At 65.2% G+C, this 55,661-nt stretch carries 52 protein-coding genes (2 of these 52 running past the window's edge); 34 read left to right on the top strand and 18 right to left on the bottom strand.

Translation table 11 applies throughout. From position 1 onward, the window contains the following. A protein-coding gene (locus tag JQ633_RS27080) for a hypothetical protein (RefSeq protein WP_211988149.1) crosses the window boundary here: on the bottom strand, positions 1–346 show its 5' portion. 146 nt of this gene lie to the left of the window's left edge; 346 of the gene's 492 nt are visible here — the first part of the coding sequence; it begins with the start codon at positions 344–346; the stop codon falls past the left edge of the window. Between the two features lie 241 nt (positions 347–587). Between JQ633_RS27080 and JQ633_RS27075 the strand changes: the two genes are divergently transcribed. From JQ633_RS27075 to JQ633_RS27065, 3 genes are all read left to right on the top strand, one after another. Then, complete coding sequence (locus JQ633_RS27075; protein ID WP_211988148.1) at positions 588–1,649, top strand: amidohydrolase family protein; 1,062 nt, start codon at positions 588–590, stop codon at positions 1,647–1,649. Between the two features lie 70 nt (positions 1,650–1,719). Then, complete coding sequence (locus tag JQ633_RS27070; RefSeq protein ID WP_211988147.1) at positions 1,720–2,832, top strand: amidohydrolase family protein; 1,113 nt, start codon at positions 1,720–1,722, stop codon at positions 2,830–2,832. Positions 2,833–3,068: 236 nt separating this feature from the next. Further along, positions 3,069–3,482, top strand: a complete 414-nt coding sequence (locus JQ633_RS27065; protein WP_211988146.1) for a Rieske (2Fe-2S) protein — start codon at positions 3,069–3,071, stop codon at positions 3,480–3,482. A gap of 12 nt (positions 3,483–3,494) precedes the next feature. Here JQ633_RS27065 and JQ633_RS27060 read toward each other — a convergent pair whose 3' ends face one another. Further along, positions 3,495–4,565, bottom strand: coding sequence for an ornithine cyclodeaminase (locus tag JQ633_RS27060; protein ID WP_211988145.1), 1,071 nt, complete (start codon positions 4,563–4,565; stop codon positions 3,495–3,497). 216 nt (positions 4,566–4,781) lie between these two features. On the opposite strand from JQ633_RS27060, the gene JQ633_RS27055 reads away from it, so the two are divergent. Then, positions 4,782–5,396 carry a glutathione S-transferase family protein gene (locus JQ633_RS27055; protein ID WP_211988144.1) on the top strand — a complete coding sequence of 205 codons (615 nt, stop codon included), beginning with the start codon at positions 4,782–4,784 and terminating at the stop codon, positions 5,394–5,396. A 61-nt stretch (positions 5,397–5,457) separates the two neighbouring features. Beyond that, entirely contained in the window at positions 5,458–7,533 is a 2,076-nt protein-coding gene (locus tag JQ633_RS27050) for a pyridoxamine 5'-phosphate oxidase family protein (protein ID WP_211988143.1), read from the top strand. A gap of 182 nt (positions 7,534–7,715) precedes the next feature. Here JQ633_RS27050 and JQ633_RS27045 read toward each other — a convergent pair whose 3' ends face one another. Together JQ633_RS27045 and JQ633_RS27040 are read right to left on the bottom strand one after the other, a co-directional pair. Beyond that, positions 7,716–8,075: a hypothetical protein gene (locus JQ633_RS27045; RefSeq protein ID WP_211988142.1), complete on the bottom strand. Its 360-nt coding sequence runs from the start codon at positions 8,073–8,075 to the stop codon at positions 7,716–7,718. Positions 8,076–8,221: 146 nt separating this feature from the next. After that, positions 8,222–8,797 carry a TetR/AcrR family transcriptional regulator gene (locus JQ633_RS27040; protein ID WP_211988141.1) on the bottom strand — a complete coding sequence of 192 codons (576 nt, stop codon included), beginning with the start codon at positions 8,795–8,797 and terminating at the stop codon, positions 8,222–8,224. A gap of 123 nt (positions 8,798–8,920) precedes the next feature. Between JQ633_RS27040 and JQ633_RS27035 the strand changes: the two genes are divergently transcribed. Continuing rightward, positions 8,921–9,898 carry a zinc-dependent alcohol dehydrogenase family protein gene (locus tag JQ633_RS27035; RefSeq protein WP_211988140.1) on the top strand — a complete coding sequence of 326 codons (978 nt, stop codon included), beginning with the start codon at positions 8,921–8,923 and terminating at the stop codon, positions 9,896–9,898. 12 nt (positions 9,899–9,910) lie between these two features. On the opposite strand, the gene JQ633_RS35255 is transcribed toward JQ633_RS27035, so the two are convergent. Next, positions 9,911–11,110: a D-alanyl-D-alanine carboxypeptidase family protein gene (locus tag JQ633_RS35255; protein ID WP_249159672.1), complete on the bottom strand. Its 1,200-nt coding sequence runs from the start codon at positions 11,108–11,110 to the stop codon at positions 9,911–9,913. 326 nt (positions 11,111–11,436) lie between these two features. Between JQ633_RS35255 and JQ633_RS27025 the strand changes: the two genes are divergently transcribed. Then, complete coding sequence (locus JQ633_RS27025) at positions 11,437–12,249, top strand: uridine kinase (protein ID WP_211988139.1); 813 nt, start codon at positions 11,437–11,439, stop codon at positions 12,247–12,249. A 13-nt stretch (positions 12,250–12,262) separates the two neighbouring features. After that, the gene (locus JQ633_RS27020; protein ID WP_211988138.1) at positions 12,263–13,087 is read left to right on the top strand and encodes a molybdenum storage protein subunit alpha; all 825 of its coding nucleotides are present in this window, start codon (positions 12,263–12,265) and stop codon (positions 13,085–13,087) included. A gap of 96 nt (positions 13,088–13,183) precedes the next feature. On the opposite strand, the gene JQ633_RS27015 is transcribed toward JQ633_RS27020, so the two are convergent. Beyond that, complete coding sequence (locus JQ633_RS27015) at positions 13,184–13,507, bottom strand: hypothetical protein (protein WP_249159671.1); 324 nt, start codon at positions 13,505–13,507, stop codon at positions 13,184–13,186. A 152-nt stretch (positions 13,508–13,659) separates the two neighbouring features. Between JQ633_RS27015 and JQ633_RS27010 the strand changes: the two genes are divergently transcribed. The 3 genes from JQ633_RS27010 (at position 13,660) to JQ633_RS27000 (ending at position 18,213) form a co-directional block, all read left to right on the top strand. Further along, on the top strand, positions 13,660–16,554 hold the full coding sequence (locus tag JQ633_RS27010; protein ID WP_349631618.1) for an ATP-binding protein: 2,895 nt from the start codon (positions 13,660–13,662) through the stop codon (positions 16,552–16,554). A gap of 144 nt (positions 16,555–16,698) precedes the next feature. Beyond that, on the top strand, positions 16,699–17,694 hold the full coding sequence (locus JQ633_RS27005; RefSeq protein ID WP_249159670.1) for an alpha/beta hydrolase: 996 nt from the start codon (positions 16,699–16,701) through the stop codon (positions 17,692–17,694). 147 nt (positions 17,695–17,841) lie between these two features. After that, entirely contained in the window at positions 17,842–18,213 is a 372-nt protein-coding gene (locus tag JQ633_RS27000; protein WP_211988136.1) for a cupin domain-containing protein, read from the top strand. Positions 18,214–18,229: 16 nt separating this feature from the next. Here JQ633_RS27000 and JQ633_RS26995 read toward each other — a convergent pair whose 3' ends face one another. Beyond that, positions 18,230–18,838 carry a TetR/AcrR family transcriptional regulator gene (locus JQ633_RS26995; RefSeq protein WP_211988135.1) on the bottom strand — a complete coding sequence of 203 codons (609 nt, stop codon included), beginning with the start codon at positions 18,836–18,838 and terminating at the stop codon, positions 18,230–18,232. Between the two features lie 112 nt (positions 18,839–18,950). On the opposite strand from JQ633_RS26995, the gene JQ633_RS26990 reads away from it, so the two are divergent. From JQ633_RS26990 to JQ633_RS26955, 8 genes are all read left to right on the top strand, one after another. After that, complete coding sequence (locus tag JQ633_RS26990) at positions 18,951–19,646, top strand: PspA/IM30 family protein (RefSeq protein WP_211988134.1); 696 nt, start codon at positions 18,951–18,953, stop codon at positions 19,644–19,646. Between the two features lie 59 nt (positions 19,647–19,705). Beyond that, positions 19,706–19,981, top strand: a complete 276-nt coding sequence (locus tag JQ633_RS26985; protein WP_211988133.1) for a YiaA/YiaB family inner membrane protein — start codon at positions 19,706–19,708, stop codon at positions 19,979–19,981. Between the two features lie 364 nt (positions 19,982–20,345). Next, positions 20,346–21,401 (top strand): hypothetical protein, encoded by a 1,056-nt coding sequence (locus JQ633_RS26980; RefSeq protein ID WP_249159669.1) that lies wholly within the window; start codon positions 20,346–20,348, stop codon positions 21,399–21,401. After that, positions 21,398–22,273, top strand: a complete 876-nt coding sequence (locus JQ633_RS26975; RefSeq protein WP_211988132.1) for a HesA/MoeB/ThiF family protein — start codon at positions 21,398–21,400, stop codon at positions 22,271–22,273. The genes JQ633_RS26980 and JQ633_RS26975 overlap by 4 nt, the downstream gene beginning before the upstream one ends. Then, on the top strand, positions 22,270–23,469 hold the full coding sequence (locus JQ633_RS26970; protein ID WP_211988131.1) for a hypothetical protein: 1,200 nt from the start codon (positions 22,270–22,272) through the stop codon (positions 23,467–23,469). Before JQ633_RS26975 ends, JQ633_RS26970 begins: the two co-directional genes overlap by 4 nt. Then, the gene (locus tag JQ633_RS26965) at positions 23,466–24,587 is read left to right on the top strand and encodes a GNAT family N-acetyltransferase (protein ID WP_211988130.1); all 1,122 of its coding nucleotides are present in this window, start codon (positions 23,466–23,468) and stop codon (positions 24,585–24,587) included. Before JQ633_RS26970 ends, JQ633_RS26965 begins: the two co-directional genes overlap by 4 nt. Next, on the top strand, positions 24,584–25,576 hold the full coding sequence (locus JQ633_RS26960; RefSeq protein ID WP_211988129.1) for a hypothetical protein: 993 nt from the start codon (positions 24,584–24,586) through the stop codon (positions 25,574–25,576). The genes JQ633_RS26965 and JQ633_RS26960 overlap by 4 nt, the downstream gene beginning before the upstream one ends. Positions 25,577–25,749: 173 nt before the next feature. Continuing rightward, positions 25,750–25,956 carry a hypothetical protein gene (locus JQ633_RS26955; RefSeq protein WP_211988239.1) on the top strand — a complete coding sequence of 69 codons (207 nt, stop codon included), beginning with the start codon at positions 25,750–25,752 and terminating at the stop codon, positions 25,954–25,956. A gap of 98 nt (positions 25,957–26,054) precedes the next feature. Here JQ633_RS26955 and JQ633_RS26950 read toward each other — a convergent pair whose 3' ends face one another. Then, positions 26,055–26,615 carry a DUF2478 domain-containing protein gene (locus JQ633_RS26950; RefSeq protein WP_211988128.1) on the bottom strand — a complete coding sequence of 187 codons (561 nt, stop codon included), beginning with the start codon at positions 26,613–26,615 and terminating at the stop codon, positions 26,055–26,057. Between the two features lie 71 nt (positions 26,616–26,686). Continuing rightward, complete coding sequence (locus JQ633_RS26945) at positions 26,687–28,096, bottom strand: aldehyde dehydrogenase family protein (RefSeq protein WP_211988127.1); 1,410 nt, start codon at positions 28,094–28,096, stop codon at positions 26,687–26,689. A gap of 335 nt (positions 28,097–28,431) precedes the next feature. Here JQ633_RS26945 and JQ633_RS26940 point away from each other — a divergent pair, with 335 nt between their 5' ends. Then, the gene (locus tag JQ633_RS26940) at positions 28,432–28,812 is read left to right on the top strand and encodes a hypothetical protein (RefSeq protein ID WP_211988126.1); all 381 of its coding nucleotides are present in this window, start codon (positions 28,432–28,434) and stop codon (positions 28,810–28,812) included. A gap of 190 nt (positions 28,813–29,002) precedes the next feature. Here JQ633_RS26940 and JQ633_RS26935 read toward each other — a convergent pair whose 3' ends face one another. Then, entirely contained in the window at positions 29,003–29,854 is an 852-nt protein-coding gene (locus tag JQ633_RS26935) for an SDR family NAD(P)-dependent oxidoreductase (RefSeq protein ID WP_211988125.1), read from the bottom strand. A 200-nt stretch (positions 29,855–30,054) separates the two neighbouring features. Here JQ633_RS26935 and JQ633_RS26930 point away from each other — a divergent pair, with 200 nt between their 5' ends. Further along, positions 30,055–31,551, top strand: coding sequence for an aldehyde dehydrogenase family protein (locus JQ633_RS26930; RefSeq protein ID WP_211988124.1), 1,497 nt, complete (start codon positions 30,055–30,057; stop codon positions 31,549–31,551). A 234-nt stretch (positions 31,552–31,785) separates the two neighbouring features. Here JQ633_RS26930 and JQ633_RS26925 read toward each other — a convergent pair whose 3' ends face one another. The 3 genes from JQ633_RS26925 to JQ633_RS26915 form a co-directional block, all read right to left on the bottom strand. After that, the gene (locus tag JQ633_RS26925; RefSeq protein ID WP_211988123.1) at positions 31,786–33,603 is read right to left on the bottom strand and encodes an alkaline phosphatase family protein; all 1,818 of its coding nucleotides are present in this window, start codon (positions 33,601–33,603) and stop codon (positions 31,786–31,788) included. A gap of 470 nt (positions 33,604–34,073) precedes the next feature. Beyond that, on the bottom strand, positions 34,074–35,411 hold the full coding sequence (locus JQ633_RS26920; RefSeq protein ID WP_211988122.1) for a cytochrome c peroxidase: 1,338 nt from the start codon (positions 35,409–35,411) through the stop codon (positions 34,074–34,076). A gap of 528 nt (positions 35,412–35,939) precedes the next feature. Beyond that, a complete protein-coding gene (locus JQ633_RS26915; protein ID WP_211988121.1) occupies positions 35,940–36,323 on the bottom strand; it encodes a winged helix-turn-helix domain-containing protein in 384 nt (127 codons plus the stop codon). Between the two features lie 166 nt (positions 36,324–36,489). On the opposite strand from JQ633_RS26915, the gene JQ633_RS26910 reads away from it, so the two are divergent. The 3 genes from JQ633_RS26910 (at position 36,490) to JQ633_RS26900 (ending at position 40,273) form a co-directional block, all read left to right on the top strand. Then, a complete protein-coding gene (locus JQ633_RS26910) occupies positions 36,490–37,617 on the top strand; it encodes an alkene reductase (protein ID WP_211988120.1) in 1,128 nt (375 codons plus the stop codon). Between the two features lie 144 nt (positions 37,618–37,761). Then, complete coding sequence (locus JQ633_RS26905; RefSeq protein WP_249159668.1) at positions 37,762–38,280, top strand: GFA family protein; 519 nt, start codon at positions 37,762–37,764, stop codon at positions 38,278–38,280. Between the two features lie 328 nt (positions 38,281–38,608). Continuing rightward, positions 38,609–40,273, top strand: a complete 1,665-nt coding sequence (locus tag JQ633_RS26900) for a thiamine pyrophosphate-binding protein (RefSeq protein WP_211988119.1) — start codon at positions 38,609–38,611, stop codon at positions 40,271–40,273. A gap of 175 nt (positions 40,274–40,448) precedes the next feature. Here the strand turns inward: JQ633_RS26900 and JQ633_RS26895 are convergent, their stop codons facing one another. Next, entirely contained in the window at positions 40,449–41,834 is a 1,386-nt protein-coding gene (locus tag JQ633_RS26895) for an LLM class flavin-dependent oxidoreductase (protein WP_211988118.1), read from the bottom strand. Positions 41,835–42,010: 176 nt separating this feature from the next. Here JQ633_RS26895 and JQ633_RS26890 point away from each other — a divergent pair, with 176 nt between their 5' ends. From JQ633_RS26890 to JQ633_RS26880, 3 genes are all read left to right on the top strand, one after another. Continuing rightward, positions 42,011–43,393, top strand: coding sequence for a M20 family metallopeptidase (locus JQ633_RS26890; protein WP_211988117.1), 1,383 nt, complete (start codon positions 42,011–42,013; stop codon positions 43,391–43,393). A 220-nt stretch (positions 43,394–43,613) separates the two neighbouring features. Then, on the top strand, positions 43,614–44,897 hold the full coding sequence (locus JQ633_RS26885) for an MFS transporter (RefSeq protein ID WP_211988116.1): 1,284 nt from the start codon (positions 43,614–43,616) through the stop codon (positions 44,895–44,897). Between the two features lie 196 nt (positions 44,898–45,093). Further along, positions 45,094–45,939, top strand: coding sequence for an IclR family transcriptional regulator (locus tag JQ633_RS26880; RefSeq protein WP_211988115.1), 846 nt, complete (start codon positions 45,094–45,096; stop codon positions 45,937–45,939). A gap of 197 nt (positions 45,940–46,136) precedes the next feature. Here JQ633_RS26880 and JQ633_RS26875 read toward each other — a convergent pair whose 3' ends face one another. From JQ633_RS26875 to JQ633_RS26865, 3 genes are all read right to left on the bottom strand, one after another. Continuing rightward, positions 46,137–47,645: a tripartite tricarboxylate transporter permease gene (locus tag JQ633_RS26875; protein ID WP_211988114.1), complete on the bottom strand. Its 1,509-nt coding sequence runs from the start codon at positions 47,643–47,645 to the stop codon at positions 46,137–46,139. Between the two features lie 9 nt (positions 47,646–47,654). After that, a complete protein-coding gene (locus tag JQ633_RS26870; protein WP_211988113.1) occupies positions 47,655–48,140 on the bottom strand; it encodes a tripartite tricarboxylate transporter TctB family protein in 486 nt (161 codons plus the stop codon). A gap of 162 nt (positions 48,141–48,302) precedes the next feature. After that, positions 48,303–49,268 (bottom strand): tripartite tricarboxylate transporter substrate binding protein, encoded by a 966-nt coding sequence (locus tag JQ633_RS26865; RefSeq protein WP_211988112.1) that lies wholly within the window; start codon positions 49,266–49,268, stop codon positions 48,303–48,305. Positions 49,269–49,639: 371 nt separating this feature from the next. Between JQ633_RS26865 and JQ633_RS26860 the strand changes: the two genes are divergently transcribed. From JQ633_RS26860 to JQ633_RS26830, 7 genes are all read left to right on the top strand, one after another. After that, entirely contained in the window at positions 49,640–50,056 is a 417-nt protein-coding gene (locus tag JQ633_RS26860; protein ID WP_211988111.1) for a hypothetical protein, read from the top strand. Next, complete coding sequence (locus tag JQ633_RS26855; protein WP_211988110.1) at positions 50,053–50,946, top strand: alpha/beta fold hydrolase; 894 nt, start codon at positions 50,053–50,055, stop codon at positions 50,944–50,946. The genes JQ633_RS26860 and JQ633_RS26855 overlap by 4 nt, the downstream gene beginning before the upstream one ends. Beyond that, on the top strand, positions 50,943–51,854 hold the full coding sequence (locus JQ633_RS26850) for an amino acid ABC transporter substrate-binding protein (protein ID WP_211988109.1): 912 nt from the start codon (positions 50,943–50,945) through the stop codon (positions 51,852–51,854). Before JQ633_RS26855 ends, JQ633_RS26850 begins: the two co-directional genes overlap by 4 nt. Before the next feature lie 307 nt (positions 51,855–52,161). After that, positions 52,162–52,893 (top strand): amino acid ABC transporter permease, encoded by a 732-nt coding sequence (locus JQ633_RS26845; protein ID WP_211988108.1) that lies wholly within the window; start codon positions 52,162–52,164, stop codon positions 52,891–52,893. A 2-nt stretch (positions 52,894–52,895) separates the two neighbouring features. Next, positions 52,896–53,588 (top strand): amino acid ABC transporter permease, encoded by a 693-nt coding sequence (locus JQ633_RS26840; protein ID WP_211988107.1) that lies wholly within the window; start codon positions 52,896–52,898, stop codon positions 53,586–53,588. Positions 53,589–53,663: 75 nt separating this feature from the next. Then, positions 53,664–54,395 carry an amino acid ABC transporter ATP-binding protein gene (locus JQ633_RS26835; RefSeq protein WP_211988106.1) on the top strand — a complete coding sequence of 244 codons (732 nt, stop codon included), beginning with the start codon at positions 53,664–53,666 and terminating at the stop codon, positions 54,393–54,395. 210 nt (positions 54,396–54,605) lie between these two features. After that, positions 54,606–55,466 (top strand): D-amino-acid transaminase, encoded by an 861-nt coding sequence (locus tag JQ633_RS26830; RefSeq protein ID WP_211988105.1) that lies wholly within the window; start codon positions 54,606–54,608, stop codon positions 55,464–55,466. A gap of 143 nt (positions 55,467–55,609) precedes the next feature. Here the strand turns inward: JQ633_RS26830 and JQ633_RS26825 are convergent, their stop codons facing one another. Then, positions 55,610–55,661, bottom strand: the 3' end of a protein-coding gene (locus tag JQ633_RS26825) for a carboxymuconolactone decarboxylase family protein (protein WP_211988104.1). 407 nt of this gene lie beyond the right edge of the window; 52 of the gene's 459 nt are visible here — the last part of the coding sequence; its start codon lies off the right edge, out of view — the gene reads right to left on this strand; its stop codon occupies positions 55,610–55,612.

Below are 55,661 nucleotides of genomic sequence, written 5' to 3'. Positions count from 1 at the left end.
TGGCGAAGATCTCGTTGGCCTCGCGGCCTTTCACCGTGCGGATGTGGCTGCCGAAGGTGAGTTCGCAGGACCGCGAGGTGATATCGACGTTGCTGGCGCGGCAGACGATCTTGTCGGCGGTGAGCGTGATCTTGCCCGCATGGGCGACATTGCCGTCGCCGGCGAACAGCGCGGCGACGAGCTTCTTCTCGGCATCCGGCAACTGCGAATAGGGCGCGACCACGCCGGCGAGCGCCAGCGCCACCGAGCCGGAGGCGGTGGCGGCGGTCGGACCTGAAGCGGCCGCGGCCTGCGACAGGGTGCATACGACGATCGCCAATGCACCGGGACCGATACCAACTCTCATTGCGGTCTCCTCGATGTCTTCGCGCTTTCCGTGACACGGAACGGCTAACACGCCGCGCATCCTGACATGGTGACGTCATTCACATGCAATCCCGCAAGATTGCGTGAAGGCGGCGATGCGCTGCCAGGGCAGGGCGGCCCCGCGTTGAGCGGCTTGCATGATCGCGCCATCGGGGCCACAGTCCGCGTCGCGGCAGCAACGCCGCCAACAAGCAACAAAGACTTGAGCTCTGGGGAACGCCATGGCGGCCACGCGCATCGACTGCGATATCCATCCCGCGGTGGGGGGAACGCGCACTACGCTGCTGCCTTATCTCAGCGATCACTGGAAGGAGCAGGTGGTCAGCCGCGCCATCGACGGGCTCGACCTCAATTCCTATCCGCCGTCGATGCCGCTGTCGGGACGTGCCGATTGGCGGCCGGCCGACGGCCGCAAGCCCGGCAGTGATCTTGCCATGGTGCAGCGCGGTGCGTTCGACCAGCTCGGCGCCAGCCACGCCATCTGCAACGTGGTCTACGGCGCGCAGGCGGTGTTCGATTCCTACATGGCGGCCGACTTCTGCAGGGCGATCAACGACTGGATCGCGGCCGAGTGGCTGGCGAAGGACAAGCGGCTGCGCGCTTCGATCGTGGTGCCGATCCAGGCACCGGATCTGGCGGTCGAGGAGATCGAGCGCCGCGCCGGCGACAACCGCTTCGTCTCGGTGCTGGTGCCCTCGCAGGGCGAGACACTGCTCGGGCGGCGACACTATTGGCCGATTTACCAGGCCGCCGAGAAATACAAACTGCCGCTCGCGATCCACGCCGGCAGCGCCTACCGCAGCGCGCCGAGCTCGGTCGGCTGGCCGTCCTACCGCTACGAATATTATCTCGCCGAAGCGCAGGCGTTCCAGGCGCAGGCGCTGAGCCTGATCTATGAAGGCGTGTTCGGAAAGTTTCCGGGGCTGACGGTGGTGCTGATGGAATCGGGCGTGAGCTGGCTGCCGGCCTTCATGTGGCGCGCCAACAAGACCTGGCGCGGCGTGCGCGTCGAGGTGCCGTGGGTCGAGCGCGAGCCGGCCGCGATCATCCGCGACCATTTCCGCGTCACCATGCAGCCGTTCGACGCGCCGCTCGATGCAACCGGCGTCGCCGACATCATCGACCAGATTGGCTCCGAAAAGATGTTCCTGTTCGCGTCGGACTATCCGCACTGGCAGTTCGACGGCGACGATCCGATCCCGCCGCATCTGCCGAAGAGCCTCGTCGAGCGGATGTGCGCGGACAATCCGCTCGAAACCTTTCCGCGTCTCAAGCTGAATTAGCGCGCATGATCCGGAAGAGTGGACCCCGGTTTTCCGATCAGATCATGCGCCAGACAAAAAGGAGGATCGCATGAGTGACGTCATCGACCGCCCGATGCTCGAACAAGAGAAGACCGCCGCGACGCGGCTGAGGATCATCGACTGCGACATCCATCCGAGCATCCGTTCGCATGATGATCTCAACGAGTTCCTGCCGAAGCGCTGGCAGCAGCATCTGAGGGAATACGGCAGCCATCTGCGCACGCCCTATATCGGCACCACGCCGTATCCGCGATCCTCGCCGCTGATCGCGCGGCGCGATGCGTGGCCGCCGACCGGCGGCGTGCCCGGCTCCGATCTCGATTTCATGCGCAAGCAGCATCTCGATCCGTTCGACGTCGAGTTCGGCATCCTGCAGGTGCTCGACCTCTTCACCTTCTCGCAGCAGAACCTGGAATTCGGCGCCGCGATCCAGCGCGCCATCAACGACTGGCAACTGGCGTTCTGGGCGCATCGCGATCCGCGGCTGAAGGCCTCGATCCTGGTCGGGCAGGACGGCTCAGACCTCGGCCTCGCCGAGATCGAGCGCTGCGCGAAGACCGGCGAGTACATCCAGATCAACGTCTCGCCGCGCGCCAACGAGCCGCTCGGCCGCCGCCGCTACTGGCCGATCTATGAACGCGCGCAGGAGCTCGATCTGCCGCTCGGCATCCATGTCGGCGGCTATGGCGGCCACGCGCCGACCGGCGGCGGCTGGCCGTCCTATTACTGCGAGGAGCATCAGTCGAACGCGCACACGATGGCCTCGATGCTCACCAGCCTCGTGCTGGAAGGCGTGCCGGAACGCTTCCCGAAATTGAAGATCGTGTTCATCGAAGGCGGCTTCGGCTGGATCCCGTCGGCGATGTGGCGGATGGACCAGCACTTCGAGCGCTTCCGCAGCGAGGTGCCGCACCTCAAGCGCAGGCCGAGCGAATATGTGAAGGAGCATTTCTGGTTCACGACCCAGCCGATCGACGAGCCGGATGAGGCAAAGCATCTGCGCCAGCTGATCGAATGGGTCGGCATCGACCGGCTGCTGTTCTCGTCGGACTATCCGCACTGGGACTATGACGACGCACGCTACGCCTTCAAGACGCCGCTGACGGAGATCGAGCGGCGCAAGATCTTCAACAGCAACGCCCGCGCGGTTTACAAGTTCTAGGACCGAGATGGCGCTACTTCGAGTCGAGCTGTCTCTTCTTCGCCTCGCCCCGCTTGCGGGGAGAGGCCGGAATGCATCGTCAGATGCATTCCGGGTGAGGGGGAGTCTCCGCGAATCCAGGTGTCACCGCCTATGCAGAGGCGGCCCCTCACCCCAACCCTCTCCCCGAAAGGACGGGGCGAGGGAGCGCAGCGCCGCCGCCGTTCGACCTGATTTCACTACGCTCTAGGATCGCAATGACCCGTCACATCGTCGCGCGCACCAGTGACATCCCGGCCGGCGGCAACAAGGTGTTCGGCCTCGAGGGCCGCGACATCGTCGTGTTCCACGTCAATGGCGAGTTCTTCGCGCTGCTCAATCGCTGCCCGCATGAGGGGGCGCCGCTGGAGAAGGCGGCCTGCGTCGCGCGGCTGACCTCGCCGGAGCCGGGCATCTACCAGCGCGACCGGGTCGGCGAGATGCTGCGCTGTCCGTGGCACGGCTGGGAATTCGACATGCGCAACGGCCAGTCCTGGTTCGATCCCAACCGGTTCAGGATCCGCTCCTATCCGGTCGCGGTCGAAAGCGGCGCCGAGTTGCAGAAAGGGCCGTATGTGGCCGAGACCTTTCCGGTGCTTGTCGAGGACGATTACGTCATCGTCGAAATGTAGCCGCGAAGCGATCTAGTCCGCAGCGCCCGGAGACGGAGCGGCGCGCCGCAGCATGCCGTAGAGATCGCGCGGATCGTCGGGATCGGCGAGCAGGTCGAGCTTGCTCGGCTGCCCGATGCGGTTGAGCTGATCGCGGACGCAGCGCAACGCGGAGAAATCCTCGATCGCAAACCCCACGCTGTCGAAGATGGTGATCTGCGCGGCATCGCGCCGGCCGACGGCCTGACCCGACAGCACCTCCCAAAGTTCGGTGACGGTGTGCGTCGTGTCGAGTTGCTGGATCTCTCCTTCGATGCGCGTCTGCGGCTCGTATTCGACGAAGATATCGGACCGCAGCAGGATGTCGCGATGCAGCTCCGTCTTGCCGGGACAGTCACCGCCGATGGCGTTGATGTGAACACCTGAGCCGATCATGTTGTCGGTCAAGATGGTGGCGTTCTTCTTGTCCGCGGTACAGGTGGTGATGATGTCGGCGTGCTCGACGGCTTCCTGGCTGGACGCGCAGGCGACGATGGAAATCCCGCTGCCGGCGAGGTTGTGCACGACCTTCTGCGTTGCGCGCGCGTCGATGTCGTAGAGGCGGACCGTGTCGATGCCGCACAGCGCGCGGATCGCCAGCACCTGGAATTCGCACTGCGCGCCGTTGCCGATCACGGCCATCGTCCGGCTGCCCTTCGGCGCGAGATGCTTTGCCGCCAGCGCCGAGGTCGCCGCCGTGCGCAGCGCGGTCAGAATCGTCATCTCCGACAGCAGCACCGGATAGCCGTCGCGGACATTCGCCAGCATGCCGAAGGCGGTCACGGTCTGGCGGCCGTCGTGCCGGTTCATCGGGTGGCCGTTGACGAACTTGAATCCGAACTCAACGCCGTCATTGGTCGGCATCAGCTCGATCACGCCGTCCTTCGAATGCGCGGCAACCCGCGGCGTCTTCTCGAACATGTGCCAGCGGCGGAAGTCGGCCTCGATGTAGGCCGCCAGCTCGACCAGGAAGCGCTCCGCACCGATGCCGTTCACGAGCGCCATCATGTCGGCGACGCTGACGAACGGCACGAGGCTCAGTGGACCTGGACCAGGCGGCGGCATTCACCCTCCCGCGGGAAGCTGATGTGTCAGCGTAGACCAGATTCGGCCGCCAATCAGACCAGGCGTTGCGGGTTCGCGAGAAGTCCACCTGACTTTGTTTGTTGCATTATCTGCAACAATGAAGTGCTTGGGCCGATAATTCAAATGCTGGATGCAATGGGCCATTTTGAGTGCGCGGTCGGGAATGGCCCGATCCGCGACACCAGGAACCGCATCATGAAGCTGTACCACTTTCCGCTTTCGGGCCACGCGCATCGGGCTCGCCTGTTCATTTCGCTGCTGGGCATTCCGCACGAACTGGTCGACGTCGATCTCAAGTCGGGCGCGCACAAGACGCCGGAATTCCTCGCGCTCAATTCGTTCGGCCAGGTCCCGGTGCTGGACGATGACGGCGTCATCGTTTCTGATTCCAATGCGATCCTGGTCTATCTGGCCACCAAGCTCGGCCGGACCGACTGGCTGCCGACCGATGCCAAGGGCGCCGCTGCCGTGCAGCGCTGGCTGTCGGTCGCGGCCGGAGAGCTTGCCTATGGTCCCGCTGCGGCGCGGCTCGTCACGGTGTTCGGCGCGAAGCACAATCCGGACGACGTGATCGCCCGCGCGCATGTGCTGCTGAAGCGGCTCGAAGCGCATCTGGCCGATCGCGACTGGCTGGTCGGCACGCAGCCGACGATCGCCGACGTCGCGCTCTACAGCTATCTGTCGAGCGCGCCCGAAGGCAATGTCGATCTGTCGGCCTATCCCCGCGTCAACGCCTTGCTGCGCCGGATCGAGGCGCTGCCCGGCTTCGTGCCGTTCGCGAAGACTGCCGCGGGTCTCGCGGCTGCATGATCTGCCGACCGGGCGCGCCGTTCGGGTGCGCCCGTCCAACCCCGAAGGGGAGGGCCGTGAGATGAGCGACAGGCGAAGCAGGAATAGATTGGCGACCTGGCATGCCGGGGAGAAGGCGATCCAGCAGAAGGTCGGGGTTGCCGAGCGCATGGAGACCGTCGGCCAGCGCGTCGTGCGCGACTTCATGCCGGATCAGCACCGCGACTTCTACGGCCAGATTCCCTTCATCATCGTCGGCAGCGTCGATCGCGACGGCGATGCATGGGCCTCGTTGCTGGCCGGCAGGCCCGGCTTCATCGCTTCGCCGACGCCGCGCAGCCTTGAGATCGATGCGCGGCCCGACCCGAGCGATCCCGTCAGCGCGGGCATGCGTGACGGCGACGCCATAGGGCTGCTCGGAATCGAGCTGCACACCCGCCGCCGCAACCGCGCGAACGGATGGCTGCGTGCATCAAGTGGCAAGGCACTCGGCTTCGATCTCGATCAAAGCTTCGGCAATTGTTCGCAATACATCCAACTGCGCGATTTCAGCTTCGTGCGCGCGCCGGATGAGCCGTTTGCCGGCGAGATCGAAGCGAGCGCCGCACTCGATCAGGCCGCGCGCGAGATGATCAGGGCTGCCGACACCTTCTTCGTCGCCTCCTATGCCGATCGCGAAGATCGTCGCCAGGTCGACGTCTCGCATCGCGGCGGCAAGGCGGGGTTCGTCCGCCTTGCCGACGACGGCACGCTGACGATCCCGGATTTCGCCGGCAATCTGTTCTTCGCCACGCTCGGCAACATCCTCGTCAACGGCAAGGCTGGCCTCGTGTTCGTCGATTTCGCAACCGGCGACATCCTGCAGATGACGGGGGATGCCGAGGTGATCCTGGACTCGCCCGAGATCGCGGCGTTTCAGGGCGCCGAGCGGCTCTGGAGTTTTCGTGCCCGCCGCGTGGTGCGGCGGCGCGGCGCGCTGCCGCTGCGCTGGGCGTTCAGGGCCGACGGCTGGTCGCCGAATTCACTGATGACCGGCGACTGGGCGCAGGCCGCCGACCGCATCCTCGCCGCCGAGCTTGCGACGCAGTGGCGTCCGTTCAAGGTCACGCAGATCGTCGATGAGAGTGCCTCGATCCGCTCGTTTCATCTGCAACCGGCCGATGGAGCGGGATTACTGCCGCACCGCGCGGGCCAGCATCTGCCTATCCGCCTGTCGATCCCGCCGAACGACAAACGGGTCATCCGCACCTATACGCTGTCGGTCGCGCCATCTGATGGTGCGTATCGCATCAGCGTGAAGCGCGACGGCCTGGTGTCGCGGCATCTCCATGACGCGGTGCGCGTCGGCGACGTCATCGAAGCGCGCGCGCCTGATGGCGCTTTCACGATCGATGCGCGGGAGAAGCGGCCCGCAGTGCTGCTTGCCGGCGGCGTCGGCATCACGCCGCTGCTCGCGATGCTGCGGCACGTGGTCTATGAGGGCCTGCGGACCCGCGGCGTCCGGCCGACCATCCTGGTTCAGGCCGCGCATTCGACGCAGGAGCGCGCGTTCGGCGATGAGTTGCGGCAGCTTGCGGGCGCCTCCGGTGGCGCGGTGCGCATCATTCGCGTGCTCGGCAATGTCGATGGCGCCGCGGAAGGCGTCGACTACGACGCCGCGGGGCGGATCGACATGGCGCTGCTGTCGCGCGTCCTGCCGTTCAACGACTACGACTTCTATCTGTGTGGACCGCCGCAGTTCACGCAATCGCTCTACGACGGGCTGCGCAGCTACAATATCGCGGACGACAGGATTCACGCGGAAGCGTTCGGTCCGTCGTCGCTGGTGAGAAGGAGCGATGCTGCGACGGCTGCGCCACCGCGCCGGCCGGCCGCGACCGCTGCGGTTGCCGTCGCCTTCACCAATTCGCTGACGAAGGCGCGCTGGACACCGGAGTCCGGGACGCTGCTCGAACTGGCCGAGGCCCGCGGCCTCAGCCCCGAATTCTCTTGTCGGGCAGGGACCTGCGGAACCTGCCGGACAAAATTGCTGGCGGGCGATGTCACCTATCTGAAAGAGCCCACCGCAGATGTGGCCGACGACGAGGTGCTGATCTGCTGCGCCGCGCCGGCACAGCCGGAGACCGAAGGCGAAAATCGGATCCAGCTCGCGCTCTGACCGGAGGGCACCGTCTCTCCACCCGTCGTCCCGGCGAAGGCCGGGACCCATAACCACCGAACGTGATTGTTGCGCTACGCTGGGGCCGCAGCTCATTTCAACAACTCGACCCTGTGGTTATGGGTCCCGGCCTTCGCCGGGACGACGACGGTGGTGGTTCTCGCACCCCGCCTTAGTCCCGCTCAGCTCATGCTGCCCGGCATGAAGCAGCGCGGCTTCGGATGGCCGTCGAGATAATACGGCCAGACCATGGTGCGGCCGGCGTGATTTGGACCGCTCACCACGGCGTCATCGGGGACGTCGACCCATTCGCCCTCGAGGCGGACGCGGTAGTGTCCGTCCTTGGTGTCCCAATCGGCATCATCGAGATGTTTCGCATCGCTGCCGTCGCAGCAGGGGCCCTTGCCGCTGTGCAGGCTCTGATACCAGGCGTTCAGCTCCGGGTGCTGATGATCATGCGCGCGCGCCGGACCGACGACGGTCGGCAACGCAATCGCGAGGGTCAACACTGCAAGGGTCGCACGCCAACGATACTTGTTCATCTTGCATCCGTTCCGGGCGGCAATGCCCATCCTGTCGGCAGATGGTCGTGAAACGCGGCGTTTCAATTGAATGATATTCGTCATATAATCACGTTCGCGGGAGATCGTCGAACCCTGTTCAAAGCAAGGTCCGTGCCGGTCGACGATCAGGCCACGAGATCCATCACCTGGTCGATCACCGCCTTCACCCGCTTCGCATCCGGTGTCTGGTGCGCGAGCGCCATCAGTCCGGCATGCACCACCATGACGGTGTGCGCGGTGATGTCGGGGTCGAAACCCTTCCTGAACTGGGCGCGATCGGCACGCAGCCGCGCGCGCAGCAGTTCCTCGAGCCGCTTGTTGTAGCGTTCGATGCTCTTGCGCACCAAAGCCTGATCGAGCGAGCCATCGGTCGCCGAATTGATCGACAGGCAGCCCTGCTTGCCCTTCTCGCCCGAGCAATAGGGGATGAAGCCCGTGAGCCACTGCCTGATGGCATCGTGGGCCGATCCGGGCTGCGCCAGCACGCGCTCGGCCCAGCCCAGGATGCCGTCGTGGTAGCGGTCCAGCACCTTGAGAAATAGCGCGTTCTTGTCGCCGAAGGCGGCATAGAGGCTCGGCTTTGCGATGCCGCTCGCCGCCGTGATCTCGTCGAGCGAGGTCGCCTGGAAACCCTTCTGCCAGAAAATCCGGCGGGCGATTTCCAGCACGTCGTCCGGATCGAAGCTACGCGGCCGTGCCATGCGAGCCTTTTATGTACTGCCGGGTCGGATGTGAAGCCTCAACTTGCTGTGAAAGCCGTCCTGACTGTTGACGCTCTTGTAATTCGGTACTAACGAGTACAGAACAAGCGAGGGAGACGTGCCATGAAGGCGGTTCAGGTCGTTGCGTTCGGGCGTGCTGCCGAGGTCGTCAAGCTGAACGAGGTGGCGGATGTCGGTAGTCCCGGGCCCGACGAAGTCGTCGTCGCGGTCGAGGCGGCGCCGATCAGCAACTCGGATTTCATGATCATCGCCGGGCGCTACGGCTATCTGCCGCCGCTGCCGGCCACCCTCGGGATCGAGGGCGTCGGGCGTGTCGTCGCCCGAGGCGCGGAGGTGAAGCACCTGAAGGAAGGCGACCGGACGCTGATCCCGCTGATGCTTCCGACCTGGACCGAGCGCGTCAGGTTCAAGTCGGCCTGGCAGCGACCGCTGCCTGACAATGCAGATGTCCAGCAGCTGTCGATGGTGGGTGTCAATCCGGCGACCGCCTATCTGCTGCTGACCGATTTCGTGAAAATCCCGCGCGACGGCTGGGTGATCCAGAACGGCGCCAATTCGGCAACGGCGCGCGCGGTGATCGCGATCGCCAAATCGCTCGGCATCAAGACGGTCAATGTCGTCAGGCGCGAGGAGGTCGTGGCGGAGGTCAGGGCGCTGGGCGCCGACATCGTGCTGGTCGACGGGCCTGATCTCGCCAAGCGCGTCGCCAGCGAAACCGGCAAGGCGCCGATCCGCCTCGCGCTCGACGTCGTCGGCGGTACGTCGACGCTGAACCTGATGAATTGCCTTGCGCCGAACGGTGTCGTCGTCATCTACAGCGGCATGAGCGGACAGCCGTTCGCCGGTTCACCGCTGAGCGTGATCTTCAACGAGGTCTCGGTGCGCGGTTTCTGGCTCGGCCATTGGTACAAGACCGCGAGCGACGCGGCGATGGCCGCCATGTACGACCATCTGGTCCCGATGGTCGCATCGGGCGCGATCAGCGCGCCGGTCGTGGCGAGCTACGGCCTAGAAGGTTTCGCGGACGCGATCGCCGAGGCCGCGGCATTCAAGGGCAAGGTGATCTTCACGCCGAATTGAGCCGCGTCGCGATCAGGTCCGGCGCGCGGACCGGATCGTCGTCACCTTCGATGGCTTGGCGCTTCCCGCGCGCTTGGCGCCGTGGTGGTGAGCGCGCTTCTTCACATCGAGTCCCGCATACGTCCTGGTCCCGGTCCCGCGGCGAGAGATGTATTCCCCGCCGTCGATCGGAGCCAGATGCGCCGGATCCCTGCCGAGATAGGGGCGTCCGACTCCGAACTCCTTGCCGTGGGCATCGAGCCATTTCCAGAGTTTCAACGAGGCGGCAAATCGCGCGTCGCGCGTTGCGCCACTGACGCTCACCACGTCGGCCGCGAGGCCATGCCGATAGCCGCCGCGCAGGCTACCGCCATGGAAGGACCGGTTGCTCGCCGCCGCGAGGCCGCTTGCGATCGACTGGCGGTAGTCATCGCGGAACGCGCTGGTGATGCCCGGTGACAGGCCGGCGCGCTCCGCCGCGAGAAGCGCGCGAAACAGCTTCAGCTTGAAGCTGCGATCCACGCCGCCGATCACATAGTCCGGCATCGACATGCCGGCGCGTGCGGCGGCCTTCGGGTCCTTCCACGTGAAATCGTCGTCGACGAGCTTGGTGAAGGTCCGCATCACGGTCACGGTCTTGCGCTTCTTCTTGATGGTCACCTGCCGCCGTTCCGGCACGCGGATGGTGTCCTCCTTGGGCGCGCGCTGATAGAGCGCCCACAGATAACGGTCTACACAGGCGTCCACGACCCAGCACTCGTCGAGAATCTCGACGGACTCCAGCGCCGACGCGGCGCCCGGCGGCGCAGCATCCGGCGGGCTCGCCGCCGGCTCCTGGACCGGCATCGGGTCGACCGGCATTTGTGCCGGCTTGCCGAGGGCAGGACCAAGTGCGGCCTCGACGATCGCTTCGGCCTTTTCCGCGGTCGCCGTGACGGTGGTCGCCGCCGGCGCCGGGCCGGGCGCATCCGCCGGTTCGGCCTGAATGGTGACGGCGCTGTCGATCGGGGTTGCTGGTGGTGCAGGCACCGTGTCGGCGACGACAGCGGGCGCGGGGTTGTCGATAACCGGCAGACCACCCAGCTCGCCGCCAACCGAATCGGATGCGAGCAACGTCACGATGCAAATCGGGAGAGCCATCGTTCGGCACAACGCCGCCGCTCCCCTTTGCCGCGCATTCATCATCCCAGCCTCCAAGGGCTCCCCCCGGAGCCCGACTGCACAGCCAAGCATGCGACACCGCCGATTGTCGGTTCACGATGTGGACGGACAAGGGCGGAAAATGCGGATCTTCCCATGTTTCCCCAACATGTTGCCTTGATGCAACGGGCGGCCGCAAGGCCGATCCGCACAGGCGCCGGCAAGGGCGGGCATTTGCACGGGCCCTCTGCCGAGGCCGTTCTCGCCGGCGGGGCATCCTCGTCGTTGCATCTTGAGGACGGACCAGTCTATCGCTACCAGTGCGTTTGAAATGCGGGCCCCCGCACGACCGCGGTGGAGACCGGGTCGGCTTCGCGGGCTGGCCCGGCGATGTGCCAAACGGGAGAAGGACGTTTCTCATGGCAAACACGACGGCGGAGCTCGAAGCGCTCCTGATGCAGCGGTCGCTGACCGATCCGCAGCTTCTGGCTGCGGCGGATGCGGCTGCGGACTTCCGGATCCTGCCTGATGCCACCGTGATCAAGATCGGCGGCCAGAGCGTCATCGACCGCGGCCGCGCCGCCGTCTATCCGCTGGTCGACGAGATCGTCGCGGCCCGCAAGGCGCACAAGCTGTTGATCGGGACCGGCGCGGGCACCCGCGCCCGGCACCTCTATTCGATCGCGGCCGGGCTTCGCCTGCCGGCCGGCGTGCTCTCGCAGCTCGGCGCCTCGGTCGCCGACCAGAACGCCGCGATGCTCGGGCAGTTGCTGGCGCGGCACGGCATCTCCGCGGTCAGCAGTGCCGGCCTGTCGGCCGTGCCGCTGTTCCTCGCCGAGGTCAACGCCGTCATCTTCGGCGGCATGCCGCCTTACGGGCTCTGGATGCGGCCCGCACCCGAGGGCATGATCCCGCCCTACCGCACCGACGCCGGATGTTTCCTGGTCGCCGAGCAGTTCGGCTGCAAGGCGATGATCTATGTGAAGGACGAGAACGGCCTCTACACCGCCAATCCCAAGACCTCGAAGAGTGCCACCTTCATCCCGAAGATCTCGGTGGCCGAGATGAAGGCGAAGGGATTGCAGGATTCGATCCTGGAATTCCCGGTGCTCGATCTGCTCGCCACCGCGCGCCATGTCCGCCAGGTGCAGGTCGTCAACGGCCTCGTCCCCGGCAACCTCACCCGCGCGCTCGCGGGCGAGCATGTCGGCACCATCATCACCGCGAGCTGAAGAGAACACCGCCATGGCTGACACCATCAAGCACGTCGCTTCGCCGCTCGCGCGCCAGACCCTGCTCGACAGCGATCTCACCCGTCCCGTCGCCGGCGGGCTCCCGATCCGTCTGCTGCCCTGGCTGCAGGTGGTGAAGATCGGCGGCCGCTCCATCATGGATCGCGGTCATGAGGCGATCCTGCCGATCGTCGACGAGCTGCGCGCGCTGTTGCCCGAGCATCGCCTCTTGATCCTGACCGGCGCCGGCATCCGCGCCCGCCACCTCTACGGCGTCGGGCTCGACCTCGGCCTGCCGGTCGGCTCGCTCGCGCCGCTCGCCGCCAGCGAAGCCGGCCAGAACGGCCACATCCTCGGCTGCCTGCTGGCGCCGGACGGCGTCTCCTATATCGAGCATCCGACGATCGCGAGCCAGCTCGCCATCCACCTCGAGGCCACGCGCGCGGTGGTGGGCAGCGGCTTTCCGCCCTATCACCATCACGAGTTCCCGGGCTCGCGCATCCCGCTGCACCGTGCCGACACCGGCGCGTTCCTGCTGGCTGATGCCCTCGGCGCGGCCGGCCTCACGATCGTCGAGGACGTCGACGGCGTGTTCACCGCCGATCCGAACGGTCCCGACGGCAAGCAGGCGCAGCTCTTGCGCGAGACCAGCGCCGCCGAGCTCGCCAAGCAGAAGGGCACGCTGCCGTTCGATCCGACGCTGCTCGAGGTGATGGCGAACGCGCGGCATCTCGCGCGCGTGCAGGTCGTGAACGGGCTGGTGCCCGGCCGCCTCACCGCGGCGCTGCGCGGCGAGCATGTCGGCTCGATCATTCACACCGGCGCCCGCGCGGCCTAGCCTATTCCGCTACACCTCTCCTCGCGTGCGGGGAGAGGCACAGGCCCCTTTGGCGGCCGTTTTCAAGAACGCCGAAGCGAAGCTTCGGCGAAGCCTCTACTTGATCGTCGCGCGTACCGTGATGACCGAGGTGCCGGACGCCTTCGGTCCTTGGCCGGTTGCCTTGATGGCAAAGCTATCGCTTCCCTTGTACTTGGCCTTTGCCCTGTACTCGTAGGTCGAGGCGTCGATCTTCTTCAGCTTGCCATAGGCCGGCTTTTGCGCGATCGCCGAGGTCGTCACCGTGCCGCGGATCTGGATCGGGATCTGGCAGCTTTCGCCTGACGCGATGTCGATATCGCCGCTCGAGTTCTCGCCCCAATCCGCCAGCGTCACCGACATCGAGCATTGCGGCGCGGCCGGCGCCGCAGACGCCGGCATGACGCCAAAAGCCGTAGCGGAAAGTGCCAAAGCGATAGACATGAATAGTCGCGTCGTCCCGATATTCGTTCTCATGCAAGGCCCACTTCAAAGGTTACTCCGCGCCGGAATCCTGCAACGCCGGCGCATGGCAGGCAAGGATTTCGGCCAATGTGCCGGCCATTCTCCGACCCGCGGCGCGTGGTATCATCAGTGAATTGCAGTTCAGCCAAAGTCAGATCAGCATTTTCAACGGTTATCGGATGGCCAGGCGGGGGAACAAAGCCGACTCGCGACCGCGAAAGCGGCGCACGGGTGCCGCCGGATCGGCCCTCGACGGCTTGCAGGGCCGCGAGCAGGACATCGCCCTGATCGATGGATTGATCGAACGGATCGATCGGGGCGGATCGACCCTCGTGATCTCGGGCGAACCGGGGATCGGTAAATCCGCGTTGCTGGACGTGGCACGGCACCATGCCATCGAGCGCGGCTTCCTGGTGCTGAGCATGACCGGCGTACTCGCTGAAGTGCATCTGCCTTACGCCGCCCTCGAGCAGGCGCTGCGCCCGCTGATGAAGCAGGCGGCGGGCCTCGCTCCCAGGCAGCGATCCGCGTTGCTGGCGGCTTTCGGCATGCACGACGACACCGGTGCGCCCGACATCTACCTGGTGGCGCTCGCGATGCTCAATCTCCTGGCCGAGAGCGCGATGCGCAAGCCGATCCTTCTGGTTGCCGACGATGCCCAGTGGCTGGACCAGGCGACTTACGAGGTGCTTGCCTTCGTCTCGCGCAGGCTGGGTTCCGACCCGATCATTCTCCTGGTGGCGATGCGCGACGGCTTCGATCGTTTCGTCGACGATGCGTCCATCCTGCGGCACCGGCTTTCAGGGCTCGACGACAGCAACGCCGAACGCCTGCTGGACGTCCATGCACCGGAGCTTCCGGCGGATGTGCGGAGCCGCTTCATCAAGGAGGCCACCGGCAATCCGCTCGCGCTTGTCGAGCTGCCGCGCGGCGAGCGGGCGGCGGACGCGCGCGATACGCCGTGGCTTCCTCTGACCGAGCGCCTGGAGCGCGCCTTCTCCAATCGCTTGCCCGATCTTCCCGACAAGACCCGCACCCTGCTGTTCGTGGCCGCGGAAGACGACGGAACATCGCTCCATGAAATCCTGCATGCAGGCGAAGCGGTGCTTGGTGAGCAGGTCGGCCTCGATGACCTGACGCCGGCGATCGCCGTGAAGCTGATCGAGATTGACGGCACCGAAGTACGGTTTCGGCATCCGCTGGTCCGATCCGCAATGCATCAGGCCGCCGACCTCGCGATGCGCCAGCGGATTCACGCGGCGCTCGCAGCCATCATCACCGATCAGCTCGACCGCCAACTCTGGCACCGGGCCGCGGCGACCATCGGACCGGATGAAGACCTCGCTAGCGAATACGACCGCATGGCGATGCGCGCGCTGCGACGTGGCGCGGTCGCCATGGCGATCGAGGTCATCGAAAACGCCGCGCGGCTGAGCGGCACGGCCATGGCGAGGCGGGATCGGCTGTTGTGGGCCGCCGAACTTGCCGCCGATCTGGGCCAGCCGGATTTGCTCGAGCATCTGCTGCGCCAGGTCGACATCGACGAATTGGATGCCCTCGTCCCGATGCGCATCGGCTGGTGTCGCGAGATCAGCCAGCCGCCGACGATCGATGATCCCGCACGAGTCCCCGCGCTGCTTGGCTTTGCCGCGCAGGCTCGTGCGGCGGGCGACAAGGATCTGGCGGGCAACTTCCTTTGGCGCGCCGCGCAGCGCTGCTGGTGGACCAATGCAAGCAACGAGCTCCGCGGCAGGGTCCTGGTTGCCGCCAACCATCTGGAAATGGCAGCGACGGACCCGCGCCTGTTCGCAATCCACGCCTATGTCGAGCCATTGCGGCGCGGGCACGATGTGCGCAGCAAGCTCCGGGAGCTTTTTGAAGCCGGCGTCACCGATCCTGCCGTTGCCCGAATCCTTGGAACCACCGCCAATTGCATCGGGGCGTTCGACCTCAGCGTAGGCTTTCTTGCCGAGTCGAATGCCGCGCTGCGTGCGCAAGGGCGGCTCGGCGACTTGCCGCGTGGGCTCTTCACCCAAGGCTGGGCTGAAATGGAAATCGGCGACTGGACCGGCGCAATGCGCGAGGCCGAGGAGGCCATCCGTTTCGGCGAAGAGACCAAAGCGACCCTGTGGATCGCCGGTGCGACGATCCTGAAAGCCCGGCTGGCGGGGTTGCAAGGCGATCTGGAGCAATCCGAAGCGTGCTCGGCTCAGGCCGAGCGACTGCTGCTGTCGATCGGCGCCGGTTTCCTGCGCGTCTATTTGCAGATCGCACGAGGGACGACCGCGATCGGCGCAGGCCGCTATGAGCAGGCCTATGGATATCTGCGGCGTCTGTTCGCTCCAACCGATCCCGCCTTCGACTCCGGCATCGAGTTCTTCGGGCTGGCTGATTTCATCGAGGCCGCGGTTTTTTCCGGCAACGCTGCGGCGGCACACAGCGTGATCGAAGAGGTCGAGCGCGTCGCGGCTCCGACGCCGGTGCCGTGGGTCGAGACGATGCTGCACTATGGCAAGGCCCTGCTGGCGGCGCCCGATGCTGCCGAGCGGTTCTTCCTGCAGGGCCTTGGACCTGCGGCGGAGAAGTGGCCGTTCCTGCGCGCGCGTATTCTGCTTGCCTATGGCGGCTGGCTGCGCCGGCAGCGCAGGCCTGCCGATTCCAGAACTCCATTGCGTGAGGCCCGCGATGCTTTCGATGCGCTCGGCGCCGCGCCGTGGGGCGATCGCGCGCGCGAGGAGTTGCGCGCGTCGGGTGAAGTCAGCCGCCGGCGCACGGAGCGCGCCTGGGAGACGCTGACGCCGCAGGAGCTCCAGGTCGCCCAGCTTGCCACCGAGGGCTTGTCGAACAAGGAGATCGGCGCCCGGCTGTATCTGTCCCACAGAACCGTCGGCTACCATCTGCACCGGGTGTTCTCGAAATTGGGCATCACGTCTCGGTCCGGATTGCGGCCGATCGTTGCCGGCGCGGCCCCATCGCAGGGCTGACCGGATCTGTCATCGACTGGTCATTTGACAGATGACGCCGCTCCTCGCCGGCGGCTACTGCGTCGATGCGTGCAACACACCCGCAGAGATCAACCAATGAAACGCGTCTGCTCACTCGCCACTCTCAGCCTCGGAGCGATCCTGATGACCCAATCCGTCCATGCGGCCCCGGACGCCGCCAGCGATCCTCGGATCGATCCGCAGGTCCGCTCGTTCCTGGCCAGGATCAACAAGGACTCCAGTCCGTTCTGGGAGCTGCCCCAGCCCAAGCCGCAGCAGATCCTCACCGAGCTGCAGCGCCAGACGGAGGTCGACATGTCCGGCGTCACGACGACCGAGCAGACCATCAATCAGGATGGCCGGTCGGTGAAGCTGTACATCATGAAGCCGACCCGGATCAGCGGCACGCCGGGCGTCTTGCTGTTCATCCACGGCGGCGTCTGGATCGTCGGCAATTTCGAGAACCACCAGCGGCTGCTGCGCGATCTCGTCGTCGGCTCGGGGCAGATCGGCGTCTTCGTCGAATACACGTCGCTGCCCGAGGCGAAATTTCCCACCCAGCTCGAGCAATGCTACGCGACGCTGCAATGGGTCGCTCAGCATGCCCAGGAATTCGGCGCCGACGGCAACCGGATCGCCATTGCCGGCAATTCGGTCGGCGGCAACATGGCGGCCGCGCTCGCCTTGATGAGCAAGGACAGGGGTGGACCCAAGATCAGCTACCAGGTGCTGCTGATTCCGGCGACCGACGCCAGCGTCGATACCGCTTCCTATCGCGACTACGGGACCGGCCGTTTCCTGGCGCGGGCCTTCATGAAATATGGCTGGGATCTCTACGCGCCCGACGCCAAGACCCGGGACAATCCCTATGTGTCGCCGCTGCGTGCCACGACGGAGCAGCTCAAGGGCCTGCCGCCGGCGCTCGTCATCACCGCAGAGAACGATCCGCTGCGCGACGAGGGCGAGGCCTATGCGCGAAAACTGAAGGCTGCCGGCGTGACGGTCGCCGCGGTCCGCTATAACGGCACGATCCATGACTTCGTGCTGCTGAACGCGATCCGCAACGTCCCCTCGACCGAGGCCGCCATCGGCCAGATCAACGACGGCCTGCGGCAACATCTCGAGCCGGCAACGCACTAGCAATGCGAAGAGGGGCGGGCGCAAGCGCGCCCCTCTTCGAAATGTTGCACGATATCCACCCGAGGCCCGGCCACCTTGTTGCTTGAATGAGACCTCACCATAGTGACGCCACCGCGATCGGACTCGCGTGGCAAGGAAGAGGTTCCAATGACTGAGAGCAACGGCGATCACGCACACGCGCAACAGACCGGCTTCGCGGGTGTCATGCGCAGGACCCTCGAGCGTCTTGCATTGCCGGGCGATGATCGGGAGCTTGTCGTAGCCGAAGTGACGTATCCGCCCGGCGGCGTCGCACCGCTGCACCGGCATCCGGTCGGCGGGATCATCTACATCGTCGAAGGCACGGCCGAGTCCGCCTATGGCAGCGAGGCGCCGCGCCGGTATCGGGCAGGCGAGACCTTGCAGGACCGCGCCGATCTTCCGCACACGCTGTTCCGCAATTGCGATCCGGACCGGCCGCTGCGCTTTCTGACGATCTACGCGCTCGAGCCCGGGCGGTCCTACACGATGGAGTCGTGAGGCGCGGTGCCGGCGCCTACTCCTTCTTTGCCGTAAGCCCGTCGATCATCGCGCGCGTCAGGGTCGCGATCTCGTTGCGCAGCGCGCCGATCGGCACTGCGATCAGCTTCTGCTCCAGCCCGAGCGCGACCATGCCGTGCACCGCCGAGAACAGGCTGCGCGCTGTGACGCCGAGCTGTGTCGGCGAGCGCTGCGGGAACAGCGCGGCGAGCGGCTTGTAGATGTGGCGGAACAATTCCATCTGCTCGGTGATGGCCCAGTCCGGCACCGGCTTGCCCGGCTGCATGCGATGCTCGAACAGCGCGCGCCACAGTTCGAGATTGTCGGCGGCGAAGTCGCAATATGCGACCGCGATCCGCACCAGCATCTCGCGCGGCGCGGCCGCGCCGCCGATCTCGGCCAGCGACAGCGAGGCGTCGAGCCGTGCCAGCGTGCGTGAGCCGACCCGCAGGATCAGCTCGTCGACATCCTCGACCAGATTGTAGACGCCGCCATTGGCAACGCCGATTTCCTGGGCCAATTCACGCGTTTTCAGGCCGCCAAGACCTTTTGTCGCAATCGCGCGTTCCGCCGCCTCGATCAGCGCTTCCCGCAGTTTTGCACGTCTTTCCAATGCTTTGGACATCTTTTACCTGCCGTTAACCATCATCGTGAGCGTTGCTCAAATAATACTTGAGCATCGCTCATAATCTGGTACAAAGGATTCATGAGCGATGCTCATAGCAGGGAGAGACCAAATGTTCAAAACTGTTTTGACGCTTTTCCGAGGCAGCGTGGCTGCGGCGGGGGAGGAACTGGAAGACCGCACCGCGCTGGTCATCCTCGACCAGCAGATGCGCGATGCGGCCGCGGCCGTCGACCGTTCGAAGCGGACCTTGGCGCTCGCGATCGCCAGCGACCAGCAGGAGGGCCGCCGGCTCGAGACCACCTGTGCCCGGATCGCCGATCTCGAGATCCGCGCCACCGCGGCGATCGAGGGCGGCCGCGAAGACCTCGCCCGCGAAGCAGCCCAAGCGATCGCCAATCTCGAAGCCGAACGCGATGCCGCGATGACCGCGCGCACCCTGTTCGCTTCGGAGATCACGCGGCTGAAGCGCCATGTCGCGAGTGCCGAGGCACGGATTGCCGAGCTCGATCGCGGCCGCCGGCTGGCCCGCGCGTCGGAAGCGGTGCGCTCGCTGCGCAAGAGCGGCATCGAAGCGGCGCGGCCGTACGAGTCGACGCTGCCGGAAGCGGAAGCCACGCTGAAGCGGCTGCGCGACCGGCAGATGGAAGCCCAGGCCGCCGACGAGGCGCTGATCGAGATCGACGCCGCGTCGGGTCCGCTCGCCACCGCCGAGAAGCTTGCCGAGCAGGGTTTTGGCCCGCGCATGAAATCCACCGCCGACGACGTGCTGGCGCGGCTGAAAGCCAAGCGCCCGCCCGCTGCCTGAACCTTCAAGCCTCAAACCGAACCATTGTCATCAAATCTCGTATCATCAAGGAGAGTACCATGAACCAGACCATCCAACCCCACAGCGGCTCCTGGGTCACCTTCACCTACGCGTCGTTCGCAGCCTCCGCCTTCCTCGTCGGCATCGGCGTGTTCTTCCTGCCGATCGATCTCTGGATGAAGGGCTACCTCACGATGGGCATCGTGATGCTGGTGCAGACCTGCGTCACCCTCACCAAGACCGTCCGCGACAACCACGAGAGCAGCAAGTTCGTGAACCGCATCGAGGACGCCAAGGCCGAGCGCCTGCTGATGGAAGTGTCCAAGGCGGCGTAAGCCGGGAAGACGAGAAGCGGCGGGTGTGCGTCACCCGCCGCTTTCGCCGTGAAGGGTGAGATGCAATGACGGCTTGGACGGTGCCGCATACTCGGTGTCGTCCCGGCGCAGGCCGGGACCCATAACCACAGGGTCGTGTTGTTGAAGCAAGCTGTGGCCCCGGCATTGCGAAACAACCAGCTTCCGTGGTTATGGGTCCCGGCCTTCGCCGGGACGACGTGGGGAGAGGGGTCGCTCAAACCCTCACAGCCAAACTCGCGCGGCTTCCTGAACGGCTTGTTTACCCTGCGGCAAACCGCGCAGGGTTGCGCTCATCGCTCCTTAACAGGGCAGGTGCAGAGATCGTGCCCGAGGGACTTAAGAAATGGCGTCCACGGACAACGGCAGACCGGACCCGCGCAGCAGCGGGGGCCTCGCGAAGGCGCGCGCGGCGCTTGACGCGCTGCGCAGCCATGCCGGCTTCTGGTTGAAGGCGCTGTCGCAGCCGAACATCGATCTCACCCTGCGCACCCAGGCCGGCCAGCGCACCCGCATCATCGAATCGCCGGGCGTCTCGCTGCCGAAGGCCGAGCTCGACGCGCTGGTCGAGCAACTGCGCATCGTGGCGGCGAAGACGCTGCCCGAGGAGAGCCTGACCTACGGCATCTTCTCCGGCGAACCCGAACGGCTGTCGCGCGCCGTCGTCACCCTGATCTCCGACGAGGAAAGCGGCCGGCCGATCGCCTTCAACGCGCTGTCGGTGATGGCCGTGCCGCTTGACGGCGAGCCGGCCGCGGTCACCCATCTCGGCCTCGTGATGGTCGATCCCGACGTGCGCGGGCAGGGGCTGTCCTGGGTGCTGTACGGCTTGACCGCGCTGGTGCTGTTCGCCCGCGACGGGCTGCGGCCGAAATGGATATCGAACGTGACGCAGGTGCCGGCCGTGGTTGGCATGGTCAGCGACACCTTCTCCGACGTCTACCCATCGCCGCTGCCGGGCGCGCGGCAGAGTTTTGCGCATCTGCAACTCGCCCGCGGCATCATGGCCAAACACCGCGCGGTGTTCGGCGTCGGCGAGGAGGCCGGCTTCGACGAGGCGCGTTCGGTCATCACCAACGCCTATACCGGCGGCTCCGACGCGCTGAAGAAGACGTTCGACATCGCGCCGAAGCATCGTAACGCGATCTACAACGAATTCTGCGAGCGCGAGCTGGACTATGCGCGCGGCGACGACGTGCTGCAGCTCGGCCGCATCGATCTGGCCGGCGCGCGTCGTTACATCATGAGCGAGGTGCCGGGCGGCTCGCTGCCGGCGCTGCTCGCGGCGTCCGCGATGCTGGCGCTGCAACGGCTGGTGCTGCCGGTGGTGTACTGGCTCGACGACAGCCGCGCCTTCGGCACGCTGCGGCCGCGCAAACAGGATTCCGAGGCCATCCGATGAGTTTCGACTATTACTCCTTCACCGGCCGCAATATCGGCTTCATCGACGAGCGCGAGCAGCAATTGCTGCGGCAGGCGCGGGTGTTCGTCTGCGGCGTCGGAGGCATGGGCGGCGCAGCCTTCATGGCGCTGGCGCGCGCCGGCGTCGGCAAATTCGTGATCGCCGACATCGACCGCTTCGAGGTCTCCAACCTCAACCGCCAGGTGTTCGCCTTCGCCGACGAGGTCGGCCGCGAAAAGGCCGAGGTCGCCGCCGAGGCCGCCAAGCGCATCAATCCGACCATCGAGGTCGACGTGCTCGGCGAGAACTGGACCGACGAACTGCCCGGCATCGCGCAGCGCTGCCCGGTCATCGTCAACGGCATGGACGACATCGCCGCCGGCGTGCATCTGTACCGGACCGCCAAGCGCGCCGAGGCGACGGTGATCGACGCCTACATGTCGCCGTTGCCGTCGGTGATCGTGGTGCGCCCAAGCGATCCGCGGCCCGAGCAGCGGCTCGGCTTCCCGACCATCGGCAAGAACTGGACTGAAATCACCGAGGACGACCGCCGCGCCGCAATGCGCGCCGAGATCGAGCACGTGATGCTGCATTCGTCCTCGCGCAACTATGTCGACCTTGCCATCGCCGGCGAGGTCGCCGCCGGCCGCCGCAGCCGGATGTCGTTTGCGCCGATGGTGATCTCGACCGGCATGCTGATGGCCTATGAGGCGATCGCGCTGATCCTCGGGCGCCGCTCCGGCACCGATTGCCGCGGCTGGTTCCTCAATCCGCACCGTCCCGCGATCGAGCGGCCGCGCAATGCGCTGGTGGCCACGCTGCTGCGCCCGCTGGTCCGCCGCGCCATCGACGACCTGACGAGCGCCAAATGACCTCGGGGGTGATCGCCGATTCCATCGTCAATCTCTGCGGCGCGATCGGGCTCGCGGTGGCGATGGCGACGTTCTACCGGCGCGACCCCAGGAGCCCGCTGACCCGCCGCCTGCTGCTGGCGCTCGGCGTGATCGCGATCCTGTTCCTCGACCGTGGCCTCGCCTGGTGGAGCGGCAGCGTGCTGCTCGATCGCCTTTCGGTGATCCCGGCCTCCCTGATTCCGCTCGGCGCCCTGATCGTCACCGAAGGCATCCTGCGGCGGCACGCGCCGCGCGCGGTGAAGATCGCAGCGCTCGGCGGCGGCATCCTGCTCGGCCTCGGTGGCACCTTCGGGCTGCAGCGCTTTGCGCTGCCTTACGCGATCGCGCTGGCGCTGTTCCAACTGCTCGGCTTTGCGACCTGCGCGTTCCTGCTGGCGACGCGTGACCGCACGGGGCTGATGGCCTCGGAGAACCGCAGCATCGGCCGCATGGCGGTCGGCGCGCTGGTCGTGATCCCCTTTATCCTCACCGACTTCCGCACGCTGTTTCCGGACATCCCGGTGCGGCTCGGCGCGCTGGGCGCGCTGCTCACCGTCACCGTGATGCTGATTGCCGGCGGCGGCGCCGAGACCCGCCGCCATGGCCTTGCGATGATGGCGCTGCGGCTGATCTCTTCCGGCCTGCTCGGCCTCGCCGCCGCCTTCATGGCCGCCGATGTCGACGGCGCGCAGATCGTCCGTTTCGTGTCAGTCGCGATCGCTGGCGTGCTGACCATCGGCCTGATGACGGACGCGCTGCGCGCGCTGTTCGAATCGCAGGAGCCCGGCGTGCTCAATTCGGTCGCGGCGTCGCCCGCACAGACCCGCGACCAGTTGATCGCCGAGCTGGCGCGGCACCCGATCTTCGAGAGCGCACGGCGATTCCGCGAGAGCGAGCTCGCGCTCTACGATCCGCCGCTGCTGCGCGACTTCCTGTCCGACCGGCGCGTGCTGCGCCGGCCCGACGCGCCGTGGGGCCTGTCGCCGGTCGAGCCCGCGGCCGAGCGCATGGTCTCGCTGATGACCGCCAATAGCGCCACCCATGTCATCGTGCTGGCGCATGATCCGCTCGATTTGATCGTGCTCGCCGTGCCCGTCACCGCGGCCGATCCCGCCACCGAAACCGCACTGGCGCTGGTGCGCAGACTGCTCGCGCTGACCCCGGAGGCCAAATGACGCTGGAGATCCGAGAGGGCGACCGCAAGGCGGCATTCGACGCCGCCCTCAATGCCTACGGCCCGGACAGCCTCTACGTGCCGCCGCTGTGGAGCGATTTCGACCGGATGTTCGATCCGAAGAAGAACCCCTTCGTCACCGAAGGCCATGGCCGCTACGTGCTGTTGTCAGCGCATCGCGACGGCAAGCCGGTCGGCCGCATCGCCGCCTCGATCCACGACGCTTCCAACCACAAGCACGGCACCCGCCACGGCGCCTTCGGCTTCTTCGACTGCATCGACGATGCAGAAGTTGCCGATGCGCTGCTGCGCGCCGCCGAACAATGGCTCGCCGCGCGCGGCATGAGCCGCATCACCGGCAATTTCAATCTGACGGCGATGCAGCAGATCGGCGTGATGACCGACGGCTTCGACAATGCGCCGTTCACCGACATGATGTGGTCGCCGCCGCATATCGCCGCGCATCTCGAACGCGCCGGTTATGTCGCGACCTTTCCGATGACGACGTTCGAGATCGCGCTCGACGGCGGCAAGCCGGAGCAGCTGCTCGGCGACAAGCAGCGCGCGGTCTTGAAGGATCCGGATTTCGTCTGGCAGCCGATCAAGCGCTCGGCCTTCAAGGCGCGGCTGGAGGATGCCCGCCTGATCCTCAACGACGGCTTTGCCGACAACCCGATGTTCGTGCCGCCGACCGCGGCCGAATATCTGTTCCAGGCCGGTGACATGATGTGGATCATCGACAAGCGGATCTCGACCGTCGTGTATTACCGCGGCCGGCCCGCGGGTGCGATCATCGCGATCCCCGACCTCAATCCGCTGGTGAAGGCGATCGGCGGTCGGGTCGGGCTATCAGCGCCGTTCAAATTCGTGCAGCACCGCATGATGAACACCCGCGCCGTCCTGATCTATCAGTCGGTGTGCCGCGAACTGCACAATCGCGGTCTCAACGGCGCGATGCTCTATCGCACCGCGCTGGCGTTGCAGGAGGCCGGCTACCGCACTCTCGGCGGCACCTGGATCGCAGATATCAACGGCCCGTCGCTGCGCCAGGCCGAGAAGGTCGGCGCCAGGCCGCTGCACCGGCTGCATCTGTTCAGCAAGCGGCTGGCCGGCGCATGAGCATTCTGACGCCGGATCTGCTGCGCGAGCTGGTCGCCGAAGCGCGGCTGGCGCCGAGCGTGCACAACATCCAGCCGACGCGCTGGCGCCTGGTCGGCGACGGCCGGCTGGCACTGGTCGACGACACCGCCGTGCGCGCGCCGGTCGCCGATCCCGCCGGCCATGACGTGCTGGTCTCACACGGCGCGGCGCTGGAGGGCATGAGCCTTGCGCTCAACCGCCGTGGCCTCGCGATCACCGCCATGACCACGATCGAGCAGCCGCTGTCGCCGCGATTTGCCGCGCTGTGCAGCTTCGCGGTCCGGGAAGGGGTCGCGCGTGATCCGTTGGCCGACCATGTGGCGCGGCGCATGTCCTGGCGCGGCAAGTTCGCGGGTTCGCCGGATGATGCGGCCGCGCTGGCGCAGCTTGCCGCGTGCGACAATGTCACCTGCCTCAGCGACCGCGAGGCGATCGCGGAGATTGCCGGCTGGGCCGACCAGGCCGAGTTCTCCTTTGTTCGCGGCGACGATTACCGGCATGAGCTGCTGGACTGGATGCGGCTGTCGCCGAGCCATCCGCGCTATCTGCAGGACGGCCTCAACCGCGACGCGCTCGCGATGAATGCGGTCGAGGCCACCGCCGCCCGCTTCGTGCTCGGCGGCCTGTTCAAGCCGCTGGATCGGCTCGGCCTTGCGTCCTCGCTGCTCGCCGACGGCGCCAAGACCGCGTCGGCCGCAGCCGTCGTCCTGTTCAGCCGTCCGATCGGTGAGGACCCGCTCACGACGGGCCGGCATTTCTATCGCGCCTGGCTCCAGATCGATCAGGCCGGCCTTGCGGCCTGTCCGATCTCGGCGCTGGCCGATCATCCCGATTTCAACGAGCGGCTGCGCCGGCTCGGCAAAATCGACGCGGATGTGCGCCTGGTCAACGTGTTCCGCGTCGGCCGCCCGGCAAAGATGCCGAAACCGCGGCATTTTCGGCTGCCGGTCGAGCGGCTGATCGTCTGATTACGGGCCGGCCCATTTCCCTCTGTCAAAGAGTCACGCGCCCGTGCTATGAGCCCGGCCGCTGGCCCAAAGCGCGATGAGGGCATCGCGCGTTGGACTCTTTTGTTTGGGCATGATCTGTTCGGAAAACCGCTGCACACTTTTCCGGATCATGCCAAGAGACGGTGGGGATGATGTCGAAGCAATCGCAGCGCGAGGAGGCCGAGCGCCTGATCCGCGAAACCATGGAAAAGCGGAACCTCGTCATCAAGCAGGGCACCACCCGGATCGAGGCGGTGTGCGGCAAGTGCGGCGCGCCCAACCGGGTGCAGGCTGAAAAGGGCCAGTCCCGCGTCAAGTTCGCCTGCAAGCAGTGCGGCCACAAGCAGGAGACGCTGTGACGCTCGCGTAGGATGGGTGGAGCGAAGCGATACCCATCATCTGCATCGGCGTGGCGAGGTGATGGGTATCGCTGCGCTCCACCCATCCTACGAAGCGTCTACTTGAACACCTCGCACACCGTGGTGTGATCCGGCGCGATCGGCGCCGCTGTCCGCAGCGAGACGTTGCGCCACCAGGCCTCCAGCGCGTGGCGGTCGCAGGCGAGCTTGACGCTCATGCCGTCGGCGAAATGGATCCAGTCCTCGAAGCTCTGGCGCGACACCGCGATCACGACGGGGATGTCGGCATCGAGCGCGCGCTCGATCAGGAAGCCGAGGCCCTTGCCGTTGCGCTCCCGCTTGCCGAAGCGGTTGATGATCACGAGATCGGCGCCGGCCGCGAGCGCGTCGGCGACGCGGGCACCGGCGGCCTGCAGCCGCGACAGATCGAGCTTGCAGCCGGTGGCACCCGGGCTGGGTGGCTGCGCCAGCAGCAGCGTCTCGCCGCTATGGACCATGACGGCGGAAAGGCTGGAGTCGGCGCATTGACCCGTCTGCACCATGCCGACGACACGCGTTCCGCGCGCCTGCAGATCGGCGGCGAAGTCGCGCAGCACCGCGTCGGGATCGTCATTGCTATCATAGACCAGCGCGGCAAGGTCGCATTGGGCATCGAACACGGTGCGCCTCCGTTTCGTGATGGACGAAAGCGACCGCGGCGCTCTCACGTCGCGGTCGCATGTTCGAAGGATCAGGCGGCCGGCGGGCCGTTGATGATCTGCAGCTGGGTGAATTCGGCGAGGCCCTCCTCGGCGAATTCGGTGCCGATGCCCGACTGCTTGGCGCCGCCGAACGGAATGTTGGGCGCCATGTCGAGGTGCTTGTTGATCCACACCGTGCCGGCCTCGATCCTTGTCGCGATCTCATGGGCGCGGTTGACGTCGGACGACCAGACCGAGGCGCCGAGGCCGTAATTGGTCGCGTTGGCGCGGCGGATCACGTCGTCCTTGTCGGAGTATTTGATCACCGGGAGCACCGGACCGAACTGCTCCTCGTCGACCAGCTTCGAGCCTTCCTGGATGTCGCGTACGATGGTCGGCTCGATGAAATAGCCGGGCCGATCCATCGCGGCGCCGCCGGCGATCACGTTGCCGTTCTTGCGGGCGTCGTCGAGGAACGCCTTCACCTTCTCGTACTGCATCTTGTTCTGCAGCGGCCCGAGCTTGGTGCCCTGCTTGGAGCCGTCGTCGACCACGGTGTTCTTGGCGATCGCGACCAGCTCGTTGCAGACCTCGTCATAGACGGACTCGTGCACATAGAGCCGCTTGATGGCGAGGCAGACCTGGCCGGAGTTCTGGAACGCGCCTTCGAAGATGCCCGGTGCGACCTTCTTCGGATCGACGTCGTCGAGCACGATGCCGGCATCGTTGCCGCCGAGCTCCAGCGTGATCCGCTTCAGGGTCTGCGAAGCGCTCGCCATCACCTTCTGGCCGGTCGCCGAGGAGCCGGTGAAGGAGATCTTCCGGATGTCCGGATGCTTGGTCATGTGATCGCCGAGATCGTTGGCGTCGGCGATGAAGTTCAGCACGCCCTTCGGCAGGATGTCCTTCACCAGCTCGGCAAAGCGCAACGAGGCCAGCGGTGTGGTCGGGGCGGGCTTCACCACCAGCGTGTTGCCGGCGAGCAGCGCCGACGGCAGCTTGAACGCCAGGATCAGCAGCGGATAGTTCCAGGGGATGATCGCGCCGACCACCCCGAGCGGGCGGCGATAGGCCTCGACCTTGCGGTCGCCGGAATTTTCGATCACGCGCATCGGCAGGTCGAGCGAGCCGAGATAGCGGAACAAGCCGGCCATGCCCATCACTTCGCCGGTGGCATCCGCGAGCGGCTTGCCCTGCTCGCTGGTCAGGATGTGGGCGAGCTCGCTGGTATTGGCTTCGATCGCCTCGGCCATCTTGATGATGAGCTTGCGGCGCTCTTCCATCGGCGTGGCGGCCCAGGCCGGATAGGCGGCCTTCGCCGCTGCAACCGCCTTGTCGAGCTGTTCCTTGGAGGCGCGCGGACACTGCGCCAGCACCTCTTCGGTCGCCGGATTGAGCACCGGCATCGTCATGTCGCCGGGTACCATCTTGCCGTCGATGAGAAGACTGTAATCACTCATTGGCTTGCCTCTCCCTGGGTCAAACGGGCCGTTCGGGCCTCGCTATATATACGCATATATCACGGCGCCGGTCGGGGCGCCACGGCCATCGACGGCGAGCCCGGCATGGCTGGAACGGTTGGGTGCTCTGGAAAATGACGAAGAAAAATCGGTTTGATCGTCTTGGTTCACTATTAGCGGTCGCCGATCCGGCGTCAACGGCATGTGCCCGGACTTCAATGGATTCTAACGCCGCGCGGCTGCGCCGGGCGGCCTGCAACTGTACTCTGGGGACTGGACGCTGCGCGTCTTCTCGATATATTGAACGGAATATAACGATGATCCGGAGTGCCGGCATGGAGATCGAAACCCAGGAGCTGACCACGTGCGAGGTCGCGGCCGACGGCTGCGCCATCTCGCTGGGGTTCGTCGACGGCAGGGGCGAGCCCGCGACGATCCGCCTCTCGGTCAGCCAGGTCGGCGCGCTGGTCATGACCTTGCCCGGCCTGATCAGCAAGGCGCTGCAGACCCGCTTCGGCGACCAGTCCCTGCGCTACGCCTATCCGCTGGATTCATGGGTGATCGAGCAGTCTACCGATCCGACCCAGGGCATGGTGACGCTGACGACATCGGACGGCTTCAGCGTCTGCTTCTCGATCCCGCGCGCCCAGCAGAGTGAACTCGGCGAGGCGCTGGTATCGCAGCCGGCGACGCGCGCGCAGGTGCGCGCGAATTAGGTTGGTAGCTTCGTAGGGTGGGCAAAGGAGCGTAGCGACGTGCCCACCATCCACGACGTGCGCGTGATGGTGGGCACGCCGCGCTCTGCCCACCCTACGCGGCTGGAGTTCGTAGGATGGGTGGAGCGAAGCGATACCCATCGTTTTTGCGGAGACATGATGGGTATCGCTGCGCTCCACCCATCCTACTTCATTTCCCTTTCACGAACGCGGCGAATGCGTCGCTGTAATCCTTGTGCCAGCGCGACAGCGGCGGGCGGTTCTCGACGATGTCGCCGGCGGCCCACAGGATGCGGCGTTCGTCGAGCGCGCGCGGCACGTCGTTGTCAGGGCAGAGGATGTAGAAATCGCCGGCCTCGATCCGCTCGATCATGAAGTCGACGGTCTGCTCCGATGTCCATGCACCCGCCGGCTTCTCGGTGCGGCCCCGCGCCGTGAGACCGGTGAAGACGAAGCCCGGGATCATCAGATGTGCCGTGATGCTGCAGCCGTCGGTGTTGCGCAACTCGTGCTGCAGCGCTTCCGTGAAGGCCTTCACGCCGGCCTTGGAGACGTTGTAGGCGGGATCGCCCGGCGGCGTAGTGATGCCCTGCTTGGAGCCGGTGTTGATGATCAGCCCCGGCCGGCCGCGCTTGATCATGTTGGGCGCGAAGGCCTGCGTGCCGTTGATGACGCCCCACAGGTTGACGGCGAGGATGCGCTGCCAGTTGTCCGATGGTCCGAACATCGTGCTGCCGGGCTGGATGCCGGCATTGTTCATCAGGATATCCGTGCCGCCGAACCGCTTGGCGACCGCGGCTTCGAAATCCGCCACCGCATCGGCGCGGCTGACGTCGACGGCCGACGCCATGATGTCAGCAGCGCCGCCTGGCGCCGCAGATGACAGTTTTGCCGCGGCGTCCTTCAGCCTCTCATCGCCGAGATCGGCGATGCAGACCTTCATGCCGGCCTTGGCAAAGCGCAACGCGGCGGCAAGCCCGATGCCGGAGGCGCCTCCGGTGATCACGGCAACATGATTGGGTGACATCACGGGATGGGGCATCGGCGGTCTCCGGACACATATGTGGCTGATACTTTGCAGGCTAGCATATCGTGCACAGCATGCACGCGGATGCATGGGAGAGTTTCATACGCGTCACCCTCTTCAACTCCGGCTTGGCTTTACGGTTTCGCGTCGGCGCTGTAGAATTCGGGATATAACGCTTCCAAAAACACCTCAGCCGACATTCAGGGAGTGCAAACATGGCTGTTTCGCAGGCTATTCCGATCACGCGCCATCCGTATGCCGATGGCTCCTACAAGCAGATGCTGATCGACGGCAAATGGGTCGACGCCGCCTCCGGCAAGAAGTTCGAGACGCACAACCCCGCGACCGGCGAACTGCTCGCGACCGTCGCCGAGGGCGATGCCGAGGACATCAACCGCGCCGTTGCCGCGGCACGCCGCGCGTTCGAAGGCCCGTGGAGCAAGGTGAAGCCGTTCGAGCGGCAGAACATGCTGCTCAAGCTCGCCGAGCTGGTCGAAGCGAATTTCGAGGAATTGTCGCAACTCGACACGCTCGACATGGGCGCCCCGATCAGCCGCACCCGCGGCAACAAACTGCGTGCGCTCGGCATGCTGCGCTACTACGCGGGGCAGGCGACCGCGATCCACGGCGAGACCATCGAGAACTCGCTGCCTGGCGAGATCTTCTCCTACACGCTGAAGGAGCCGATCGGCGTGGTCGGCGCCATCATCCCGTGGAACGGGCCGCTGACGGCTTCGATCTGGAAGATCGGCCCGGCGATCGCGACCGGCTGCACCGTGGTGCTGAAGCCGGCGGAGGAATCGCCGCTGACCTCGCTGCGGATCGGCGAGCTCTGCATGGAGGCCGGCATTCCGCCGGGTGTCGTCAACGTCGTGCCGGGCTATGGCGAGACCGCGGGCGCTGCGCTCGCCTCGCATCCCGATGTCGACAAGGTCGCCTTCACCGGCTCGCACGTCACCGGCCAGTCGATCATCCGCGCCTCGGCCGGCAACCTCAAGCGCGTCTCGCTCGAGCTCGGCGGCAAGTCGCCGGACATCGTGTTCGCCGATGCCGATCTCGACGCGGCGGTGCCTGGTGCTGCGATGGCGGTGTTCGCCAATTCCGGCCAGATCTGCAGCGCCGGCACGCGGCTGTTCGTCGAGCAGAAGGTCTATGACGAGTTCGTCGGCCGCGTCGCCGAGTTCGGCAAGAAGCTGCAGGTCGGCAACGGTCTCGATCCCAACACCCAGATCGGCCCGCTGGTGTCGCAGCAGCAGATGGACCGCGTCTCCGGCTATCTCGACATCGGCACCAAGGAAGGCGCGAAGGCAGTTGCCGGTGGTGGCCGCCTCACCGAGGGCGCGCTGTCGAAGGGCTTCTTCGTGCAGCCGACGGTGTTCGCCAATGTGCAGGATAACATGCGCATCGCGCAGGAGGAGATCTTCGGCCCGGTGATTTCGGCGATCTCGTTCAAGGATCCGGAGGACCTGATCAAGCGTGCCAATGCCACCACCTTCGGCCTCGGCTCCGGCGTCTGGACCACCAATGTCAGCAAGGCGCACCAGGTGGCGAAGGCACTGCGCGCCGGCTCGGTCTGGGTCAATTGCTATCAGGCGATGGACCCCGCGGTGCCGTTCGGCGGCTACAAGATGAGCGGCTACGGCCGCGAGTCCGGCAAGCAGCATGTCGAGGAGTATCTCAACGTCAAGGCCGTCTGGATCAAGACCGGCTAGGTAGGGCGTGTACTCATACATCCGCTATGTCGGCTCTACCCCCCGAAGCCGGACATCGTCGGTGACCACGACATGCCGGTTTTGGGCCAGAAACGGACACAAGCAGTTTAGCGCGAACTAACGACGTGCTTGCTGCGTAAGCGCTACCGCGGGTAACGCGATGGCCCGTCGCAGGTGATGCCTGCGGCGGGCCAGTTGTCTGTGGCTCAGTCGTTTTCGGTTGCCGGTTGTCGGTTAGTGGTTGTGATCGTGGCCATGATCATTGTCATGGCCATGATCGTGGTCATGGCCGTGATCGTGACCGTCGTTGTCGCCACCCGAGACGATCGATCCGGTGACTGCATCGAGGATGAGAGGACGCCTGTTCGGCTTGCCTTTGAAGTCGAACATGTTGTCGAGCGAATTTGCATACCGGTCGACAGATCCCGTACCCTCGGGCGGGGCAACCGGGCCATCGATGAAGCCGAGCTTCCAATTGTCCTCGATGAAGCGAAGCACCGAGACCTGATGAGTCAGGGTGTGATCGATGAAGTTCGGTTTCGCATAGGGCGAGATCACAAGCAGAGGCTGGCGTGGGCCGAGGCCGCAGCGCGCGGCGTCGGCACCAGGTTTCGGCGTGCCGCAATTGCCGGGGCCAAACAGGAAGTCGAGGTTGGTCGCTGACGGGGTCAAGACCGGAGGCATGACGTGGTCGTACCAGCCATCGGAGTCATCCCACACGATGACGATGGCGGTGTCGTTCCAAAAGCGAGACTTCTGGATCGCGTTGATTGTCTCCACGATAAAGCCTTGCTCCGTGAGCGGATCGGAGCTGGATGGGTGGCCGTACTGATAGACCGGTGCCTTCACGTAACTCACTGCGGGCATTGAGCCGGCGTTCAGCGACGTAAAGAAATCCGAAATATCATACATGTGATTGGCTTGGTCGGTCTTGCCGATCATATCCGGCGAACTCGGCCGCAAATGGTGCGGGTTGCGCGTGCTCGCATATTTCATGAACGGCGTGACGCCGGTGCTGTAATCCCTGGCGAGCGCGTGAATGTCCACGCCCGGGTTGTTGACGCTCGGGTTCTGCACCAGGTAGGTGTGGCCATCGATCTCCATTTGATGGGCGGAATGCGTGGTGTTGCAAACCGCAGGCGTCAGCACCTTGCCGTTCGCATCCAACGTCGCGGGCTGGCTCGGCAGGAAGCCACCCTGGAAATAGCCCCAGGTCACTTTCTTCGCGTTCAGCAGATCGCCGACATTCTTGCCGGTGAACTCAAATGTCCGGCCGCTGCCGCAATCGTCGAGATAACCGGGCAAGTTGGCGTCAACGAGCGTGACCGACTGATCCTTCGGATTGACATAGAAGCCGGAAGTGTTCGGGTTGGCGGGGTTGGAGGGGTCGTGAATGATGATCCCATGCGTGGTGCCTGCAATGAGATTGGCGTGTCCGGGCACCGTGGGGCCGTAAGTCGTGGAGAAGGAATTGTCGCTCATGGCGTAGTATTGAGCGTAGTTCCACATCGCCGTGACGGTATTGCCGTCGAAATAGGTCATGACGGTTGTGCCGTCCGGCTCGCAACCCGAGCCCTTGCCGGCGGTCGTCTCAGGGAATTTGTCGGCCTTCCCGCCATCATAGGCCTGCTGCTCGGGCTCGTAGTCGTGGCCCATGTCGCAGGTGACGGCGTTGGCCGGACTGGACCGCGTGGGATTGGCGGGGGCTCCGAATATGCTCCGGTTCGGATTGTTCTTCAGCAACTCAGGCGTCAGGGTATTGGCCTTTGGCGTGCCGGGGCGCGCGACGAATTTCGGCGCAGACACTCCCAACCAGGTCTGCTCGCCGGCAATATTCGCTGCGTGCGGATAGGTGCCGAAGTAATGATCGAACGTTTGGTTCTCAGGAATGATGACGACGACGTGCTTGATCGGCGTGCGCGTATCGTCACCATGATTGTTGCCCCGATCAGCGTCGTCGGCGTGACCGACGGAAGGGCACAGCATCAACGATGCCGCCGACAAGAGAAGAATTTGGCGAAGACGATGACGCACAGGTGTTGGCGTTGGCATGACATACCTTCTGGAGGAGCAAGGAAGCGACTCTCGACAAGCAAGTGACTCGCGAAGTGCGAGACAGCGAGGAGAGTCGAGCTGAATGTTTAGGAGCGGCTTGTTTCAGTGATGCGACATTTTGACATGCCGAGAATTGTTCGTACCTTCGCTCGTGAGTTGAAGTCCGCGGACGATGTTTCATCGTGAAGCGATGCATTCTTCAAGTACGCCAAGTGTTTCAAGCACGCGAAGTGCGTCGCGAGAGGTACGGCAATCGCGCGAGAGCGATGCGGTGTGCTGAATGAGTTTGGGTCAACGATACGTTCACGCGTATTTGATGGCGGCTCGATCACGCTTCGATGGCCACATCGTCCTCGATCGAGATCGGTCACGCCACTCGGTGCAGCGGGCTCGATCGCTTCTTTGACGATGACTGACGGTGAGATGACGAGTGACTTGATCAGTGACTTGATCAGTTACTTGTTCAGTTACTTGGCCGGTTGCTTGTGATGAAATTCAAGCTGCTGCCGCAGCGCTGCATAATGAGCGTCATGGATGGCCGGATTGAGCAACGACCATGGTTCGGCGCGGCTGATAGCGGGTTGGACCGCGAGACTTATAAAGTGATTGTAGTTTTGATACTCGCGCGCCGCCTCGTCGTAATTTCCAGCGGCTGCATTGCTGCCGACCCGCTCCAGTATTGCGACGGCTTCTTTCACAGAATTGCGTGCAGCGTCGCGCTCTCTCTCGCCTCCTGACACGCCGGCGGCGCCCTGCCCCGGAATGCGATCCATCAACTCGTTGAGGTTACCACCAACGGCTGCGACCGTGAGAGCAATGATGCCGTTGTCATGTGCCCGGATGGCGGTGCCGAGCGTGCTCGCGAAATCGAAAATATCCTGCAACAGGATCGCCGTGGTGATGTGTTCATAAGGCTGCGCGGCATCGCCGATCGCCTTCAGATAGGCAACCATGTCAGCCCGATCCTGGGCCGAATAGCCGAGCGTGAATGAACGATCGAAGTAGTCGACGACCTGATCGAGCGTGGTGAAACGCACGTCGTGGAAGTAAGGCGCGTTGAAATCAGCGTTCAGCAGCGTCGGCGTCTTGTAGATCCCGCCTGATCCGACATCGTGCCGCTTGTTATCAACGAACGCGGCGGAAGGAATGTGACAGCCCGCACAGCTCAGATTCGCGTCATGCGGAAAAGGCTTGTTGAACAGTGCTTCTCCGCGCCGTTCGGCCTCGCTGGCGTCCGCCGCCAATTTTCCGCCGATACTGATGCGGGGGTTGGGCAGAAAATCGATATCCTCGATATAGGCGACGATCGCATTGAGGACCGCAGGCGAGGGATCAGGACCTGAGAATTCGTCGACGATCACGGTGCGGACAAAATCGCGCAGCGATTCCTTTCTGCCGTCGTTGCCGTAGGGTGCGAGATAACGCGCGCCGCGCAAGCTCGGCACCCGAACCGGATCGAGAACGAAGTTTTCGGCTTTCGGATTGAACAGACTGCTCGTGGTGTCAAAGCTGCCCGGCCGGATCGACAATGCCGGGATGAACAACTTCGAATTGGACGTACCGTTGATGTGGCATGTGCCGCAACTGATGCCGCCCTTCAGTGCGGTGCCACCGAGAATGGCGGGCGTATTGAATGCCATGTTTCCGAGCTTAACCAGGTATGATTTCTGACCTTCGATGGCTTCGGAATGGAACTGCTCTCGGGGCTGATCGATCGCATCATCGTCCAGCTCGGTTCCAACGGGAAGGGGCGTCTGCACGCCTTCGACCGGAAAGGCAAACGCGTGCTGGAGAACAAACGCCATTGCAAGGCCAGCCGCAGCCGACAGAAACACTCGAACGATCAACCGCTAGCCCTCTTGCAGAACGACGTGCTGAAGCCAGCGAAAGCCTGATCTCGCCGACTGCTCGATGATTGACGTCGCGATAGGTGTTTTCGGCAGGACCGCAACGTTCCTGACCGAAATCAGGAGGTGCATGAAGGTCGCCTCGGCGTCATCTCGCTGAGGTCGTTCTATCAACCCTACAATTGCTGTTTTGTGACAGCCTGGGCGGCGTTCACGTTTGATCGCGGCTCGATCATGCCTTCAAGAGACCAGCGCGAGGGAGCCGATCCAGTCTTTGCTTGGCGAAGCTGAGTAGCGACTCGCTGGCTCCTCCTCACCTCTCCCCGCCTGCGGGGAGAGGTCGGATTGCATCGAGAGATGCAATCCGGGTGAGGGGGTACAGGTCTCAACATTCGGCGCGCTCGCAGACGCCGCCGCTCACCCAACCCTTGCGTGATTTCGGAGTACTGGAGGAATATCGGCGCTGCGCCCCTGCGACGGCCCCGTCTACCGCCCCGCGGCCTTCTTCGGCCTGCCGATGTCACTGCGCAGCGCCTCGAGGTCCTTGCGCACGGCGGTCGCGGCGTCGCGCTCGATCTTCCGGTAGCGCGCCACCAGCGAGAGGCCGAACGGGGTCAGCACTGCGCCGCCGCCGTTCTTGCCGCCGGTCTGCCGTTCCACCGCGGCCTGCCGGCAAATCCGGTTGATCTCGTCGACGAGGTCCCAGGCGCGCTTGTAGCTCATGTCCATGGCGCGGCCGGCGGCCGAGATCGAGCCGCATTCGCGGATATTCTCCAGCAGCAGGATCTTGCCGGGCCCGATCCGGTCCTCGGCATCGAGGTCGATGCGGACGCTGAGGGAGGGGAGCGATCTGGCGCTCGGTTTCGGCATGGAGGGATTGCTCACGGGCATCAGGTGATGAGATTGCCACTATCCGCTTTTACGAACAAGATGAACCCGTTAGATCACGGACATATCCGCAAGCAATCGGCACCGGTTTCCGCAGGGATCGTGCCCAGGCTATAACGCGAACCACACAGGAATATTTGGGGCAGGCATGAATCCTCCGTCGTTGTTCACTCCGCTCAAGGTCGGTCGCTATGAGCTCAGGCATCGCGTCGTGATGGCGCCGCTGACCCGGATGCGGGCGGCACGGCCGAGCCTCGCGCCCCGGCCGCTCAACGCCGAATATTACGCCCAGCGCGCCACGCCCGGCGGGCTGCTGATCGCGGAAGCCTCGCCGGTGGTCGCGACCGGCTTCGGCAATCCCGGCGTCCCGGGCATCTACAGCGAGGCCCAGATCGCGGGCTGGCGCGAGGTGGTGAACGCGGTGCACGCCAAGGGCGGGCTGATCTTCCTGCAGCTCTGGCACGTCGGCCGCGTCTCGCACTCCTCGTACCAGCCGGATGGTGCGCTGCCGGTGGCGCCCTCGGCGGTGGCGATCGCGCCCGAGTTCAAGGCGATGACGGCGGACGGCAAGGTGGTCGAGTATGAAACGCCGCGCGCGCTCGAAACCCGTGAAGTTCCGCTGATGGTCGAGGCCTATCGTCAGGGCGCGAAGAATGCGTTGGCCGCCGGCTTCGACGGCGTCGAGATCCACGGCGCCAACGGTTATCTGGTCGAGCAGTTCCTGCAATCGCGCAGCAACGTGCGGACCGACCAGTATGGCGGCTCGATCGAGAACCGCGTCCGCTTCCTGATGGAGGTGACGCAGGCGGTGATCGACGTCTGGGGCGCCGATCGCGTCGGCGTGCGGCTGTCGCCGTTCGGCATCGCCAATGGCAGCGGCGAGAGCGACCCGATGCCGCTCTACAGCCACGCCATCACATCGCTCGACAAGCTCGGGCTGGCCTACCTGCATTTCATCGAGCCGCGCGCCTCCGGCACCGGCCGCGCCGATGTCGATTGGAAGAACGTGCCGTCGGCGATGGTGCTGTACCGTCCGATGTGGAGTGGCGTCCTGCTGACCGCCGGCAATTTCGTCGGCGACAGCGCCGCGAGCGCGGTCGCCGAAGGTCACGCCGACGCGATCGCCTTCGGCCGCTATTTCATCTCCAACCCGGACCTGCCGCGCCGCCTGCAACGCGGCTATCCGCTGACGCCATACAACCGCCCGACCTTCTATGGCGGCGAGGAGAAGGGCTATACGGATTATCCGGTCTACGACGAACTGGCGCAGGTGTAGACGTAGCACGTTCGTGGCTTCGCAGCCCGGATGAAGCGCAGCGCAATCCGGGGCCTTTGTATCCGCGGATCAACTGTTCCCGGATTTCGCTGCGCTGCATCCGGGCTACGATAGCTCGCTCCATGAGCACACCGGGAGACCCCGATGTTTCCGGAAGACGAAGACTTTTCGCCGGCGAAGAAGTCAAAACCCGTGGCGCTGGCGAAACCCGCGGCCGGCCAATGCCTGTGCGGAAAAATCCGTTTCGAGATCGACGTCCCCGCACGCTGGGCCTGGCACGATCACACGCCCGCCAGCCGCCGCGCGCATGGTGCGGCCTACGCCACCTATGTCGGCAGCTGGCGCAAACGCTTCCGCATCACGCAAGGCGCGAACGAACTGTCGCGCTACGAGGACGCCGCGAGCAAGACCGTACGCAGCTTCTGCGCCAATTGCGGCACGCCGATCGTGTATGAACGCGCCCGCTCGCCGCACATGGTCAATATCCCGCGCGCGCTGTTCTCCGGCCGCACCGGACGGCAGCCGCTCTATCACATCGCGATCGAGGAACTGCAGGAATGGGCCTACATCGGCGAGCCGCTGGTGCCGTTGAAGGGCTATCCCGGCGTGGTCTGGCAGCGCTCGAAAAAGAAGAAAAAGAGCGATCGCGAGGGGATGTTTTGATCAACCCGGTTTCGAGCTGACCAGCGGACTCGTTTAACCCGACCAGCATGTGGGTCGACCGCGGCGCTTTCACAATTTCGGAATATTGGAAGAATACCCCTGAGTTGCCCGACGTGTCAAGTATTCTGTCGAGCGCCGGCGCCGCCGGCTACTTTGCATGGGGTTGTTTTCGGCATTTTTGGTACCGCCCCGTTCGACGGCTCCCCTGCAGCGTCAGACGCGCGCCAGCGGAATGCAGCCATGACCCTGCGCTCGATTGCTCCCGCGGCACAACTTTGGTCATCTCCGCCATCTCGTCGGCCAATGCGCTGACAGGCCCGGAGGAAACATGAAGAATCGCATTACCGGCCGCTCGGCATTTCTGGCGCTGCTGAAGGACGAGGGTGTCACGCATCTGTTCGGCAATCCCGGCACCACCGAATTGCCGATCATGCACGCGCTAAAGGATCATCCCGACCTCACCTATGTGATGGCGATGCAGGAGAGCCTGGTGGTGGCGATGGCCGACGGTTTCAGCCGCGCCTCCGGCAAGCTGGTCGCCTGCAACGTCCATGTCGCGCCCGGCCTCGGCAATGCGATGGGCTCGCTCTACAACGCGAGCTTCACCGGCACGCCGCTGATCCTCACCGCCGGGCAGCAGGAGCAGGGCCACGGCCTGACCGAGCCGGTGCTCTATGGCCCGCTGGTGCAGATGGCGACGCCGCTGGTGAAATGGGCGGTCGAGGTGACGCGGCTGGAAGACCTGCCGCGCATCGTGCGCCGCGCCGCCAAGATCGCGACCACGCCGCCGACCGGCCCGGTGTTCATCTCCCTGCCCGGCGACATTCTCAATTCCGAGGCTGGCATCGAGCTCGGCCGCTCCACCCGCGTCGATACGCGCGTGAAGCCGTCGGACGAGTCGCTGAACGCGCTGGCCGCGCGCATCCTCAAGGCGGAGCGCCCGGTGATCGTGGTCGGCGACGAGATCGTCAAGAGCGATGCGCTGCGCGAGGCCGCCGATCTCGCCGAGACACTGGGCTGTCCGGCCTGGCAGTCGCCGACGCCCTATGGTGCGCACTTCCTCTCGGAAAGCCCGTGCTTCATGGGCGCCATCGCGCGGCTGCAGAAGGTCGCGCGCGACGTGCTGGCGCCGCATGATCTCCTGATCGCAGTCGGCGGCGATCCGTTGCGGATGTCGGTCTATAGCGAGGTCGATCCGCTGCCGGACGGGCTCTCGATCGTGCAGGTCGGCCTGGTCGACGGCGATCTCGCCAAGAACTACGGCGCCGAGATCGCGGTGAAGGCCGATGTCAAGGAGACGCTGCGCGCACTGGTGCCGGCGCTGAAGCAGGCGGGCGGCGGCGCGCTGGAGACGCGCGCGAGGCAGGGGATCGCGGCGCTGGCGTCGAAGAACTGGGCGGCGAAGCGCAAGGCGCTGGTCGAGCAGATCTCGAAATCCAGCCACAAATCGCCGATCGATCCGGACTGGCTGGCGCTGCAGGTCGTCGAGGCGATGCCCGACAACGCGATCCTGGTCGATGAGGGCCTGACCTCGTCGCGCCAGATCATCGGCCTGCGTCCGCACCGCGACCGCTACGGCTATCACGCGCTCGCCTCCGGTGGCATTGGCTGGGGCCTGCCGGCCGCGGTCGGCGTCAGCCTCGCCAATCCGCAGCGCCCGGTGGTCTGCTATTCCGGCGACGGCTCGTCGATGTATTCGATCCAGTCGCTGTGGACCGCCGCCAACCACAAGCTGCCGCTGACCTTCGTCATCGTGAACAACGGCGGCTATCGCATCATCAAGCAGCGTCTGCTCGCATTCCACGGCGATGACCACTACGTCGGCATGGATTTCGTCGACCCGCCGGTGGACTTCACCGGCGTGGCGCGATCGCTCGGGCTCGAGGCGATCAAGGTCACCGATCCGCAGGAGCTGAAGAGCGTGATGCAGTCCGCCTTCAGCCGTCCGGGCGCGAAGCTGATCGAGGTGATGGTGAGCAATTCGGTGAATTGAGCTTCGCTGTTACACCGTCACCCTGAGGTGGCCGCTGCTTCAGCGGCCCTCAAAGGGTCGACGGCCACCAGCGGGGGCCGTGCACCCTTCGAGGCTCGCTCCGCTCGCACCTCAGGATGACGGACGACGAGTTTGCATAGGGTGGGCAAAGCGGAGCGTGCCCACCCCAACGCAGCTACTCCGCCGCAGTGCGCGGCTTGATGCGATACCTGCTCCCCGGATGGGTCCCGTCGAGCCTCGCACGCCCGCTGCCGAACAGCTTCTCCCGCAGCGTCCCCTTGGCATACTCGCTCTTGTAGCGGCCGCGTTTGGTCAGTTCCGGCACCAGCATGTCGGCGATGTCCTCGAAATCGCCGGGCGAGATCGCGAACGCAACGTTGAGGCCGTCGACATCGGTGTCCTCGAACCATTGCTCGATCTTGTCGGCGACCTGCTCGGGTGAACCGACCACGACCGGGCCGGCGCCGCCGATGCCGACATGCTCGGCGACCTCGCGCACGGTCCAGACCCGGTCGGGGTCGGCGCGGGTGACGTTGTCCATCGCGGAACGACCGGCTTCGTTCTGCACATGGCGCACCTCCTGGTCGAGCTCGTAGGTCGAGAAATCGACGCCGGTCCAGCCCGACATCAGCGCCAGCGCGCCCTCATGGCTGACGTGGCTGCGATACTCGGCGTATTTCGCCTTCGCCTCCGCCTCGGTCGGCGCCACGACGATGCACATCATCGAGAACATCAGGATCTCGGCCGGGTTGCGGCCCTTCTGCGCGGCGAGCTCGCGGATCGCCGAGACGCGCGGGCCGATCACCTTCGCCGACGGTCCCGACATGAACACGCATTCGGCGTGTTCGGCGGCAAACTGCCGCCCGCGCGGCGAGGTGCCGGCCTGGTAGAGCACCGGCGTGCGCTGCGGTGAGGGTTCGGAGAGATGGATCGCGTTGAGCCGGTAGTTGGTCCCCTCGTGGCGCACCGGATGCACCTTGCTCGGATCGGTGAAGATGCCGCGCGCGACGTCGCGGATCGCGGCGTCATCCTCCCAGCTGCCTTCCCAGAGCTTGTAGACCAGCTCCATATATTCGTCGGCGAGCTCGTAGCGGTCATCATGCGCGGTCTGCTTGTCCTTGCCGGCGCCGCGCGCGGCCGAATCGAGATAGCCGGTCACCACGTTCCAGCCGATACGCCCGCCGGTCAGATGATCGAGCGTCGACATCCGCCGCGCGAACGGGTAGGGCGGCTCGAACGAAAGGTTGCTGGTGACGCCGAAGCCGAGATTTTGCGTCACTGCGGCCATCGCCGGAATCAGCATCAACGGCTCGTTGGCCGGCGTCTGCGCCGCGTTGCGCAATGCGGCATCCGGATTGCCGGCGTAGACGTCGTAGACGCCGAGCACGTCCGCAAGGAACAGGCCGTCGAACCGGCCGCGTTCCAATGTCTTCGCGAGGTCCGTCCAATAGCCAAGCGTATTGTAGTCCTTGGTGCGGTCGCGCGGATGGGTCCACAGCCCCGGTGACTGATGCGCCACGCAGTTCATGGCAAAGGCGTTGAGCCGGATCTGTTTTGTCATTGTCGAAACCCCGAGCGCCGCTTCGAATTGATGCCCGGTCGCGTGCCGGGCGTCCCCATATCAACTTGTTGCGACTTCCCACGTTTTGGCAAGGGCCATTCGCGTTTTGCGCCCTTCCGGCCGCGACCCGATCCCGATAGGTTGCGCGCCTCAGGCGTTACTTCAAAGGGACAGTCATGGCGACACGGGCCGACGCGATCGCAAACGTGCGAGAGCATTTTCAATCGGGGCAGTTCCTGCAGGAGCTTAACCGCAGGGTCGGCTACCAGACCGAGAGCCTGAACGCCGACAAGGCCGACGCGCTGCGTGCCTATCTGACCGAGAATCTGCAGCCGGCCTTTGCCGAGCTCGGTTTCAAGACCCGTCTGATCGAATCGCCGACCGGCCGCGGGCCGTATCTGATCGCCGACTACCAGGAAGACGCCGCGCGGCCGACGGTCCTGACCTACGGCCATGGCGACGTCGTCGACGGCATGGTCGGCGAATGGCGCGACGGGCTCAATCCGTGGCAGACCACGGTCAAGGGCGAGCGCGTCTACGGCCGCGGCACCGCCGACAACAAGGGCCAGCACTCGATCAACATGGCGGCGCTGCGCGCGGTGAAGCAGGCGCGCGGCGGCAAGCTCGGCTTTAACGCCAAATTCATCATAGAGACCGGCGAGGAGATCGGTTCGCCCGATCTGCGCGAGGTCTGCGAGGCGCATCGCGAGGAGCTGAAGGCCGATCTGTTCATTGCGTCCGACGGGCCGCGGCTCTCGGCCGAGCGGCCGACCATCTTCCTCGGTTGCCGCGGCGGCAACCGCCTCCATCTCGACGTCAATCTGCGCGACGGCGGCAACCATTCCGGCAATTGGGGCGGCGTGCTCGCCAATCCCGCGACGATCCTCTGCAATGCGATCGCGAGCCTCGTCGACGGCAAGGGCCGCATGAAGCTCGAGATCCTCAAGCCGCCGCCGATCTCCAATCGCGTCCGCGCTGCGCTCGCCGACGTCAAGATCGAACCGTCCGCGGATGAACCGCAGCTCGCGGAGGATTGGGGCGAGGAGGGCCTCACCGCCGCCGAGCGGCTCTACGCCTGGAACACGCTCGAAGTGCTGGCGATGTCGACGGGCAATATCGACAAGCCGGCGAACGCGATCCCCGGCAAGGCGAACGCCGTGTTGCAGCTCCGCTTCGTGGTCGGCACGCGCTATCTCGAAGTCATCGACGCGGTGCGCGATCATCTGCACGGCAACGGATTTCCGATGGTGGAAGTGTCAGGCGCGCAGCGCTTCGGCGCCTCGCGCACCGACATGGACAGCCCGTGGATCGACTGGGCGGCCAACTCGATCCGCACCACCACCGGCAAGGCTCCCGCGGTGTTGCCGAACTTCGGCGGCTCGCTGCCCAACGACGTGTTCTCCGAAGGCCTCGGCCTGCCGACGATCTGGGTGCCGCATTCCTATCCCGGCTGCTCGCAGCACGCCCCCGACGAGCACATCCTGCTGCCGGTGACCGAGGAGGCGCTGACCATCATGGCCGGCCTGTTCTGGGATCTCGGCGAGGCGCCGCGGAAGTGACCCAGGCCGTTACGCCAAGCAAAGCCCCGTAGGCTCCCTCGCCCCGCTCTTGCGGGGTCGAGACGAGCGTAGCTCGCTCTTAGAGGGTGGGGTGAGGGGCTCTCTCCACGAGCGAGCTATAGGTGAAACCTGTACCCCCTCACCCGGATTGCATCTGACGATGCAATACGACCTCTCCCCGCAGGCGGGAGAGCTGAAGAGAGATGGCCAAGGAAATGAGATGACACTATCGACGCCCGTTAATACGCAGGCCGAAACTGCCACCAGGAAAAACATCACCCGCCTGATCGTTGCGACCTCGATCGGCAATGCGCTCGAATGGTATGACATCTCGGTCTACGCCTATTTCGCGGTCTACCTCTCCAAGGCGTTCTTCCCGGCGAATGATCCGACCACCTCGCTGCTTTTGACATTCGGCACCTTCGGCCTGTCGTTCATGATCCGCCCGCTCGGCGGCGTGGTGCTGGGCGCCTATGCCGACCGTCATGGCCGCAAGGCGTCGCTGATGCTGTCGATCGTGCTGATGACAATCGGCACGATGGTGCTGGCGGTGATGCCGACCTATCAGAGCATCGGCATCCTCGCGCCGGTCGCGGTGATCCTGGCGCGGCTGGTGCAGGGCTTCTCGGCCGGCGGCGAGTTCGGCTCGTCGACCGCGTTCCTGGTCGAGCACATGCCGGAGCGGCGCGGCTTCGTCGCGAGTTGGCAGTTCGCGAGCCAGGGCGTCAGCGGCCTGCTCGGCGCCGGCTTCGGCGCGCTGCTGACCACGCTGATGAGCCCGGACGATCTGCAGTCCTGGGGCTGGCGGCTGCCGTTCCTGTTCGGCGTCCTGATCGGCCCGGTCGGCATCTACATCCGCAACCATGTCGACGATGCGACGCCGCCGGCGGCGGGCAAGCAGGAGTCGCCCGTCAGGGAAGTGTTCGCGCGGCAGAAGCTCGCCACCATCCTCGCGATCGGCGCGCTCGCGGTGTCGACCGCGGTCAACTACCTGATCGTCTACATGCCGACCTATGTGGTGAAGACGCTGAACCTCGCGCCGTCGGTCGGCTTCGTCGCCTCGCTGGTCGCGCAGACCGCGGTCGCGATCCTCGCGCCGATCGCAGGCCTGGTGTCCGACCGGATCGGGCGCACCACGCACATGCTGCTGTTCGCACTGCTGCTGCTGGTGTCAATCTTCCCGGCCTTCCTGATGCTGACCGGCAAACCGACGCCGACGACCATCCTGCTCGGCGTGCTCTGGCTCGGCGTGCTCAAATCGCTCTATTACGGCCCGCTCGCCGCGCTGATGTCGGAACTGTTCCCGCCGGCGACGCGCGCCACCGGGCTCGGCCTCAGCTACAATATCGGCGTCACCTTGTTCGGCGGCATGGGCCCGGCGATCATGACCTGGATGGGTGGCTTTGCCATGATCGGCGAACTTGCGCCTCCTTATTACCTCACCGCGGTGTGCATCCTCAGCCTCGGCACGCTGTTGACGATCCGTAGGCTGCGGTTGGCGTAGCTGTTCGCCCTCGCCCCGCTCTTGAGGGGAGAGGTGAAAAAGCGGATTTCGTGCCACGAAAAGTGCTGCATCGCATTGCTGCAGAGCAGCGCAGATAGTTGAAATCAAAGTTTCATCTGACGAAAGTATACGATGTCGTGCCGCCATCATCCGCTCTAGGATGTTGGCTGATCAAGAGTTGCGATTGAGGGCAGGCATGAACGCGTCCACGACTGCGACCGCACGGGCGGCCCGGAAGCGGGCGCCGTCGGAGGGGGGCCAGGGCGACAAGTTCAACGCGATCCAGAAGGTCTGTGCGGTGCTGCGCGTGCTGGCGCAGCGCTCGCCGCTGCGTCTCACCGACATCGCCGATGCCACCTCGCTCAACAAGGCGACCACGCTGCGCATCCTCAATTCGCTGATCGAGGAGGGGTTCGTCAGCCGGGTCTCGGGCGCCAAGACCTATGAGCTCGGCCAGGAGGCGCGGGTGATGGCGGTCGGCGCGCGCCGCTCGGTCGATATCGCCGAGCTGGCGCAGCCGAGCCTGCTCCGGCTGTCCGAGCGCTCGGCCGACACCGCGCTGCTGTCGGTGCGCTCCGGCGTCGAGGCGCTGTATCTGGCGCGCTCGGTCGGCAGCAATCCGCTGCAGCCGAACTATCTGCAGATCGGCAGCCGCCGTCCGCTCGGCGTCGGTGCCGGCGCGCTGGCGCTCTTGGTATGGCTGCCGGACGCCGAGATCGAGGCCGTGATCGAGGTGATCGTGCCGCGCCTCGCCAAGTCGCCGCGCATCACGCCGAAATTCCTGCGCGAGAAGATCGCCGTCGCGCGCAAGGCCGGCCACACCGTGCTGATCGACGCGGCATTTCCCGGCATGGGTGGCGTCGGCGTCCCGGTCCGCGACGAGACCGGCGAGGTGGTCGCCGCACTCTCGATCGGTGCCGCCAGTGACCGCATCCGCCGCCGCGAAGGCGAGCTTGCCGATATGCTGAAGAAGGAAGCCCAGGTGCTCGCCCGCGCAATGGCGCAGGCGCCGAAGAACGGGCGGAGTATGAAGGCGGGGTAGCTCGTTTCACCTCGCCCCGCCTGCGGGGAGAGGTCGGATCGCATCGCAGATGCGATCCGGGTGAGGGGGAGCCTCCGCGAGCCCGATGGTCAGTCTTTGCGCGGAGAGAGCCCCTGACCCCAACCCTCTCCCCGTGAAGAACGGGGAGAGGGAGCACACCGTCGACGCGGGGGCAGCCTTACCTATCCAACTGCGTCCTAAGCCCCCTCATCCAGCGCGACCAGCTCACGCTTCTTGCGCAATGACGGCAGCAGCGGGCCGATCAGCAGCACGGCGGCGAAGGCGAGGCAGACGGCCGAGATCGGCCGCTGCACGAAGGTCATGAGATCGCCCTGCGACAGGATCAGCGACTTGCGCAGATTGTTCTCCAGCATCGGCCCCAGCACGAAGGCGAGCACCAGCGGCGCCGGCTCGTAGCCGAGCTTGCGCATGAAATAGCCGATCACGCCGAACGCGATCATGACGTAGACGTCGAACACGTTGTTGCTGGAGCAGTAGACGCCGATGATGGTGAACAGGATGATCAGCGGGAACAGGACGTTGTAGGGCAGCCGCAGCAGCTGCACCCACATGCCGATCATCGGCAGATTGAGCACCAGCAGCATCAGATTGCCGATATACATGCTGGCGACGATGCCCCAGAACAGCGTGGGGTTCTGCGAGATCATGAGCGGTCCCGGCTGCAGGCCGTGGATCACGAAGGCGCCGAGCAGCAGCGCCATCACCACGTTCGGCGGGATGCCGAGCGTCATCAGCGGAATGAAGGCGCCGCCGGCTGCGGAATTGTTGGCCGATTCAGGTCCCGCGACGCCCTCGATCGCGCCGTGGCCGAAGCGCTCCGGATGCTTCGACAGCCGCTTCTCCAGCGCATAGGAGGCGAACGACGCCACCACGGCGCCGCCGCCGGGCAGGATGCCGAGGAAGAAGCCGAGAATCGTGCCGCGCGCCACCGGTCCGGCGCTGGCCTTCCAGTCCTCCTTGTTGGGCAGCAGCTGGGTGATCTTGGCGTTGATGATGTCGCGCTTGATCGCCTGCTCGGTATTGAGCAGCACCTCGGCGACGCCGAACAGGCCCATCACCACGGGCACGAGGCCGATGCCGTCGATCAGCTCGATGCGGCCGAAGGTCAGCCGCGGCTGCGCGGTGATGCTGTCGAGCCCGACCAGGCCGAGCACGACGCCGATGCAGGCCATCAGCAGCGCCTTGGCCATCGAGCCCTGGGTGAGGAAGGTCAGCACCACGAGGCCGAGCACCATCAGGCTGAAATATTCGGCAGGCCCGAACGCGATCGCGATGCCGGCGAGCGAGGGCGCCACCAGCATCAGGGCGATCAGCGAGAAGGTGCCGGCGATGAACGAGCCGAATGCAGAGATGCCGAGCGCGGGGCCGGCGCGGCCCTGCTTGGCCATCTGGTGGCCATCGATGCAGGTGACGACCGAGGCGGCCTCGCCGGGGATGTTGACCAGGATCGAGGTGGTCGAGCCGCCATACATCGAGCCGTAATAGATGCCGGCCATCATGATGATGCCGGACTCGGGCGTGCCCGACAGCGTCACCGGCAGCAGCAGCGACATCGCCGAGATCGGGCCGATGCCCGGCAGGACGCCGACCAGCGTGCCGATGAAGACGCCGATGAAGCAGTAGAGCAGGTTGATCGGCAGCAGCGCGACGCCGAGGCCGTGGGCGACGTTGGCAAGAGTATCCATCACCGCGCCTCAGCCGATCTCGAAGATGCCGTGCGGCAGTTGAATGCCGAGCAGATGCTTCAGCACCCACCACATGCCTGCTGGCGCCAGGATGGCGATCGGGATCGCCACCGGCCAGCGCACCGGATCGATCAGGCGCAGCAGGAGCAGCATCAAGGGGATCGCCGACAGCAGGAAGCCGAGCGGCTCCAGCGCGAAGGCGAATGCGGTCAGGCAGAGGATGACCACGACCGGCTTGCCCCAGCGTGCATTCTCCCAGCGCGAGGCGAAGCTCGGCCCGCCCTCGGTGACCGCCGCGAGGATGATGCTGGCCGCGAACAGGCACATCAGGATGCCAGTGTAGAACAGCACATAGCCGGAGCCGGGATCGTTGATGGTGCCGAGCTTCAGCTTCAGGCCCGACCAGATCACGAAGAGCCCGAGCGCAAGCCCGATCAGCCCGCCCCAGAGCTCGGAGTTGTTGAGGCGGAGTTTGACGTTGCTGTCGTTGTTCATCGATGCGCTCGCTGTTAGTTCACCGTCACCCTGAGGTGGCGAAGCGCAGCGTAGCCCTCGAAGGGCGACGGTGCCCGTGTCCATCCTTCGAGGCGAGCCGCAAGCGCGGCTCGCACCTCAGGATGACGCCAGCGCTCGTGGTGCCTCCAATGGTTCTTTGGCCTACTTCTTCGCCAGCCCCAAGCTGTCGATCACCTTACGCTCGGAATCGGTGACCTCGACCACGAACTTCTTGTAGTCCTCGGTGTTCTTGTAGTTCGGCACCATGTCGTATTTGGCGAGCGTCGCGATCACTGCCGGATCCTCGACCGCCTTCTTGAAGGCGTCGTGCAGCTTGGCGACGATCTTGGGGTCCATGCCCTTGGGGCCGGCGATGCCGAACGGCGAGTCGTAGACCATGGGATAGCCGAGCTCCTTCAGCGTCGGCACATCCGGGTAGTTCGGCGAGCGCGCGCCGGTCCACACCATCAGCAGCTTCAGCTTGCCGGCGTCGACCAGCGGCCGCCAGCCGGTGGAATCGGCCTGCAGCATGGTGTGCTGTCCGAGCACCGCGGCGTTGGTCTCGGCACCGCCCTTGAACGGGACTTGAGTGAGCTTGATGCCGGCCATCGCGGCGATCTGCTCCATGCCGATATGCAGCGAGGTGCCGGTGCCCGGTGTCGCGTAGGTCACCTTGCCGGGGTTCTTCTTGGCGAAGTCGATCACGTCCTGCCAGCTCTTGAACGGCCCCTCCACGCTGGTGGTGACGCCGAAGGTGTAGCCGGTGAGGTGGATAATGTAGGAGAAATCCTTCGACGGATCCCACGACACTTCCTGCATCAAGGGCAGGCGGAACACGGTGATCGGGATCTGCGAGATGGTGTAGCCGTCGGGCTTGGCGCCAGCGGCCATGGTGGCCGGGCCGACGGTGCCGCCGCCGCCCGCCTTGTTGTCGATCGTGATCGGCTGGCCCAGCACCTTGGAAGCGCTTTCGGCGATCGCGCGCATCGAGATGTCGGTCGAGCCGCCGGCCGGCCACGGCACGATCAGCGTGATCGGCTTGGTCGGATAATCCTGCGCCTGCGCCGACGCAGCAAACAGCATGCCGGCGGCGGCGAGCAGGACCATCAAACGATTGCGCTGGGACATTCCTGGTCTCTCCCTTGCGGCCGCGTTGCGATCGCGCGCCGGTCTTGTTTTGTGTTGGCGTCGTTGTCCCCGTCATCGCAGGGACATCAAGGCGCATTGGACAGAACGGAGCGGGCAACGGAAGCGCGAATTGACCCTGCCGCGGCAACTGCGACAATTCGTCTGCGGCGATGTGCCGAGCCACGGAATTAGCCCGGGATTTTGCACAATGACGGGCGCGCTGCCGAGCTGTCCTCCGGGCCGCGCGCTGACCGGCATACGGCTTTTTGGTCAAGCGAATAATCAAAGGAACCCAAAAGCATGGGTCCCTTGCGAGACCGCACGCTTCCAGTCATCATGGCACCTCTCGCCGCAGGATCGCTGCCCGACCGATGACGCCATCGCCTGACGCCACCGACGACGCCGTCATCAGGACGTTTCCCGGCATTGCCGCGCTGCTGGACCAGACGCCGGCGCTCATCGCCCGCGGGCGGCTGCTCGATTGCGACTGCCTGATCGGTCCGATGCAGCGGCCGTTTTACGCGTCGATCCGCGCCGGCCGCATCGTCGAATTGACACAGGCGCCGATCCTGATGCGCTCCTGGCGGTTCGCCTATCGCGCGACGCCGCAAGCCTGGGTGGCGTACTGGCAGGCCGAGCCGAAGCCCGGCTGGCACGATCTGCTGGCGTTGACCAAGCGCGGCGAGGCGGTGCTGGAGGGCGACCTTTATCCGTTCATGACGCATCTGCAGTATTTCAAGGACCTGCTGGCGCTGCCGCGGCGGCAATTCGCGACGGCCGCCTCATGAGCGGCCGGATCGAGCACGGTCATATTGAGCCGATGGTCGGCCGCTACGTTCACGTCGAGATCGGCGGCGAGCTGCACCGCATCTATTTCGAGGAGAACGGCAAGGGCATTCCGCTGGTCTGCCTGCACACCGCGGGGTCCGACGGGCGGCAGTGGCGGCATCTGCTCGCGGATGGCGAGTTTGCTTCAAATTTCCGCATCATTGCCTTCGATATGCCCTGGCATGGCAAGTCGAATCCGCCCATCAGCTGGACCGGCGATGAATACCAGCTCACCACCGCACGCTACACCGAGACCATCCGCGCCTTCTGCCGTGCGCTGGCGCTGGAGAAGCCGGTGGTGATGGGCTGCTCGATCGGCGGCCGCATCGTGCTCAACCTTGCGATCGAACATGCGCGCGAATTCCGCGCGCTGGTCGGGCTCGAGGCGGCCGATTTCCAGGCGCCGTGGTATGACACCAGCTGGCTGAACCGCCCCGACGTCCACGGCGGCGAGGTCTGCGCCGCGCTGGTGTCGGGCTTGGTCGCCCCGCAAAGCCCGCCGGCGGCGCGGATGGAAACACTATGGGCCTACAAGCAGGGCGGCCCCGGCGTGTTCAAGGGTGACCTGTATTTCTACCGTGTCGATGGCGACTTGCGCGGACGGGTCGGGTCAATCGATACTAAAGTATGCAAGCTCTATCTGCTCACGGGCGAGTATGATTTCTCCTGCACGCCCGAGGATACGAGGCGGACGGCAGCGGCAATAGGGGGCGCCAGCGTCACGATCATGGAGAAGCTCGGTCATTTCCCGATGAGCGAGAATCCCGAACAGTTTCGCCGCTACATCGCCCCCGTGCTCGCCGACATTCTCACGCAATCGACCGATTCCACGCAAGGAGTAGACGTATGACACGCAAATACCTGATCGGCTTCGCGCTCGCCGCCGCGCTTGGCGCAGGCTCGGCGCAGGCCCAGGAACTGACCGGCACCTTGAAGAACATCAAGGACACCGGCGCGATCACCCTCGGCTTCCGCGATTCCTCGATCCCGTTCTCCTATCTCGACGACAACCAGAAGCCCGTCGGCTACGCCATGGACATCTGCTACAAGATCGTCGACGCGGTGAAGAAGGAGCTCAAGCTCGACAAGCTCGAGGTCAAGCTCAACCCGGTCACCTCGGCGACCCGCATCCCGCTGATGGCCAATGGCACCGTCGACCTCGAATGCGGCTCGACCACCAACAATGCCGAGCGCCAGAAGCAGGTCTCCTTCACCAACACCCACTTCCTGACCGCCAGCCGCTACGTCTTCAAGAAGTCGAGCGGGCTGAAGTCGATCGACGATCTCAAGGGCAAGACGGTGGTCTCGACCGCCGGCACCACCAACATCAAACAGCTGACCGAAGCCAACGTCGCGCGCAACCTCGGCGCCAACATCATCCCGGCCAAGGATCACGCCGAAGCCTTCCTGATGGTCGAGACCGACCGCGCGGTCGCCTTCGTGATGGACGATATCCTGCTCTCGAGCCTCGTCGCCGGCTCGAAGTCGCCGGACGACTACGTGATCTCCAAGGACGCGTTCTCCAAGCCCGAGCCCTACGGCATCATGCTGCGCAAGGATGACGCGCCGTTCAAGAAGGTCGTCGACGCCGCCACCGCCCAGCTCTACACCAGCGGCGAAGCCGCCAAAATCTACGACAAGTGGTTCAACCAGAAGATTCCGCCGAAGGGCCTGAACCTCAAGGTGGAGCTCGCGCCGGAGCTGAAGAACGAGTTCGCCAAGCCGTCGGACTCGCCGGATCCGGACAGCTACAAGTAAGTCTCGTGACGAGTGAGTCGCACAAGCGACGAAAGCTGCTTCCGTTCCCTCTCCCCGCCCTTCGCGGGGAGAGGGTCAGGGTGATGGGCTCTCTCCGCGAAGACGGTGAAAATCGGACTCGCGGAGAGCCCCCCTCACCCGGATCGCATCTTGCGATGTGATCCGGCCTCTCCCCGCAAGCGGGGCGAGGCGAAGAGATACGCAAGTCCGGTCATTTTTGGAGGAGAATGGCCGGACATTTGCATAGTGTTGGTGCATAAGCGTTCGATGCACATACGTCGCCGTGATCCGGCTGCGCGGGGGACCTGTGAACTATAATTGGAACTGGCACATCTTCCTTGAGCCGAACCCGATGGGGACGGGCACCTATCTCGACCTGTTGCTGGCCGGGTTGGTGGTGACCATCAAGACGGCGCTGCTCGCCTGGATCATCGCGCTGGTCTCGGGTTCGGTGATCGGCGTGTTGCGCACGCTGCCGTCGCGCACCGCATCGTGGATCGGATTCTGCTGGGTCGAGTTCTTCCGCAACATGCCGCTCCTGGTGCAGCTGTTCCTGTGGTTCTTCGTTCTGCCGGAATTGCTGCCGCGGGCGGCCGGGCTGTGGCTGAAGCAACTGCCGAACGCGGCGTTCTGGACCGCGGCGATCGGCGTCGGCCTGTTCATGTCGGCGCGCGTCGCCGTGCAGCTGCAGGCCGGCATCGGCTCGCTGCCGCGCGGGCAGAAGCAGGCCGCGACCGCGCTCGGCCTGACCACGGTGCAGATGTATCGCTACGTGCTGCTGCCGATGGCGTTCCGCATCATCCTGCCGCCGCTGACCTCCGAGTTCCTCAACACCATCAAGAACACGGCGGTCGCCATCACCATCGGCCTGATCGAATTGACCGGGCAGGCGCGCTCGATGCAGGAATTCTCGTTCCAGGTGTTCGAGGCGTTCACGGCGGCAACCGTGCTCTACCTGCTCCTCAATTTCGTCGTGGTGACCGCGATGCGCATGCTCGAGCGCTATGTCGCGATCCCCGGCTACATCACGGGCAAATGACGATGCTCGGCAATTTCGATTTCGACGTCATCCGCCGCGCGCTGCCCTATTTGTTCCTCGAGGGCATGCGCTTCACGCTGACTCTGACGGCGCTCGCAACGCTGGGCGGCCTGGTGTTCGGCACGCTGATCGCCTTGATGCGGTTGTCGAGCTACAAGCTGCTCGGGCGCATCGCGGGCTTCTATGTCGACTTCATCCGCTCGCTGCCGCTGGTGCTTGTCATCTTCTGGTTCTACTTCCTGGTGCCCTATATCGGGCAGTGGCTGACCGGCGCGTCGCGGCCGATCACGGTCGGCGCCTTCGCCTCCTCGCTGATCACGTTCATCGCGTTCGAGGCGGCGTATTTCTCCGAGATCATGCGCGCCGGCATCCAGTCGATCTCGCGCGGCCAACCGGCGGCGGCCAGCGCGCTCGGCCTGACCTATGCGCAGACCATGCGCTACGTTGTGCTGCCGCAGGCGTTCCGCAACATGCTGCCGGTGCTGCTGACCCAGACCATCGTGCTGTTCCAGGACACCTCGCTGGTCTACGTGCTGTCGATCCCGGACTTCCTCGGCGCCGCCAGCAAGGTGGCACAGCGCGACGGCCGCCTGGTCGAGATGTATCTGTTCGCCGCGCTGGTCTACTTCGTCATTTCCTGTGTCGCGTCCTACGGCGTCCGCCGCCTGCAGACGCGCATCGCCATTGTTCGGTAGCGAGAGGGCATGACCCGGAAAAGTGGGAACCGGTTTTCCGACAAGGTCATGCCCAAACTAACAAGTTGAGAGCTCATGATCGAGATCAAGCACGTCAACAAATGGTACGGGCCGAGCTTCCAGGCGCTGAAGGACTGCACCACCAGCGTCGCCAAGGGCGAGGTCGTGGTGGTCTGCGGTCCCTCCGGTTCGGGCAAGTCCACCCTGATCAAATGCGTCAATGCGCTGGAGCCGATCCAGGGCGGTGAGATCATCCTCGACGGCGTCAAGGTCAACGACCCCAAGACCGATCTGCCGAAGCTGCGCTCGCGGGTCGGCATGGTGTTCCAGCACTTCGAGCTGTTTCCGCATTTGCGTATCGTCGACAATCTCTGCCTCGCGCAGGAGAAGGTGCTCGGCCGCAAGCATGAGGAAGCGCTGGCCAAGGGCATGAAGCTGCTGGAGCGGGTCGGGCTGAAGGATCACGCCAAGAAGTTTCCGGCGGAATTGTCCGGCGGCCAGCAGCAGCGCGTCGCGATCGCGCGGGCGCTGGCGATGGACCCGATCGCGATGCTGTTCGACGAGCCGACCTCGGCGCTCGACCCTGAAATGATCAGCGAGGTGCTCGACGTGATGGTCGACCTCGCCCGCGAGGGCATGACCATGATGGTCGTGACCCACGAAATGGGTTTTGCCAACAAGGTCGCCGACCGCGTCATCTTCATGGACCGTGGCGAGATCGTCGAGGACGCCAAGAAGGAGGACTTCTTCGGCAAGCCCCGCAGCGACCGCGCGCAGAAGTTCCTGTCGAAGATCCTGCAGCACTAGGGCTTGGGGCACCGGCCCCCCCACATCGTCATTCCGGGGCTCGCGCAGCGAGAACCCGGAATCCATTGGGCCCATGTTCTACGGCGCAATGGATTCCGGGCTCACGCCTGACGGCGTGCCCCGGAATGACGACGTGGAGAGGGTTTATCCCCGCCCGCAATTTGCGTATACGAAGTCCTGAAACAGCCTATCGTCCGCAGGAGCACTCCCTTGGAAAAGATCGCTTACGTCAATGGCGCCTTCGTGACGCATTCGGAGGCCAAGGTCTCGGTCTTCGACCGCGGATTCCTGTTCGCCGATGGCATCTATGAGGTCGCCGCGGTGCTCGACGGCAAGCTGATCGACAGCGCCTCGCATCTGGCGCGGCTGGAGCGCTCGGTCGGCGAGATCAAGCTCAGGCTGCCGGAGACGCTCGAGCGGATCGAGGCGATCCAGAAGGAACTGGTCGCGCGCAACAACCTCGTCAACGGCATGGTCTATCTCGAGGTCACCCGCGGCGCCGACACCGGGCGTGACTTCGCCTTCCCGAAGGCCGACGTCAAGTCGACCCTGGTCATGTTCACCTCGGAGAAGGACATCATCAACGCGCCATCGGCGAAGGCCGGCATCAACGTCATCACGGTGCCAGACATCCGCTGGGAGCGCCGCGACATCAAGAGCGTCGCGCTGCTGGCGCAGGTGCTGGCCAAGCAGGCCGCCGCCGAAGCCGGCGCCGGCGAGGCCTGGATGCTCGAGGACGGCAAGGTCACCGAGGGCGGCTCGTCCTCGGCCTTCATCGTCACCCAGGACGACGTCATCGTGACGCGGCAGAACGGCACCGAGATCCTGCCCGGCTGCACTCGCAAGGCCGTGGTCAAGCTCGCCGAGGAGCGCCAGCTCCGCATCGAGGAGCGCGCCTTCACCGTCGCCGAGGCGCTCGCGGCCAAGGAAGCCTTCATCACCAGCGCCTCGGTGTTCGTGCAGGGCGTTGTCGCGGTCGACGGCAAGCAGGTCGGCAACGGCAAGGTCGGCCCGATGACCGACCGCCTGCGCGAGATCTACGTCGAGTTCGCCAAAGCGACGGCCGTATAGTCGTTCCGCATGCGCGGTGTCATCGCCCGGCTCGACCGGGCGATCCAGTATTCCAGAGACAGTCGTTCTTGAGCCGAGAAGGCCGCGGCGTACTGGATGCCCCGCATGAAGCGGGGCATGACCGATGGCCGGCAGCACCACCCTCACGCCGCGACCTTCACCTTTACCGGATGCACCGCGCGGAAGCCGATCGCG

This window comes from Bradyrhizobium tropiciagri (assembly GCF_018130505.1).
GTDB lineage: Bacteria > Pseudomonadota > Alphaproteobacteria > Rhizobiales > Xanthobacteraceae > Bradyrhizobium > Bradyrhizobium tropiciagri_B.
Note: the sequence above shows the minus strand (reverse complement) of the source record. Positions and strands in the feature narration are given on the sequence as shown.

Bases quoted from the DNA above. Each gene is read 5' to 3' on its own strand.
- JQ633_RS27075 (WP_211988148.1), top strand. From the start codon at position 588: ATGGCGGCCACGCGCATCGACTGCGATATCCATCCCGCGGTGGGGGGA.
- JQ633_RS27070 (WP_211988147.1), top strand. From the start codon at position 1,720: ATGAGTGACGTCATCGACCGCCCGATGCTCGAACAAGAGAAGACCGCC.
- JQ633_RS27065 (WP_211988146.1), top strand. From the start codon at position 3,069: ATGACCCGTCACATCGTCGCGCGCACCAGTGACATCCCGGCCGGCGGC.
- JQ633_RS27060 (WP_211988145.1), bottom strand. From the start codon at position 4,565: ATGCCGCCGCCTGGTCCAGGTCCACTGAGCCTCGTGCCGTTCGTCAGC.
- JQ633_RS27055 (WP_211988144.1), top strand. From the start codon at position 4,782: ATGAAGCTGTACCACTTTCCGCTTTCGGGCCACGCGCATCGGGCTCGC.
- JQ633_RS27050 (WP_211988143.1), top strand. From the start codon at position 5,458: ATGAGCGACAGGCGAAGCAGGAATAGATTGGCGACCTGGCATGCCGGG.
- JQ633_RS27045 (WP_211988142.1), bottom strand. From the start codon at position 8,075: ATGAACAAGTATCGTTGGCGTGCGACCCTTGCAGTGTTGACCCTCGCG.
- JQ633_RS27040 (WP_211988141.1), bottom strand. From the start codon at position 8,797: ATGGCACGGCCGCGTAGCTTCGATCCGGACGACGTGCTGGAAATCGCC.
- JQ633_RS27035 (WP_211988140.1), top strand. From the start codon at position 8,921: ATGAAGGCGGTTCAGGTCGTTGCGTTCGGGCGTGCTGCCGAGGTCGTC.
- JQ633_RS35255 (WP_249159672.1), bottom strand. From the start codon at position 11,110: ATGCTTGGCTGTGCAGTCGGGCTCCGGGGGGAGCCCTTGGAGGCTGGG.
- JQ633_RS27025 (WP_211988139.1), top strand. From the start codon at position 11,437: ATGGCAAACACGACGGCGGAGCTCGAAGCGCTCCTGATGCAGCGGTCG.
- JQ633_RS27020 (WP_211988138.1), top strand. From the start codon at position 12,263: ATGGCTGACACCATCAAGCACGTCGCTTCGCCGCTCGCGCGCCAGACC.
- JQ633_RS27015 (WP_249159671.1), bottom strand. From the start codon at position 13,507: ATGCCGGCGTCTGCGGCGCCGGCCGCGCCGCAATGCTCGATGTCGGTG.
- JQ633_RS27005 (WP_249159670.1), top strand. From the start codon at position 16,699: ATGACCCAATCCGTCCATGCGGCCCCGGACGCCGCCAGCGATCCTCGG.
- JQ633_RS27000 (WP_211988136.1), top strand. From the start codon at position 17,842: ATGACTGAGAGCAACGGCGATCACGCACACGCGCAACAGACCGGCTTC.
- JQ633_RS26995 (WP_211988135.1), bottom strand. From the start codon at position 18,838: ATGTCCAAAGCATTGGAAAGACGTGCAAAACTGCGGGAAGCGCTGATC.
- JQ633_RS26990 (WP_211988134.1), top strand. From the start codon at position 18,951: ATGTTCAAAACTGTTTTGACGCTTTTCCGAGGCAGCGTGGCTGCGGCG.
- JQ633_RS26985 (WP_211988133.1), top strand. From the start codon at position 19,706: ATGAACCAGACCATCCAACCCCACAGCGGCTCCTGGGTCACCTTCACC.
- JQ633_RS26980 (WP_249159669.1), top strand. From the start codon at position 20,346: ATGGCGTCCACGGACAACGGCAGACCGGACCCGCGCAGCAGCGGGGGC.
- JQ633_RS26975 (WP_211988132.1), top strand. From the start codon at position 21,398: ATGAGTTTCGACTATTACTCCTTCACCGGCCGCAATATCGGCTTCATC.
- JQ633_RS26970 (WP_211988131.1), top strand. From the start codon at position 22,270: ATGACCTCGGGGGTGATCGCCGATTCCATCGTCAATCTCTGCGGCGCG.
- JQ633_RS26965 (WP_211988130.1), top strand. From the start codon at position 23,466: ATGACGCTGGAGATCCGAGAGGGCGACCGCAAGGCGGCATTCGACGCC.
- JQ633_RS26960 (WP_211988129.1), top strand. From the start codon at position 24,584: ATGAGCATTCTGACGCCGGATCTGCTGCGCGAGCTGGTCGCCGAAGCG.
- JQ633_RS26955 (WP_211988239.1), top strand. From the start codon at position 25,750: ATGTCGAAGCAATCGCAGCGCGAGGAGGCCGAGCGCCTGATCCGCGAA.
- JQ633_RS26945 (WP_211988127.1), bottom strand. From the start codon at position 28,096: ATGAGTGATTACAGTCTTCTCATCGACGGCAAGATGGTACCCGGCGAC.
- JQ633_RS26940 (WP_211988126.1), top strand. From the start codon at position 28,432: ATGGAGATCGAAACCCAGGAGCTGACCACGTGCGAGGTCGCGGCCGAC.
- JQ633_RS26935 (WP_211988125.1), bottom strand. From the start codon at position 29,854: ATGCCCCATCCCGTGATGTCACCCAATCATGTTGCCGTGATCACCGGA.
- JQ633_RS26930 (WP_211988124.1), top strand. From the start codon at position 30,055: ATGGCTGTTTCGCAGGCTATTCCGATCACGCGCCATCCGTATGCCGAT.
- JQ633_RS26925 (WP_211988123.1), bottom strand. From the start codon at position 33,603: ATGCCAACGCCAACACCTGTGCGTCATCGTCTTCGCCAAATTCTTCTC.
- JQ633_RS26920 (WP_211988122.1), bottom strand. From the start codon at position 35,411: ATGGCGTTTGTTCTCCAGCACGCGTTTGCCTTTCCGGTCGAAGGCGTG.
- JQ633_RS26915 (WP_211988121.1), bottom strand. From the start codon at position 36,323: ATGCCGAAACCGAGCGCCAGATCGCTCCCCTCCCTCAGCGTCCGCATC.
- JQ633_RS26910 (WP_211988120.1), top strand. From the start codon at position 36,490: ATGAATCCTCCGTCGTTGTTCACTCCGCTCAAGGTCGGTCGCTATGAG.
- JQ633_RS26905 (WP_249159668.1), top strand. From the start codon at position 37,762: ATGTTTCCGGAAGACGAAGACTTTTCGCCGGCGAAGAAGTCAAAACCC.
- JQ633_RS26900 (WP_211988119.1), top strand. From the start codon at position 38,609: ATGAAGAATCGCATTACCGGCCGCTCGGCATTTCTGGCGCTGCTGAAG.
- JQ633_RS26895 (WP_211988118.1), bottom strand. From the start codon at position 41,834: ATGACAAAACAGATCCGGCTCAACGCCTTTGCCATGAACTGCGTGGCG.
- JQ633_RS26890 (WP_211988117.1), top strand. From the start codon at position 42,011: ATGGCGACACGGGCCGACGCGATCGCAAACGTGCGAGAGCATTTTCAA.
- JQ633_RS26885 (WP_211988116.1), top strand. From the start codon at position 43,614: ATGACACTATCGACGCCCGTTAATACGCAGGCCGAAACTGCCACCAGG.
- JQ633_RS26880 (WP_211988115.1), top strand. From the start codon at position 45,094: ATGAACGCGTCCACGACTGCGACCGCACGGGCGGCCCGGAAGCGGGCG.
- JQ633_RS26875 (WP_211988114.1), bottom strand. From the start codon at position 47,645: ATGGATACTCTTGCCAACGTCGCCCACGGCCTCGGCGTCGCGCTGCTG.
- JQ633_RS26870 (WP_211988113.1), bottom strand. From the start codon at position 48,140: ATGAACAACGACAGCAACGTCAAACTCCGCCTCAACAACTCCGAGCTC.
- JQ633_RS26865 (WP_211988112.1), bottom strand. From the start codon at position 49,268: ATGTCCCAGCGCAATCGTTTGATGGTCCTGCTCGCCGCCGCCGGCATG.
- JQ633_RS26860 (WP_211988111.1), top strand. From the start codon at position 49,640: ATGACGCCATCGCCTGACGCCACCGACGACGCCGTCATCAGGACGTTT.
- JQ633_RS26855 (WP_211988110.1), top strand. From the start codon at position 50,053: ATGAGCGGCCGGATCGAGCACGGTCATATTGAGCCGATGGTCGGCCGC.
- JQ633_RS26850 (WP_211988109.1), top strand. From the start codon at position 50,943: ATGACACGCAAATACCTGATCGGCTTCGCGCTCGCCGCCGCGCTTGGC.
- JQ633_RS26840 (WP_211988107.1), top strand. From the start codon at position 52,896: ATGCTCGGCAATTTCGATTTCGACGTCATCCGCCGCGCGCTGCCCTAT.
- JQ633_RS26835 (WP_211988106.1), top strand. From the start codon at position 53,664: ATGATCGAGATCAAGCACGTCAACAAATGGTACGGGCCGAGCTTCCAG.